General features: G+C 63.7%; 51 protein-coding genes, 3 tRNA genes and 1 pseudogene (2 of these 55 only partly in view). 25 read left to right on the top strand and 30 right to left on the bottom strand.

Annotation, left to right across the window (positions count from 1 at the left end; all coding sequences use genetic code 11):
* On the top strand, nt 1–1,074 hold the final stretch of the coding sequence (locus C380_RS04910) for a bifunctional (p)ppGpp synthetase/guanosine-3',5'-bis(diphosphate) 3'-pyrophosphohydrolase (protein ID WP_015012784.1). The gene continues 1,206 nt to the left of window position 1, outside the view; only the last 1,074 of its 2,280 coding nucleotides appear in the window; the start codon falls outside the window, past its left edge; it ends in the stop codon at nt 1,072–1,074.
* A 73-nt stretch (nt 1,075–1,147) separates the two neighbouring features.
* Here the strand turns inward: C380_RS04910 and greB are convergent, their stop codons facing one another.
* From greB to hrcA, 4 genes are all read right to left on the bottom strand, one after another.
* Entirely contained in the window at nt 1,148–1,714 is a 567-nt protein-coding gene (gene greB, locus C380_RS04905; RefSeq protein WP_015012783.1) for a transcription elongation factor GreB, read from the bottom strand.
* A 79-nt stretch (nt 1,715–1,793) separates the two neighbouring features.
* Nucleotides 1,794–1,870: transfer RNA gene (locus C380_RS04900), tRNA-Arg, on the bottom strand.
* A 204-nt stretch (nt 1,871–2,074) separates the two neighbouring features.
* Nucleotides 2,075–2,151, bottom strand: a tRNA-Ile gene (locus tag C380_RS04895).
* Nucleotides 2,152–2,201: 50 nt separating this feature from the next.
* Nucleotides 2,202–3,206, bottom strand: a complete 1,005-nt coding sequence (gene hrcA / locus C380_RS04890) for a heat-inducible transcriptional repressor HrcA (protein ID WP_015012782.1) — start codon at nt 3,204–3,206, stop codon at nt 2,202–2,204.
* Between the two features lie 28 nt (nt 3,207–3,234).
* Between hrcA and C380_RS04885 the strand changes: the two genes are divergently transcribed.
* The 3 genes from C380_RS04885 to rapZ are packed head-to-tail and all read left to right on the top strand — an operon-like array spanning nt 3,235 to nt 6,715.
* Nucleotides 3,235–4,131, top strand: a complete 897-nt coding sequence (locus C380_RS04885) for an NAD kinase (RefSeq protein ID WP_015012781.1) — start codon at nt 3,235–3,237, stop codon at nt 4,129–4,131.
* A 2-nt stretch (nt 4,132–4,133) separates the two neighbouring features.
* Nucleotides 4,134–5,852: a DNA repair protein RecN gene (recN, locus tag C380_RS04880; protein WP_015012780.1), complete on the top strand. Its 1,719-nt coding sequence runs from the start codon at nt 4,134–4,136 to the stop codon at nt 5,850–5,852.
* A complete protein-coding gene (rapZ, locus tag C380_RS04875; RefSeq protein ID WP_015012779.1) occupies nt 5,852–6,715 on the top strand; it encodes an RNase adapter RapZ in 864 nt (287 codons plus the stop codon). Before recN ends, rapZ begins: the two co-directional genes overlap by 1 nt.
* Nucleotides 6,716–6,824: 109 nt before the next feature.
* Here the strand turns inward: rapZ and mutY are convergent, their stop codons facing one another.
* The 3 genes from mutY to mutM form a co-directional block, all read right to left on the bottom strand.
* Nucleotides 6,825–7,895: an A/G-specific adenine glycosylase gene (gene mutY, locus C380_RS04870; RefSeq protein ID WP_015012778.1), complete on the bottom strand. Its 1,071-nt coding sequence runs from the start codon at nt 7,893–7,895 to the stop codon at nt 6,825–6,827.
* A complete protein-coding gene (locus C380_RS04865; RefSeq protein ID WP_015012777.1) occupies nt 7,892–9,853 on the bottom strand; it encodes a dynamin family protein in 1,962 nt (653 codons plus the stop codon). The genes mutY and C380_RS04865 overlap by 4 nt, the downstream gene beginning before the upstream one ends.
* Before the next feature lie 102 nt (nt 9,854–9,955).
* Nucleotides 9,956–10,771, bottom strand: a complete 816-nt coding sequence (gene mutM / locus C380_RS04860) for a bifunctional DNA-formamidopyrimidine glycosylase/DNA-(apurinic or apyrimidinic site) lyase (protein WP_015012776.1) — start codon at nt 10,769–10,771, stop codon at nt 9,956–9,958.
* A 29-nt stretch (nt 10,772–10,800) separates the two neighbouring features.
* Here mutM and C380_RS04855 point away from each other — a divergent pair, with 29 nt between their 5' ends.
* From C380_RS04855 to pth, 7 genes are all read left to right on the top strand, one after another.
* Nucleotides 10,801–12,582 (top strand): tetratricopeptide repeat protein, encoded by a 1,782-nt coding sequence (locus C380_RS04855; protein ID WP_015012775.1) that lies wholly within the window; start codon nt 10,801–10,803, stop codon nt 12,580–12,582.
* On the top strand, nt 12,582–13,109 hold the full coding sequence (locus tag C380_RS04850) for a lipoprotein insertase outer membrane protein LolB (protein ID WP_083871579.1): 528 nt from the start codon (nt 12,582–12,584) through the stop codon (nt 13,107–13,109). The genes C380_RS04855 and C380_RS04850 overlap by 1 nt, the downstream gene beginning before the upstream one ends.
* Before the next feature lie 67 nt (nt 13,110–13,176).
* Nucleotides 13,177–14,034 carry a 4-(cytidine 5'-diphospho)-2-C-methyl-D-erythritol kinase gene (gene ispE, locus C380_RS04845; protein ID WP_015012773.1) on the top strand — a complete coding sequence of 286 codons (858 nt, stop codon included), beginning with the start codon at nt 13,177–13,179 and terminating at the stop codon, nt 14,032–14,034.
* Between the two features lie 30 nt (nt 14,035–14,064).
* Nucleotides 14,065–14,141 (top strand) — tRNA-Gln (locus C380_RS04840).
* A 46-nt stretch (nt 14,142–14,187) separates the two neighbouring features.
* On the top strand, nt 14,188–15,162 hold the full coding sequence (locus tag C380_RS04835) for a ribose-phosphate pyrophosphokinase (RefSeq protein ID WP_015012772.1): 975 nt from the start codon (nt 14,188–14,190) through the stop codon (nt 15,160–15,162).
* Nucleotides 15,163–15,322: 160 nt separating this feature from the next.
* Nucleotides 15,323–15,958 carry a 50S ribosomal protein L25/general stress protein Ctc gene (locus C380_RS04830; protein ID WP_015012771.1) on the top strand — a complete coding sequence of 212 codons (636 nt, stop codon included), beginning with the start codon at nt 15,323–15,325 and terminating at the stop codon, nt 15,956–15,958.
* A 202-nt stretch (nt 15,959–16,160) separates the two neighbouring features.
* Nucleotides 16,161–16,769, top strand: a complete 609-nt coding sequence (gene pth / locus C380_RS04825) for an aminoacyl-tRNA hydrolase (protein ID WP_015012770.1) — start codon at nt 16,161–16,163, stop codon at nt 16,767–16,769.
* 101 nt (nt 16,770–16,870) lie between these two features.
* Here pth and C380_RS04820 read toward each other — a convergent pair whose 3' ends face one another.
* Nucleotides 16,871–17,128, bottom strand: a complete 258-nt coding sequence (locus tag C380_RS04820) for a YfhL family 4Fe-4S dicluster ferredoxin (RefSeq protein WP_015012769.1) — start codon at nt 17,126–17,128, stop codon at nt 16,871–16,873.
* Nucleotides 17,129–17,336: 208 nt separating this feature from the next.
* Between C380_RS04820 and C380_RS04815 the strand changes: the two genes are divergently transcribed.
* From C380_RS04815 to C380_RS04775, 9 genes are all read left to right on the top strand, one after another.
* On the top strand, nt 17,337–18,299 hold the full coding sequence (locus C380_RS04815) for an ABC transporter permease (RefSeq protein WP_015012768.1): 963 nt from the start codon (nt 17,337–17,339) through the stop codon (nt 18,297–18,299).
* 5 nt (nt 18,300–18,304) lie between these two features.
* The gene (locus C380_RS04810; protein ID WP_015012767.1) at nt 18,305–19,183 is read left to right on the top strand and encodes an ABC transporter permease; all 879 of its coding nucleotides are present in this window, start codon (nt 18,305–18,307) and stop codon (nt 19,181–19,183) included.
* A 35-nt stretch (nt 19,184–19,218) separates the two neighbouring features.
* Nucleotides 19,219–20,256, top strand: coding sequence for an ABC transporter ATP-binding protein (locus tag C380_RS04805; protein WP_015012766.1), 1,038 nt, complete (start codon nt 19,219–19,221; stop codon nt 20,254–20,256).
* Entirely contained in the window at nt 20,253–21,134 is an 882-nt protein-coding gene (locus C380_RS04800; RefSeq protein ID WP_015012765.1) for an ATP-binding cassette domain-containing protein, read from the top strand. Before C380_RS04805 ends, C380_RS04800 begins: the two co-directional genes overlap by 4 nt.
* Nucleotides 21,135–21,240: 106 nt before the next feature.
* Nucleotides 21,241–22,731 carry an ABC transporter substrate-binding protein gene (locus C380_RS04795; protein ID WP_015012764.1) on the top strand — a complete coding sequence of 497 codons (1,491 nt, stop codon included), beginning with the start codon at nt 21,241–21,243 and terminating at the stop codon, nt 22,729–22,731.
* A 135-nt stretch (nt 22,732–22,866) separates the two neighbouring features.
* Complete coding sequence (locus C380_RS04790) at nt 22,867–24,270, top strand: amidase (RefSeq protein WP_015012763.1); 1,404 nt, start codon at nt 22,867–22,869, stop codon at nt 24,268–24,270.
* A 124-nt stretch (nt 24,271–24,394) separates the two neighbouring features.
* Complete coding sequence (locus C380_RS04785) at nt 24,395–25,003, top strand: hypothetical protein (RefSeq protein ID WP_015012762.1); 609 nt, start codon at nt 24,395–24,397, stop codon at nt 25,001–25,003.
* Between the two features lie 23 nt (nt 25,004–25,026).
* Nucleotides 25,027–26,376 (top strand): tetratricopeptide repeat protein, encoded by a 1,350-nt coding sequence (locus C380_RS04780; RefSeq protein WP_015012761.1) that lies wholly within the window; start codon nt 25,027–25,029, stop codon nt 26,374–26,376.
* 73 nt (nt 26,377–26,449) lie between these two features.
* Nucleotides 26,450–26,866 carry an IrmA family protein gene (locus tag C380_RS04775; RefSeq protein ID WP_015012760.1) on the top strand — a complete coding sequence of 139 codons (417 nt, stop codon included), beginning with the start codon at nt 26,450–26,452 and terminating at the stop codon, nt 26,864–26,866.
* Nucleotides 26,867–27,006: 140 nt separating this feature from the next.
* Here the strand turns inward: C380_RS04775 and C380_RS04770 are convergent, their stop codons facing one another.
* From C380_RS04770 to C380_RS04735, 8 genes are all read right to left on the bottom strand, one after another.
* Nucleotides 27,007–27,678 carry a histidine phosphatase family protein gene (locus tag C380_RS04770; protein ID WP_051022645.1) on the bottom strand — a complete coding sequence of 224 codons (672 nt, stop codon included), beginning with the start codon at nt 27,676–27,678 and terminating at the stop codon, nt 27,007–27,009.
* 124 nt (nt 27,679–27,802) lie between these two features.
* A complete protein-coding gene (locus tag C380_RS04765; RefSeq protein WP_015012758.1) occupies nt 27,803–28,033 on the bottom strand; it encodes a hypothetical protein in 231 nt (76 codons plus the stop codon).
* Nucleotides 28,034–28,117: 84 nt separating this feature from the next.
* Nucleotides 28,118–28,972, bottom strand: coding sequence for a DUF429 domain-containing protein (locus C380_RS04760; protein WP_015012757.1), 855 nt, complete (start codon nt 28,970–28,972; stop codon nt 28,118–28,120).
* Nucleotides 28,969–29,850: a DMT family transporter gene (locus C380_RS04755; protein WP_015012756.1), complete on the bottom strand. Its 882-nt coding sequence runs from the start codon at nt 29,848–29,850 to the stop codon at nt 28,969–28,971. Before C380_RS04755 ends, C380_RS04760 begins: the two co-directional genes overlap by 4 nt.
* A gap of 204 nt (nt 29,851–30,054) precedes the next feature.
* Nucleotides 30,055–30,477, bottom strand: coding sequence for a BLUF domain-containing protein (locus C380_RS04750; protein ID WP_015012755.1), 423 nt, complete (start codon nt 30,475–30,477; stop codon nt 30,055–30,057).
* Between the two features lie 2 nt (nt 30,478–30,479).
* Entirely contained in the window at nt 30,480–31,205 is a 726-nt protein-coding gene (gene folE / locus C380_RS04745; RefSeq protein ID WP_015012754.1) for a GTP cyclohydrolase I, read from the bottom strand.
* 117 nt (nt 31,206–31,322) lie between these two features.
* Nucleotides 31,323–32,567 carry a cardiolipin synthase ClsB gene (gene clsB / locus C380_RS04740; RefSeq protein ID WP_015012753.1) on the bottom strand — a complete coding sequence of 415 codons (1,245 nt, stop codon included), beginning with the start codon at nt 32,565–32,567 and terminating at the stop codon, nt 31,323–31,325.
* A 37-nt stretch (nt 32,568–32,604) separates the two neighbouring features.
* Nucleotides 32,605–33,342 carry an endonuclease/exonuclease/phosphatase family protein gene (locus C380_RS04735; RefSeq protein ID WP_015012752.1) on the bottom strand — a complete coding sequence of 246 codons (738 nt, stop codon included), beginning with the start codon at nt 33,340–33,342 and terminating at the stop codon, nt 32,605–32,607.
* Nucleotides 33,343–33,698: 356 nt separating this feature from the next.
* On the opposite strand from C380_RS04735, the gene C380_RS04730 reads away from it, so the two are divergent.
* The gene (locus C380_RS04730) at nt 33,699–35,465 is read left to right on the top strand and encodes a tetratricopeptide repeat protein (RefSeq protein WP_015012751.1); all 1,767 of its coding nucleotides are present in this window, start codon (nt 33,699–33,701) and stop codon (nt 35,463–35,465) included.
* A gap of 65 nt (nt 35,466–35,530) precedes the next feature.
* Here the strand turns inward: C380_RS04730 and nudB are convergent, their stop codons facing one another.
* From nudB to serA, 14 genes and pseudogenes are all read right to left on the bottom strand, one after another.
* A complete protein-coding gene (gene nudB, locus C380_RS04725) occupies nt 35,531–36,004 on the bottom strand; it encodes a dihydroneopterin triphosphate diphosphatase (RefSeq protein WP_015012750.1) in 474 nt (157 codons plus the stop codon).
* Between the two features lie 19 nt (nt 36,005–36,023).
* Nucleotides 36,024–36,854 carry a CsgG/HfaB family protein gene (locus tag C380_RS04720; protein WP_015012749.1) on the bottom strand — a complete coding sequence of 277 codons (831 nt, stop codon included), beginning with the start codon at nt 36,852–36,854 and terminating at the stop codon, nt 36,024–36,026.
* A 139-nt stretch (nt 36,855–36,993) separates the two neighbouring features.
* Nucleotides 36,994–38,811, bottom strand: coding sequence for an aspartate--tRNA ligase (aspS, locus tag C380_RS04715; RefSeq protein ID WP_015012748.1), 1,818 nt, complete (start codon nt 38,809–38,811; stop codon nt 36,994–36,996).
* Between the two features lie 55 nt (nt 38,812–38,866).
* Entirely contained in the window at nt 38,867–39,487 is a 621-nt protein-coding gene (locus C380_RS04710) for a DUF502 domain-containing protein (RefSeq protein WP_015012747.1), read from the bottom strand.
* 8 nt (nt 39,488–39,495) lie between these two features.
* Complete coding sequence (locus C380_RS24250) at nt 39,496–39,837, bottom strand: FmdB family zinc ribbon protein (RefSeq protein WP_015012746.1); 342 nt, start codon at nt 39,835–39,837, stop codon at nt 39,496–39,498.
* An 88-nt stretch (nt 39,838–39,925) separates the two neighbouring features.
* Nucleotides 39,926–41,381 (bottom strand): annotated as a pseudogene (locus tag C380_RS04700) (sodium:solute symporter family protein).
* Between the two features lie 166 nt (nt 41,382–41,547).
* A complete protein-coding gene (gene ubiB, locus C380_RS04695) occupies nt 41,548–43,113 on the bottom strand; it encodes a ubiquinone biosynthesis regulatory protein kinase UbiB (protein WP_015012745.1) in 1,566 nt (521 codons plus the stop codon).
* Nucleotides 43,110–43,748, bottom strand: a complete 639-nt coding sequence (locus C380_RS04690; RefSeq protein ID WP_015012744.1) for a hypothetical protein — start codon at nt 43,746–43,748, stop codon at nt 43,110–43,112. The genes ubiB and C380_RS04690 overlap by 4 nt, the downstream gene beginning before the upstream one ends.
* Before the next feature lie 61 nt (nt 43,749–43,809).
* Entirely contained in the window at nt 43,810–44,847 is a 1,038-nt protein-coding gene (locus C380_RS04685; RefSeq protein WP_015012743.1) for a Tim44 domain-containing protein, read from the bottom strand.
* A 36-nt stretch (nt 44,848–44,883) separates the two neighbouring features.
* Nucleotides 44,884–45,615, bottom strand: coding sequence for a bifunctional demethylmenaquinone methyltransferase/2-methoxy-6-polyprenyl-1,4-benzoquinol methylase UbiE (gene ubiE / locus C380_RS04680; protein ID WP_015012742.1), 732 nt, complete (start codon nt 45,613–45,615; stop codon nt 44,884–44,886).
* Nucleotides 45,616–45,829: 214 nt separating this feature from the next.
* Complete coding sequence (locus tag C380_RS04675) at nt 45,830–46,252, bottom strand: gamma-butyrobetaine hydroxylase-like domain-containing protein (RefSeq protein WP_015012741.1); 423 nt, start codon at nt 46,250–46,252, stop codon at nt 45,830–45,832.
* A gap of 79 nt (nt 46,253–46,331) precedes the next feature.
* A complete protein-coding gene (locus tag C380_RS04670) occupies nt 46,332–46,763 on the bottom strand; it encodes an HIT family protein (RefSeq protein WP_015012740.1) in 432 nt (143 codons plus the stop codon).
* Nucleotides 46,763–50,677 carry an FAD/FMN-binding oxidoreductase gene (locus C380_RS04665; protein WP_015012739.1) on the bottom strand — a complete coding sequence of 1,305 codons (3,915 nt, stop codon included), beginning with the start codon at nt 50,675–50,677 and terminating at the stop codon, nt 46,763–46,765. Before C380_RS04665 ends, C380_RS04670 begins: the two co-directional genes overlap by 1 nt.
* A gap of 98 nt (nt 50,678–50,775) precedes the next feature.
* Nucleotides 50,776–52,005 (bottom strand): phosphoglycerate dehydrogenase, encoded by a 1,230-nt coding sequence (serA, locus tag C380_RS04660; RefSeq protein WP_015012738.1) that lies wholly within the window; start codon nt 52,003–52,005, stop codon nt 50,776–50,778.
* A gap of 300 nt (nt 52,006–52,305) precedes the next feature.
* Here serA and ugpB point away from each other — a divergent pair, with 300 nt between their 5' ends.
* From ugpB to C380_RS04640, 4 genes are all read left to right on the top strand, one after another.
* The gene (ugpB, locus tag C380_RS04655; protein ID WP_015012737.1) at nt 52,306–53,619 is read left to right on the top strand and encodes a sn-glycerol-3-phosphate ABC transporter substrate-binding protein UgpB; all 1,314 of its coding nucleotides are present in this window, start codon (nt 52,306–52,308) and stop codon (nt 53,617–53,619) included.
* Nucleotides 53,620–53,739: 120 nt separating this feature from the next.
* Nucleotides 53,740–54,621: a sn-glycerol-3-phosphate ABC transporter permease UgpA gene (ugpA, locus tag C380_RS04650; RefSeq protein WP_015012736.1), complete on the top strand. Its 882-nt coding sequence runs from the start codon at nt 53,740–53,742 to the stop codon at nt 54,619–54,621.
* Between the two features lie 147 nt (nt 54,622–54,768).
* Nucleotides 54,769–55,620, top strand: a complete 852-nt coding sequence (gene ugpE / locus C380_RS04645) for a sn-glycerol-3-phosphate ABC transporter permease UgpE (protein WP_015012735.1) — start codon at nt 54,769–54,771, stop codon at nt 55,618–55,620.
* A gap of 61 nt (nt 55,621–55,681) precedes the next feature.
* Nucleotides 55,682–56,573, top strand: partial view of a sn-glycerol-3-phosphate import ATP-binding protein UgpC gene (locus tag C380_RS04640; protein ID WP_015012734.1) — the 5' portion only. It continues 119 nt past the right edge of the window; the window shows 892 of its 1,011 coding nt (coding positions 1–892); it begins with the start codon at nt 55,682–55,684; its stop codon lies beyond the right edge, outside the window.

The following is a 56,573-nucleotide window of genomic DNA, read 5'->3' as shown; positions in this document are numbered from 1 at the left end:
CGGGATGCGGCGGAGTTCTGGGACCACGTCAAGGTGGACCTCTTTCCCGATGCGGTTTATGTCTTCACTCCCAAGAGCCAGATCATGGCCTTGCCGCGTGGTGCCACGGTAGTGGATTTCGCCTACGCGATTCACAGCAACGTGGGCGACCGTACCACCGCCGCGAAAATCAATAACGAGCAGGTCCCGCTGCGCACGGAACTGAAAAACGGTGATGTGGTCGAGATCATTACTGCCCCGGTCTCCACACCCAACCCTGCGTGGCTGGGTTTTGTGCGTACGGGCCGTGCGCGGTCCAAGATCCGTCATTACCTCAAGACCTTGGCCCAAACCGAGTCCGAAGGGCTGGGCGAAAAACTGTTGACCCAGGCGATTCGCGCGGAAGGCCTCGAACAGCTGCCCCCCGTCAACGCCGAGACCCAACCGCTGTGGGACAAACTGCTGCGCTTTACCGGCAACCGCACGCGCAGCGAGCTGATGACCGACCTGGGTCTGGGCAAACGCATTGCCAGCATCGTCGCCAAACGGCTTATGGTGTTGATGTCAGAGCATGGCCACCGTCCGGACGCCCTGCTCATGACCCGTGAGCGCTACACATCCCACGAAAACCTGTCGCAAGGGGCCGTCACGCTGGACGGTAGCGAGAATGCTTCCGTGCAATACGCCACCTGCTGCCGCCCCGTGCCAGGCGACAGCATCGTCGGTTATCTGGGCCGCGGTGAGGGACTGGTCGTGCACAACGCACATTGCAGTGTTGCCAAACGGCTTCAGCACAAAGACAGCGAACGCTTCATTGCCGTGGACTGGTCGGACGAGCCCACACGCATGTTCGAAACGGGCGTGGTCGTCACCGTGAACAACGGCAAGGGGGTGCTGGCGCGCGTGGCGGCAGAGCTTGCCAATTCAGAGGCCGATATCACCCATGTGGATATGGACGATGAGGCAGCCCTGGACACCACGGATTTGCGGTTCATCGTGGCGGTTCGTGACCAAGCCCACCTTGAGCTGGCATTGCGCAACCTGCGGCGTACGCAGGCGGTGCTGCGGGCGGCAAGAATCACGCCGCAGCCCTGACACCTGAGCACCGAGCATCAAGCTCCGAGCTCTCTGCAATTGGCACAAGGACCGCCGCTTGCGCGCAAAGAGGTTATGTAGCGGCGCTCCGAGGCGGGTACTGCACCTCTACCACCTCCAAATGGCGCACCCCACCCGGCGTGGGCAGCTGTACCTCATCCCCGACGCGAGCCTTCAACAGAGCCCGCGCCACAGGCGAAATCCAGCTGACTTGACCCATACGACTGTCAGCCTCGTCGATGCCCATGATGGTGATCGTGCGCTCACCGTCCTCATCATCGGAGTAGGTGACGGTGGCCCCAAAGAACACCTGTTCACTGCCCGCATGCAAACTGGGGTCCACTACTTCGGCGATCTCGAGCCGCTTGGTCAAAAAACGGATGCGCCGATCAATTTCGCGCAGACGCTTCTTGCCATAGAGGTAGTCGCCGTTTTCAGACCGGTCTCCGTTGCTGGCCGCCCAGTGCACCACATCCACGATCTTCGGCCGCTCGTTGTCGATGAGATCCAAAAGCTCTGCCCTCAGGCGTGCATAGCCTGAAGGGGTGATGTAGTTTTTGCCACCCGGCGGCAAAGGAGGCAGTGCCAATCCTTCGTCATCGTCAGCGCTATCGGTTTCCTTGGTAAAAGCCTTGCTCATCGCCAGAACTCTCCAATCAGCGCAAAGCGCTTGGGCAAATGAAAAAGCCTGCAATCTTGCGATTGCAGGCTTTAAACATTGGTGCGGCTGGCAGGAATCGAACCCACGACCCCTTGGTTCGTAGCCAAGTACTCTATCCAGCTGAGCTACAGCCGCTAAGCTTTGAATTATAGCATGATTTCTTGGCGACCCTTGAAATTTGCTTATTTCTGATTGCTTTCCTGAGTCAGGCCCTGCAAACAGACAGTCAATTCAACGCAAGCCGAGATTGTAATGCACGATGAAGGCTCCAAAAACAAACTGAGCGATTTGGATCACAAAACACGTCATTTGTTGATGGGTCCACCCTACAAGCGAGGGTGGTAGGGCGTGTTGGACTTGAACCAACGACCAAAGGATTATGAGTCCTCTGCTCTAACCAACTGAGCTAACGCCCCCAGCCATGCTCCAGCGCTATACAACGGGGCAAGCGCCGTATTGTAGGGGCTTACTTGCGGTGACTGAGTGCGTTGGACACCAGCTTGGAAGTGATATCCACGATCTGGATCATGCGGTCGTATGGCATGCGCGTAGGACCAATCACACCCAAAGTCCCCACCACCTTGCCGTCCACCTCATAAGGGGAGCTGACGATCGAGAGCTCTTCAAAAGGCACGACCTGGCTCTCGCCGCCGATGTAGATGCGCACCCCTTCCGCTTGGCTTGAGATATCCAGAAGGCGAAGGATCTGCGTCTTCTGCTCGAACAAGTCGAATGCCCTGCGCAGGTTACCCATGTCGCTGGAGAAATCACTGACGGAGAGCAGGTTGCGCTCGCCAGAAATTACCACCTCGTCCTGCGCCTCGGAGAGTGCTTCCGAACCTACGTTGACTGCTGCTTGCATGAGCGATGCGATCTCTCCGCGCAGCACATCGACCTCGGACTTCAAACGCTCTCGCACCTGCTCCATTGCGAGCCCGGCGTAATGTGCATTCAGAAAGTTGGAGGCTTCGACCAGTTGCGACTGAGAGTGATCCACCTCGGTGAAGATCACACGATTCTGTACGTCACCTTCCGGCGACACGATGATGACGAGAAAGCGCTTTTCAGAGAGTCGCAGGAACTCTATGTGACGAAATACGGAAGTACGCCGAGGAGCCATCACCACACCGACGAACTGGGAGAGGTTGGACAGCAGCTGTGCGGCGTTGGCGATGACCTTTTGGGGCTGCTCCGGAGCCAACTGCGCTGGCATGACCGACTCCCGCTGCACCGTCAGCATCGTGTCCACAAACAAACGGTATCCACGCGCGGTGGGAATGCGGCCTGCGGAGGTATGTGGACTCGCAATCAGGCCCAGTTCTTCCAGGTCCGCCATGACGTTCCGAATCGTAGCAGGCGACAAATCCAGGCCAGACGCACGAGAAAGCGTCCGCGATCCCACGGGTTGCCCATCAGCGATGTAACGCTCGACCAGGGCTTTCAGCAACAACTTGGCACGGTCATCGAGCATGGAATGATTTTAATGATGTAATTTCGTGATGACGTCCAATTTCCGCCATGTCGCACTTATAGGCAAGTACCAGACTTTAGCTACAGGCGCCTCTGGCGACGGCTCGCGCAGGGCTTTGGAAGACATTGCACATTTCTTGGAGCGTCAGGGATGTGAGGTTGCACTCGAAGCGGAAACCGCCAGCAATACCGGACTGACACACTATCCATCTTTGAATGTAGACCAGATCGGTGCGCGGTGCGATCTGGGCCTGGTAGTCGGGGGTGATGGGACGATGCTGGGCATCGGTCGCCGCCTGGCCCGTTTTGGAACACCACTGATCGGCATCAATCAGGGCCGACTGGGTTTCATCACCGACATTCCTTTCGACACCTATCAGACCACATTGCCGCCCATGCTGCGAGGGGCCTACGAAGAAGACCAGCGGCCACTGATGCACGCAACCGTGGTTCGCGATGAGCGTGTGGTGTTTGAAGCCCTTGCCATGAACGATGTGGTCGTCAACCGTGGCGCAACTTCAGGCATGGTGGAGCTGCGCGTGGAAGTGGGTGGACAGTTTGTGGCCAACCAAAGGGCCGACGGTCTCATCATTGCATCCCCCACCGGATCGACAGCCTATTCGCTGTCAGCAGGGGGGCCAATGCTTCACCCCTCCATCCCAGGCTGGGTGCTGGTTCCTATCGCACCCCATACGCTGTCCAACCGCCCCATCGTGCTCTCCGATGCGACGGAAGTAGCCGTTGAAGTGGTGAGCGGGCGCGATGTCAGCGCAAACTTCGACATGCAGTCTCTCGCATCCTTGCTGCATGGCGACCGCATCCTCGTCAAACGATCGGAACACCGTGTACGTTTTCTACACCCGCAGGGCTGGAACTACTTCGCGACACTGCGCAAGAAGCTGCGCTGGAATGAAGGGGGCTCCTGACCATGGCGCTGCGGCAGATTACCCTGCGCGATTTCGTGATCGTACAAACGCTGGAACTGGATTTGCGCAATGGCTTCACCGTTTTGACCGGGGAGACAGGTGCAGGAAAGTCCATTCTGATCGACGCATTGCAACTGGCCTTGGGGGCGCGTGCAGATGCGGGCGTGGTGCGAGAGGGATGCAACAAGACCGACATTTGCGCGGAATTTGACTGCCCCGCGCACGCCCGCCCCTGGCTGGATGAAGGAGGGTTTGAAGCCGATGACAGGCTGCTGCTGCGCCGTACCGTCGACGCGCAGGGCAAGAGCCGTGCGTGGATCAATGGCACCCCTGCTACGGCCTCCCAGTTGCGCTCGCTGGGCGAGATGCTTGTCGATATCCACGGTCAGCACGCGTGGCAAAGCCTGACCCGACCAGAATCGGTGCGAGGCTTGCTTGACGCTTTCGCCGGTGTGAACACCCGAGACACAGCATCCCGCTGGGCGCAATGGCGCGCGGACCTCAAAGCATTGCAACAGGCGCGCGCCGCGCAAGCCACACTGCAGCAAGAGCGCGAGCGCCTGCAGTGGCAAATCGCCGAAGTGGACAAGCTGGGGCCCGGTGATGACGAGTGGGAGGAACTCGACGCCCAACACAAACGCCTGTCCCATGCACAGGCCCTGCTGGATGGAGCGCAGGGGACGCTTCAGGCCTTGCAGGAAGACGAAGGTGGAGCTGTTTCCGCACTGACCCGCGCGCATGCCCTTCTTCAAGCCCAAGAACATATTGAGCCAGAGTTCGCCAATCTGGCCGATATCTTGGCGTCGAGCCTGGCGCAGACGACCGATGTAGTGCACTCGCTGCACAGCTACCTGCGCCATGCAGACATCGACCCGCAACGGCTGACGGAGCTGGACGAGCGCATATCCCAGTGGATGGGACTGGCACGCCGATACAAACGCCCTCCTGCAGAGCTACCTGCGCTACTCAAGGACTGGAAAGCATCCCTGCACGAGCTTGATGCTGCAACCGATCTTGACAGACTGCAAGCCAGCGAGTCGGCCAGCGCCAAGGCATACCAGGCAGCGGCACGCACGCTATCCATGGCCCGAGCCAAAGCGGCCCCCAAACTCTCCGCCTCCATCTCTCAGGCCATGCAGGGACTCGGCATGGAGGGTGGCAAATTTGAGGTATCGGTGGGCAAGGCGGCAGAGCCCTCACCCGATGGTATCGACGATGTCGTGTTCTTGGTCGCAGGGCACCCAGGCATGACACCCAAGCCCGTCGGCAAGGTCGCATCGGGTGGCGAGCTGTCTCGCATTTCGCTCGCCATTGCGGTCACAACCAGTGAATTGGGTGCCGCCCCTACGCTCATTTTTGACGAGGTGGACTCCGGGGTGGGTGGAGCAGTCGCCGAAACCGTAGGAAGGCTGATGCAACAGCTGGGGCGCGATCGGCAAGTGCTGGCAGTGACCCACCTGCCGCAAGTGGCGGCCTGTGCGCATCACCACCTCAAAGTGGCTAAAAACAAGAGCGCTCAAGGCACAACCAGCACGGTTCTGGTTGTGCAGCAAGATGAACGAGTGGCAGAAATCGCTCGCATGCTGGGTGGCGAGCGCTCTACCGAGACCACGCTGGCGCACGCGCGCGAAATGCTGAGCACTGCTGCGCTGGCGCTGACCAGTGCGCCTACCCCGCCTTCGGATTCGTCTACCTCCTCTACCGCCGCGAGGAAACGCTGATGGCCCTTGAGATCGTTGTCATCACAGGCATGTCAGGATCTGGAAAATCCGTCGCCTTGCACGCACTGGAAGATGCTGGCTACTACTGCGTAGACAACCTGCCACCCGAACTGCTGCCAGCCTTCGTAGCGCTGGAACACAAACACCATGGCAACCGCGTAGCCATTGCAGTGGATGTCCGCAGCGCCACCTCGCTGCACCAGGTGCCTCAGGAATTGAGCCGCTTGCGCAGCCAGGGCGTGGCCGTGAAATCCCTTTTTCTGGACGCCACGATTGATACCTTGGTGCGGCGTTTCTCCGAAACGCGCCGCCGCCACCCCTTGTCGCACGACGATCTTCAACAAGGGCGCAGGGCGTTGGTCCAGATCATTGAGCTGGAGCGGGAGTTGCTGGCCGAGCTGCGCGAACAGTCGCACGTGATCGACACCAGCACCATTCGCGCCTCCCAATTGCAAAGTTATGTCAAAGGCCTTATGTCCACGGCGCAAGGGCAGTTGACCTTGGTGTTCCAGTCCTTTGCGTTCAAACGCGGCATTCCCATGGATGCCGACTACGTCTTCGACGTGCGCATGCTCCCCAACCCGCACTATGAGGCCGCCCTTCGGGACCTCACGGGATTGGACCAGCCTGTGGCTGATTTTCTGGATCTGCAGCCGGACGTGGCTCTGATGCGAGCGCATATTGAACAGTTTCTGACGCACTGGCTGGACATGCTGGACCGCAACCACCGAAGCTACGTCACGGTAGCTATCGGTTGCACGGGCGGGCAACATCGCTCTGTCTATCTGGTCGAAAGATTGGCCCAGGCTTTCAGCGTCCGGTGGACCGCACTAAAGCGCCACCGCGAACTGGACGGGCGCTGACTCTTGCGCTGGCGCCTGATTGCTACGCGCTAACCTGCGCGCAGCACGAGTAACGGGATCTGGGCGCTGGCGAAGGCGGCACAGACATTCGCTGGAGCGACATGCGCACCTACCAAAGGGTAGATTGTGTGGTGTCCAGCAACTTGCGAATAGGCGCCGGCAACCCCACCGAAGACCATTGGTCTGGCCCCAGCCACTCCCCGTCTTTTGCCAGAGCAATCATCCCGCTGGCCTGTATCAACAAGGGATGAAGGTGCAGGTCCCGGTGCGTCAGCACATGTACGAAGGGCTGCAGCTCTTGCTGCACCAATTGCTCATTGCCACCCAAGCTATTCACAAAAGTATCTCGGGACTCCAGGTCAGGGAAGACGGGTACGCAGTGCATTCCCGCCCAGATCCCTGTTGGAGGGCGGCGCTGCAGCCAGATGCGGCCCTGGCCATCGCGCAGGATCGCCAATTGCCAGGATTCGGCGCGGCGTGACAGTTTCCGGGTTCTGACGGGATAGCGTTCAGGATTGCCTTCCTTGAAAGCGACGCAATCATCCGCCAAAGGGCAATCGAAGCATTTCGGAGAGCGAGGCGTGCACAGGGATGCCCCCAAGTCCATCAAGCCCTGGGTGTAACGGGGCATCGCCACATCGAGATCGCGCACAGGCAACAGCGCATCGGCATGCTCCCATAGAAGGCGCTCGTTCTTGGCAGAGACCAGATCTTTGTCAAAGCCCAGCAGACGCGTCAGGACCCTCCTCACATTGGCATCCAGAATGGGTACGCGCTCTGAAAAACAGAATGCTGCAATGGCGCCGGCGGTTGAACGCCCGATGCCCGGCAAAGACGCCAGCACCGACGCCGTTCGCGGGAAGGCACCGCCATGGTCGGTCATGATTTGCTGGGCGCAGCGATGGAGGTTGCGTGCACGGCTGTAGTAACCCAAACCGCTCCACAATCCCAGAACTTCGTCCTGAGGGGCTGCCGCCAGGGCGCTCACATCAGGAAACCGGCCCAGAAAGCGCGTGTAGTAGTCCAGCACGGTGGCGACCTGGGTTTGCTGCAGCATGATCTCCGACAGCCACACCCGGTACGGGTCTCGGGTCTGCTGCCAGGGCAGATGGTTACGCCCGTGTACCGCCTGCCAAGCGACTACCCGCTCGGCCACACCCTCTCGGGATTCAGCACTCATGCAGAAACCGGATGCGCTTCAGTCACGGCCGGCACAGCCCCTGGCAGAGCCACCAACTTGGAGGTGAGCTCGTGGAGCTTGCGCTCCAGCTGTCCCAACTCCTCTTCGCCAGCCTCGATTTCGGAGATTCTTTCCACCAACCCACTGGCAGCCTGTTGAATGCGGTCTACCGCCTCCATGCGACGAGCGAAGCTGCGCCGCCGCTCCCGCAGCTGCGCGTCCAATTGCGCGGTGGCGGATTTGCTCCACAGTTCCAGGTCGTTGGCGGCCGACTCGTAGACCGTACGCAAACGCATCGCCAAAGCACGCACCAGACGCTCGGCAAACTCGGGTTGCGCCAGCTTGAGCGCATTGCCCATGCCCAGGTACTGCAAGTGGCTCTGCTCGATTTGGTGCAGGTCTTGCGCAAAATGCTCCAGCTGTGGTGGCGCAGGCACCTGCAAGGAAAAACCGAACTCGGCATTGAGCTGCCGGAAGGTCCCGCTCAGCATGGCCTGGATCTCGGTTCCAGAGGCTTGCGCTTTGTCCAAGGTGCCTCGCAGCTTGTCAAAGGTCTGGACGTATATCTTCTTGACGCCGACCTTGAGCCCTTTTTGCTGCAGCGTCTGGGCCAGCTCGGCCAGCTCTGCCTTGAGAGCCTTGGCGCCCAGCTGTTGGAACACATCACGCAGCAACTTGAGATGAACCGCGCGAACCGCCTGAATCTTGGCGGTACTGAGGTCGAATTCACGCTGCTCTTGCTCTATGCGATGGCGCATGGATTCGATCACCGATGCATTCTTGCCCCGCAGGCTGCGAAGCTCTGCCATCTGGTCATCGAGGTCCCGCCGCCGAATGTTGATGACCCGCGACGTTTCAGTGCGCAGGCTCGCCACGCCCGTGGCCACAGCAGCTCGCAATATGGACTGGCGCCTGCCCATGATGCCTTTGGCCAGGGCCTCTTCCAGCGCGGGGAGTCCACTGGTTTCCAGCAATACGTCATCCGCGGTGATCTTGGCGACCAAGCCCTTTTGGGCCGATACCGGCACCACACGATCCAGAGACACACCAAGCATCTCCGCCGAGGTCGCGCACTGCCGCTCCATCTGAGACTGGACTTGATCGGCGGTGTTGAGCGTGTCCCAGAGCGTATCGATCTTGTTCAACACCACCAAACGCGCTTCCACGCTCTCTGGTGAGATGGCCAGGTGCTCACGCCAGATCGAGAGGTCCGAGCGCGTCACACCGGTATCAGCGCTCAGGATGAACACTACCGCGTGTGCCTGGGGAATGAGGTTGACGGTCAACTCCGGCTCCGCACCCACGGCGTTCAGGCCGGGCGTGTCCAGAATCACCAGCCCTTGCTTCAAAAGGGGGTGAGGGATATTGATGATGGCGTGGCGCCACATGGGCACCTCCACCATGCCCTGCGCATCGGGCACAGGATTCTCGTCCGTCAGATCGTCATGCCAGAAACCCAGCGCACGCGCATTGTCCAAACTGACCTTGCACACCTCCGCCACTTTTTCGAGGGCTTTGGCAATCTGGTCCGCGTTGCCCACGTCCAGGGGAATCTCGTGCCAGCGGTCTGCCTTGACGCGCCACTCCGCCAGACTCTGCATCTGAAGCCGGGTTTCAATGGGTAGCAGCCGCAAGCTGGGCGCCACATTGGCGTCGTAACCCAGCTCGGTGGGGCACATGGTCGTGCGGCCAGCGCTGGCAGGCATGATGCGGCGGCCGTAGTCAGCAAAAAAGATCGCATTGATCAGCTCTGACTTGCCGCGCGAAAACTCCGCCACAAACGCCACCATGACCTTGTCACTGCGTACCTGTTCCTCCAGCCGCTGCAGGCGCTCTTGCACCGCTGCATCCATGAGGTCATGCGTGGCCATCCAATCGGCCAGCCGCTTTAGCTGCTGGGCGAACTCCCGTCGCCAGACGCCATGCTGGTCAAACTGTTCGTTGAATGAAGGTCCCACTTTGCTCCCAGAGATCTATGGATGGCCCGCGAGGCAGGTATATACAAAATATAGCATCGACCGTCCGCCAGCTGTCACAAACCGCCGATCGGACGACGGCACCTAGGGGCGTTGACACTGCCGGCAGAAGTAAGTGCTTCTTTGTCCCTGGCGAATCAGCTCGATGGCTGTACCACAGGCGTGGCATGGCTGACCATCGCGGCCATACACATTCGCGGCCGTCTGAAAGTGGCCCGCCATTCCATCGGCATTCGAAAAGTCGCGCAGTGTGCTCCCCCCCATTTCTACAGCGCGGGCCAGCACGGAACGAATGGCCTGATGCAACTTCTGGACCCGGGCAGCGCCGATGCGGGAAGCTACAGTAGTGGGACGGATGCCAGACAAGAAAAGCACCTCGGAGGCATAGATATTCCCCACCCCCACCACCAAGCGTCCCGCCAGAAGCAATTGCTTGATGGGCATCCGGCTTTTCTTGAGTCCCGCCTGAAAAGTCGGGAGCAGAAACTCTTCTGACAAGGGCTCCATGCCCAACCCACCCAGCAGCTTCGCGGCCACGGGCGAATCATCTGATGGCGCATAGACCACCGCGCCAAATCGGCGTGGGTCGTGCAGGCGCAGCGTGCCGCGGTTGGTGACGAGGTCAAAATGGTCATGCGCGCCCGCTTCCGGCATGTCAGTAGCAAACCGCAGGCTGCCGGACATGCCCAGATGCAGAAGCAGCAGGCCTTGCTCCATATCCAGCAACAGGTACTTGCCTCGCCGGCGCAATCCGCCCACTTGCTGACCCACCAGCAATTGCGGGTCGCAACCCAGAGGCCATCGCAAGGGCTTGCCCATCACCACCGCCTCGATCCGGGCTCCAGTGATCGCGTTAGCAAAACTGCGCCGCGTCACTTCCACTTCAGGCAACTCAGGCATACAAACAACCGGGCAACGGCTTAACAGGCATGGATTATTATGGCCCGATGGTGTTATCCCACAGCTTTCGTACCGTCGCCTTGGCCACCGTGATTGCGGCCGCCGCCCACTCTGCCTGGGCCCAAAAGCCCGCCAGCGAAAGCCGCCCCCCGAGCGAGTCCTCCTCTTCAGTGGCTTCCAACCCCGCGCTGGACGCAGAGCTGTTCTACGAAATCTTCCTGGGCGAGATCAGTGCGCGAACCGGGGACCCAGGCGCCGGCTACGCATTCATGCTGGAGGCCGCGCGCCGTAGTGCGGATGGTCAGCTTTACCAACGCGCCGCTGACATTGCCTTGCAGTCACGATCGGGCGAATACGCCCTGGCTGCCGCCAGAGCCTGGAAGGAAGCCCTGCCCCAGTCGCGCGAGGCCAATCAATATGTGCTGCAAATCCTGATCGCGTTGAACCGCATCGCCGAAACACCGGAATTGCTGCGCCAGGAACTCGCACAGGCCTCTCCCCGGTCCAAGGCTTCTGCGCTGGCCTCCTTGCCGCAACTGTATGGACGTGCGAGCGACAAAGCGCTGGCCGCCAAAGTGGTGGAACAAGCCCTGGTCAACGAACTCACCAATCCAGCCACCGGGCCCGAGGCCTGGGTATCGCTGGGCCGCTTGAGGCTTGCTGCGGGTGACAAGGCCGGCGCGCTGGACGCGGCACGCAGGGCGCAGGGCTTGGACAATGCCAGCGAAAGTGCCGCCCGGCTGGCGCTGGAGCTGATGGACGAAGGCCTGCTGGACGCGGAGCCCATCGTGACGCAAACACTGTCCAAGCAGCCCATCCCGGACCTGCGCATGGCGTATGCACGGGTATTGCTGGGCCTGCAGCGCTACCCAGAGGCCAGTCGCCAACTGGAAACCGTCACGAAGGAAAAGCCTGATCTGACGGAGGCCTGGCTGGTGGCGGCCACTCTGCAATACCAAGACAACCGGCTGCCCGCTGCTGAGGCGTCGCTGCAGCGGTTCATGGAGCTTGCCTCTGCGTCCGCCGATGCCGACCTGCGGCGAAAGAGTCTCACGCAGGCGTATTTGCTGCACGCACAGATTGCCGAGAAAAAGAAAGACTTTGCGGGCGCAGAAGCCTGGCTTGCACGCATCGACAACGCAGAGGAGGTCTTTGGTGCACAGACGCGTCGCGCATCATTGCTGGCACGCCAGGGCAAGCTCGCCCAGGCACGGGCCTTGTTGCGCAGCTTGCCAGGCAATTCCCCAGAGAGCCACCGCCTAAAACTCATGGCCGAAGTACAGCTACTGCGCGACCAACGCCTGTACCAGGAAGCCTACAAAGTGCAAACGGAACTGGTGACCATAGCTCCGGACGATGCCGAATTAGTCTACGACCAGGCCATGCTCGCCGAAAAGGCTGGCCAGCCCGACACCATGGAACAGCTGCTACGCCAGGTGATCGCACGCCAGCCGGACTATCACCACGCCTACAACGCCCTAGGCTATTCGCTCGCAGACCGGGGTGTGCGGCTGGATGAGGCCAAACAGCTCATCCTGAAGGCCCTGCAGTTTGCCCCCAACGACCCCTTCATCATGGACAGCCTGGGATGGGTGGAATTCCGCTTGGGCAACAAGGCCGACGCGCGCAAGCACCTCGAAGCGGCCTTCAAGGCCCGGCCCGACGTGGAGATAGCCGCACATCTGGGTGAGGTTCTCTGGAGCATGGGCGACAAGGACGGCGCAACGCGCGTCTGGAAAGAAGGACAACGCGCCAGCCCCGACAACGACACCCTCAGAGAGACCCTGAAACGCCTCGGAGCCTCCCTCTGATGCCAGGCCTGTTTGGCAGCATCGCCAGCTCACTGACCGGAACGCTTCGTCATCGATGGATGGGCTGGCTGGTGTTGTGTGCCTTATGGCTTGCGGGCTGTGCGCAGCCAATGCCATCAGCCCCTGTGGAGGAAAACAGCTGGAACGGTCGCATCGCACTGCAGATTGACGGGCAGGCCTCGCAGTCTTTTTCCGCCATGTTTGAGCTGCGCGGCACCGCCCAAGCCGGTGGACTCGTTTTGCTCAGCCCATTCGGCAATCGCATTGCGCAACTCGATTGGAAGGATGGGCATGCGCAACTGGTCAGCGGCCAGAACACCCGCACCTCTGATTCCCTCGACACGCTGCTCCAGGACGTGACCGGTACGCGCATTCCTGTGACCGCCCTTTTCAACTGGCTCAAGGGCACTCAGGCCAGTGCGACGGGGTGGCAAGCTGACCTCACCGGCATTGCCGACGGACGGCTGACGGCACGCCGTGACGATCCACAGCCCACCGCCACGCTGCGCATTGCACTGACTCCCTGACGGCCTGCCCACCGCGGCGGCCAGCAGCGGCGTTCGCACCGCACCACCTCGCACCCCACCCTTCCCCATGCAAGCCTTGTATGACGTGCCGGCCCCGGCCAAGCTCAATCTCTTTCTGCACATTACCGGGCGCCGTGCGGATGGCTACCACTTGCTGCAATCCGTGTTCATGCTCGTGGACTGGTGCGACACCTTGCACTTCGAGCGCCGAGCCGATGGGTCGATTTCGCGGGAAGACCTGTCGATGGCACTGCCCGAAGTGGATCTCTCGGTTCGCGCAGCTCGCGCGCTGCAAGCAGCCACGGGCTGCCGCGAGGGTGCGCACATCAGCATCATGAAACGCGTGCCTGCACAGGCGGGCATGGGAGGAGGCTCGTCTGATGCCGCCACCACGCTGCTCGCGTTGAACCGGTTATGGGGGCTCAACCTGCCAAGACACGCGTTGGCCAAGATCGGTTTGCAACTGGGTGCAGATGTTCCGTTTTTTTTATGCGGTCACAACGCTTGGGTGGAGGGAATTGGTGAGACAATCACGCCGCTTGAGAAAGCGCACCAGCTGCCGCAAGCGAGCTTTGTGATCGTGAAGCCCGCTGCAGGTTTGGAGACAAAAGAAATTTTTTCGTCACCAAGTTTGAAACGCGACTCAGATAGTGCTACAATCTTAGGCTTTGCTGCAGCACACTTTGACTTCGGTCGAAACGACTTGCAGCCGGTTGCTCAGGCTCTTTGCCCCGATGTTTTAAAAGCCATTGAATGGCTCAACGATCGCGGCCTCAAAGGCAGAATGACAGGCTCAGGCAGTGCAGTGTTTGCGCAGATGTCACATGCAGTCGACCTGTGCGGAGCCCCAGAGGGCTGGCAAGTGAAGGCATGTGAAAATCTGATGGTTCATCCTCTGGCAGGTTGGGCATCAGGAGAAATTTAAGGTTGGTTGCCTTCGGCAATTGACCTGTGTAGGGGAGTCGCCAAGCTGGTTAAGGCACCGGATTTTGATTCCGGCATGCGAAGGTTCGAATCCTTCTTCCCCTGCCAAACGCTTTCCGCGTACGGGCTTTTATTTCAGACTGCTGGGACGCTCATGCAAGCCAACCACCCCGACTTCATGGTTTTCACCGGCAATGCCAATCCTGGCATGGCAGCTGAAATTGCCCAACACCTCGGCACCACCCTCGGTGCGGCTGACGTGGGTCGCTTCTCTGACGGTGAAGTCACCGTCGAAATCAAGCAAAACGTGCGTGCACGTGATGTTTTCGTGGTGCAGTCCACCTGCGCACCCACCAACGAAAACCTCATGGAACTGCTGATCATGGTCGATGCGCTCAAGCGCGCGTCGGCTGAACGCATCAGCGCCGTGATCCCTTATTTCGGTTACGCCCGCCAGGACCGCCGCCCCCGCTCGACCCGTGTGCCGATCACGGCCAAGGTGGTGGCCAACATGCTGCAAGCCGTGGGCGTGGCCCGCGTGCTGACCATGGACCTGCACGCCGACCAGATCCAAGGGTTCTTCGACATCCCCGTGGACAACATCTACGCGTCGCCAGTGCTGCTGGGCGACCTGCGCCAGAAGAACTACGAGGACCTGATCGTCGTCTCCCCCGACGTGGGTGGCGTGGTGCGAGCCCGTGCACTGGCCAAGCAACTGGGTTGTGACCTGGCCATCATCGACAAGCGCCGCCCCAAGGCCAACGTGTCGGAAGTCATGCACGTGATCGGCGAAATCGAAGGCCGCAACTGCGTGATCATGGACGACATGATCGACACCGCCGGCACGCTGGTGAAGGCGGCCGAAGTGCTCAAGGAGCGTGGCGCTAAGAGCGTGTACGCCTACTGCACGCACCCCATTTTTTCCGGTCCTGCCATCGAACGCATCGCCAAGGGCACGGCCCTCGATGAAGTGGTGGTGACCAACACCATCCCGCTGAGCGATAACGCCAAGGGATGTTCCAAGATTCGCCAACTCTCCGTGGCCCCGCTGATCGCCGAAACGATCCAGCGCATTGCCAAGGGTGAGTCGGTCATGAGTCTGTTCTCGGACCAGGACAACCTGTTCTGACGCGCTCCCCCGGGAGCGTTGCAGTCGGATTGCACGCAGGCCTCCTTCGGGAGGCTTGTCTGTTCGAGAGCAATGCGCAGGCCTGCCGCCACAGTGGCGTAATAGGCCTTTTTTAATCGGGATATGACTGGTCGCGGTCTGTCCTTTTCAGGAGCTAACTATGAACTTCGTCGCTTTTGAGCGCGCCAAGCAGGGTACGGGTGCGAGCCGCCGTCTGCGTAATTCGGGCAAGACGCCTGGCATCGTGTACGGTGGTGCTGCAGAGCCCCAACTGATCGAGGTGGACCACAACGCTCTGTGGCACGCCCTCAAGAAGGAAGCGTTCCACTCCAGCGTGCTGGACATGGAAGTGGCTGGCACTACGTCCAAGGTCGTGCTGCGTGACGTGCAATACCACCCCTACAAGCAACTGGTGCTGCACATCGACTTCCAGCGCGTGGACGACAAGACCAAGCTGCACCTGAAGGTGCCACTGCACTACAGCGGTGCTGAAGAGTCCAACGCCGTCAAGGTGGACAAGTGCATGGTCAACCCCGTCGTGAACGAACTGGACGTGACCTGCATGCCTTCGGACCTGCCCGAATTCATCGCTGTGGACCTGTCCAAGCTGGAAAAGGGTGCTTCCCTGCACCTGAAGGACATCAAGCTGCCCAAGGGCGTGGTGGCCAAGGTCCGTGGCGGCCAGAACAACAACCCCGTGCTGGTGTCAGTTGTGCCTCCCGTCGTGGTCGTTGAGACCCCTGCTGACGCTGCTCCTGCTGCCGATGCCAAGGGCAAGGGCAAGGGCAAGAAGTAATTCGTCGGTCCACGACCTCGATCACTTCACCCGGTCAACCCGCTTTGCGGTGTTGACCACGAAACGGCCCACCTTGCGTGGGCCGTTTTCATTGGTGCGGCGCATCTCGCAAACTGCACAGCCCACTTCCTGAACACGGCTTCAACGGCGCTGCAGCCATCCCGACGGCCTGCCCCCATCCCAGCCACCGATAATCCCGCACATGATCAAGCTGTTTGTAGGCCTGGGAAACCCCGGGCCGGACTACGAGGACACGCGGCACAACGCCGGCTTCTGGTGGATTGATGCCCTGGCGCGCGAACTCAAGGCTACGCTGGTGCCCGAGCGCAGCTACCACGGGCTGGTGGCGCGCACCACGGTGCATGGCCAGAACGTATGGCTGCTGGAGCCGCAGACCTTCATGAACCTCTCGGGCAAGTCCGTGGCCTCGCTGGCTCGCTTCTTCAAGATCCTGCCCGAAGAAATCCTGGTGGTGCACGATGAGCTGGACATTGCCCCCGGCCAGGTCAAGCTCAAACGCGGCGGAAGCCATGCCGGGCACAACGGCCTGCGCGACATCCACGGACAATTGGGATCGCCCGACTACTGGCGCCTGCGCATCGGCATCGGCCATCCGGGCGTCAAGAGCGAAGTGGCCAACTGGGTGCTCAAGAAACCGTCGCCAGACCAGCGCACGCTGATCGAGGACAGCATCGCCCACTCGCTCAAGGCCTATCCCGCTTTGTTGGCGGGCGACATGGAAAAGGCCACGCTGCTCATCCACACCACCAAACCGCCCCGCCCCAAGCCCCCTCGGCCCGTAGAGGACTGATGGGCGACCGGCACGCTCAGCCGTTACGCAGCGGATTTTGCTATTTATTCAATAGCGTTCCAGGCATGATCCACTAGCGCAAGCGGCCGATTGGATTCAAATTACGTTGACGCAGACGCCTGCAGCCGCTGAAACTTCTGCCACAGGGTTTCACGGCTTTCCACGTGTTGCGGGTTCACGGGGATGCAGGCCACAGGGCAGACCTGCACACACTGGGGCTCGTCGAAATGCCCCACACATTCCGTGCACTTGTTCGGGTCGATTTCGTAGATCTCCTGCCCCAGGTAGATCGCCTGGTTGGGGCATTCGGGCTCGCACACATCGCAGTTGATGCACTCGTCCGTGATCATCAGCGCCATACGGCCTCCCAATGCACGGGGCCAAAAACAGGGGCAACGGAGCGAGCGGCGCGGTTCATGCTCCGTATTATCCCGCGCCGGTGGCATGTGCCTTGCGTGCCACACTGCAACCCACCACCGCTGACGGGGACGTTTTTACCGTTATGCTGTGTATACACATTAATTTTGACGCCCCTGCGTCTGACCCACCTGCCAACGCACCCCACCCATGGGCCTGTTTTTTCTCAAGCGGTTTGTCACCCTCCTGGCCACGTTGATTGGCGCCTCCATCGTCGTGTTTCTGGTGCTGGAAATCCTGCCGGGCAATGCCGCGCAGATTCTGATGGGCCCCGATGCCTCTCCCGATGCGGTCGCAGCTCTGGCCACCAAGCTGGGTCTGGACCAGCCCGCCACCCTGCGCTACTGGCAATGGGTGAGCGGCCTGGTGGTGGGCAACATGGGCGACAGCTACGCCTACAGCTCGCCCGTGCTCGACCTGGTGCTGGAGCGCCTGGCGCTCACCGTGCCGCTGGCCCTGATGGCCATGGTGATCACCACGGTGCTGGCCCTGGCCGCCGGTGTGTACGCCGCGGCACGCCACAACAAGCTGGGCGACGTGGGCGTGATGGGCCTGGCGCAGATCGGCATTGCCATTCCCAACTTCTGGTTTGCCATCCTGCTGATCCTGTTGTTCTCGGTGAAGTTGCAGTGGTTCTCGGCCGGTGGCTTTCCGGGTTGGACGGAAGACGCGGGCGGCAGCCCGCTCGAAGCCCTCAAGGCCCTGCTGCTGCCCGCCATTGCGCTGGCCGTGGTGCAAGCGGCCATCCTGGCGCGCATCACCCGCTCGGCCGTGCTGGAGGTGTTGCGTGAAGACTTTGTGCGCACGGCGCGTGCCAAGGGCCTGACGCAGCGCGCCGCGCTGTGGGGCCATGTGCTGCGAAACGCCATGATTCCGGTGGTCACGGTGATGGGGCTGCAGTTTGCCTCGCTGCTGGCGGGCACCATCGTGGTGGAAAACGTGTTCTACCTGCCCGGCCTGGGCCGTTTGATCTTCCAGTCGATTTCCAACCGCGATCTGATCGTCGTGCGCAACTGCGTGATGCTGCTCGCCGCTATGGTCATCGTCGTGAACTTCGTGGTGGACGTGCTGTATGCAGTAATCGATCCCCGTGTGAAGGCATCCGATATCTGATCCCCATGAGCGCCGCCATTTCCTCACCATCCCCCGCAGCTACCTCCGCCCCGAGCTGGCTGCACCGCGCGCTGCGCCACCGCAGCTTTGTCATCGGTGCCGTTCTGTCACTGCTTCTGGTGCTGGCTGCTGCACTGTCGCTGGTCTGGACACCCTGGTCGCCTTACGAAATGGACCTTGCCAACAAGCTGGCAGGGCCGTCCAGCACACACTGGCTGGGCACGGATGCCTTCGGGCGCGACGTGGCGTCGCTGTTGATGGTGGGCGCCCGTAACTCCATCTTGGTGGGCGTGATCGCAGTGGGCATCGGCCTCACCATCGGCACGGCGCTGGGCCTGCTGGCCGCCGCCAAGCGCGGCTGGGTGGAAGAACTCATCATGCGGCTGGCGGACTTCACGTTTGCCTTCCCCGCTCTGCTGCTGGCCATCATGATGACGGCGGTGTTTGGCGCAGGCATCGTCAACTCCATCATCGCCATCGGCATCTTCTATATCCCGACGTTTGCGCGCGTCACCCGCGCCTCGGCCAATGCCGTGTGGGCGCGTGAATACATCCTGGCCGCGCGGGCCTGTGGCAAAGGCACCTGGCGAATCACGCTGGAGCATGTGCTGCCCAACACCCTGTCGGTGCTCATCGTGCAGACCACCATCCAGTTCGCGCTGGCCATACTGGCCGAGGCGGCCCTGTCGTACCTGGGCCTGGGCACCCAGCCGCCCCAGCCCTCCTGGGGCCGCATGCTGAGCGAGGCACAGACGCTGATGTTCCAGGCCCCGCTGCTGGCCGTGTGGCCGGGTGTGGCAATTGCGCTGGCCGTGCTGGGGCTGAACCTGCTGGGTGACGGGCTGCGTGATTTGCTCGACCCCCGCCTCTCTCGCAAGCGCTGACAGCCCCCCGCACCGAAGACCACCAGCACTCCACGATGTCTCTGTTAGAAGTCTCCAACCTCCGCATCCGCCTGCAGACGCACCGGGGCCCCGCCGATGCCGTGCGCGGCGTGAGCTTTTCGCTGGCGCGCGGTGAAACCCTGGGCCTGATCGGTGAATCGGGCTGTGGCAAATCCATCACCGCCATGTCGCTCATGGGCCTGCTGCCTGAGAGCGCGCAGGTCACCGGCAGCATCCGCTTTGACGGCCAAGAGCTGGTGGGCCGCACCGATGCACAGATGTGCCAGATGCGCGGCAACCGCATTGGCATGGTGTTCCAGGAGCCCATGACGGCCCTCAACCCCGTGCACACCATTGGCCGCCAGGTGGCAGAGCCGCTGCGCCTGCACCGGGGCATGAATGCGGCAGCCGCACGCACCGAAGCGATTGCCCTGCTGGACCGCGTGGGCATCCCCAATGCCGCGCAGCGTTTTGATGCCTACCCGCACCAGTTCTCAGGCGGGCAGCGCCAGCGCATCACCATTGCGATGGCACTGGCCTGCGGGCCCGACCTGCTGATTGCCGACGAGCCCACCACGGCGCTGGACGTGACCATCCAGCAGCAGATCCTGGACCTCATCAGCGACCTGGTGGCCGAGCGCAACATGGCGCTGATCCTCATCTCGCACGACCTGGGCGTGATCTCGCAGAACGTGGACCGCATGATGGTGATGTACGGCGGCAGCGTGGTCGAGAGCGGCTCCACCGCCTCGGTCTTCTCGGCCATGGCGCACCCCTACACACGCGGGCTTTTCGCAGCCCGGCCCCACCTGGGTGCCGTGCACGCGCCTGGGCAACGCCCTCGTCTGTCCACCATTCCGGGCACGGTGCCCGAGCTGGTGGACCTGCCCGCAGGCTGCCCCTTTGCGGGGCGCTGCAGCTACACGGTGGATGACTGCCACCACAAACAACCCGAAGCCACCCTGGTGGCCACCGATGCCGACGGCGACCACCTGGTGCGCTGCCTGCGGCGCGAGGCCATTGCCGAGGCGCAGAGTGCGAACGTGGTGAACATCGTCGAGGTGGCCGCATGACCCAGGCATCCCACCCCACTTCTGTCCCAACCACCGCGCCGCTGCTCCAGGTGACCGACCTGGTGCGTGAATACACCCTGCCCCGCGAGCACCTGTTCCGCCCGCCGGGTAAGGTGCATGCGCTCAACGGCGTGAACTTCTCGATTGCCGCAGGCCGCAGCCTGGGCATCGTCGGCGAATCGGGCTCGGGCAAGTCCACCCTGGCACGGCTGGTGATGGCGCTGGATGCGCCCACCTCCGGCACGGTGGAGCTGCTGGGCCGCAACCTGCACCAGCTGCCCGCCGAAGAGCTGCGCCAGGCGCGGCGCGACTTCCAGATGGTGTTCCAGGACCCGTACGGGTCGCTGGACCCGCGCCAGACGGTGGAGCGCATCGTGACCGAGCCGCTGCAGGCGCAAGGCCAGACCACGCGCGCCGAGCAGCGCGAGCAGGCCGCCCAGGTGTTGACCCAGGTGGGCCTGCGCACCAATGACCTGGGCAAGTACCCGCACGAATTTTCGGGCGGCCAGCGCCAGCGCATTGCGATTGCGCGCGCCCTCATCACCCGGCCTCGCCTCATCGTGGCCGACGAGCCGGTGAGCGCGCTCGACGTGTCGGTGCAGGCCCAGGTGCTCAACCTGATGCAAGACCTGCAGCAGCAGTTCGGCATCACCTACATGCTCATCAGCCATGACCTCGCGGTGGTCAACCACCTGTGCGACGAGGTGGTGGTGCTGTACCAGGGACGCATCGTGGAGCGCGGCTCGCCGGGCGAGCTGTTCCGCAACGCGCAGCACCCTTACACACAGTCGCTGGTGGGCGCCGTGCCGCAGGTGCAGCCCGGCCGCGCGCGGGCGCGCCGTGCGGCAGCCGCTGCGGCAACGGCAAAAACCGCATAACCACATGCAGGTGTGATGGTGTAAAAAGCTTCTTTCCTCCCCGGTAACAAATTGCACCGGGGGTCTTTATGGTTGTTGTCTGGTTTTTTGTCTGGAGAGTCCGAACATGCTGAACCGCCGTACCGTCCTTGCCACTGGCGCCATCGCCGCTGTGCCCTTGACCACCTCGCTTGGCGCCCTGGCGCAAGGCCGCAAAGATGCGGTGACGCTGGCGATGACGCTGGAGCCCCCAGGCCTGGACCCCACCGCCGGTGCGGCCTCCGCCATCGCCGAGATCGTTCAGTACAACATCTTCGAGACGCTCACCAAGATCAACCCCGACGGCAGCGTGTCGCCCCTGCTGGCCGAAAGCTGGGAGGTCTCGCCCGACCTCAAGACCTACACCTTCAAGCTGCGCCGTGGCGTGAAGTTCCAGAACGGCGAGCCCTTCACCGCTGCGGCCGTCAAGTTCTCGTACGACCGCGCAGGCGGCGAGAAGAGCACCAACAAGGACAAGCGCACCTTTGCCGGCATCACCACCCAGGTGGTGGACGACTACACCGTCGTGCTGCTCAACAAGGAGATCGACCCCGACCTGCTGTTCGTGCTGGGCCAGGCCACCTCCATCATCGTGGAGCCCAAGAGCGCCGACACCAACGCCAACAAGCCCGTGGGCACCGGCCCCTACCAGCTGCAGGCGTGGAACAAGGGCTCGTCGGTCGTGCTGACCGCCTGGGCCGACTACCGCGATGCCAAGGCCATCAAGATCAAGCGCGCCACCTTCCGCTTCATCTCCGACCCGGCTGCCCAGGTGGCGGCCCTGCTGGCGGGCGACGTGGACGCCTTCCCCCGCGTTACCCCCCGCAGCGTGGCGCAGTTCAAGGCCAACCCCAAGTTCCAGGTGGTGGTCAGCGGCTCGCGCGCCAAGACCATCCTGGCCATCAACAACGGCAAGAAGCCGCTGGACGACGTGCGCGTGCGCCGCGCCATTGCCGCCGCCATTGACCGCAAAGCCGTGATCGAAGGCGCGGGCGACGGCTACGGCGCGCCCATCGGCAGCCACTACGTGCCCGGCGCGTTTGGCTACGTGGACACCACGGGCGTGAACCCCTACGACCCCGAGAAGGCCAAGAAGCTGCTGGCCGAAGCCGGCATCAAAACGCCGCTGGAGCTGACGATGACGCTGCCCCCCACGCCATACGCCCGCCAGGGTGGCGAGGTGATTGCAGCCCAGCTGGCCAAGGTCGGCATCGTCGCCAAGATCCAGAACGTGGAATGGGCGCAGTGGCTCAGCGGCACCTACGGCAGCAAGAACTATGACCTGACCGTGATCAGCCACGTGGAGCCCTTTGACTTGGGCAACTTTGCCAAGCCTGACTACTACTGGGCCTACAACTCGCCCAAGTTCAACGACCTGTTCAATCAGATCAAGAACGCCGCCCGCCCCGCCGACCGCGCCAAGCTGCTGGGCGATGCGCAGCGCCTGCTGGCCGAGGACTCGGTGCACGCCTTCCTGTACTCCAACCAGTGGATCACGGTGGCCAACAAGAACCTCAAGGGCCTGTGGAAAGACATGCCCGTGTTCGTCAACGACATCTCCGCGCTGTCCTGGTCCTGACCGCCACGCGCCGCAACACAACGCGGCGCGTGCAGGAGCCAATACTCCTAAAACAATAGCTGCCAGCGCTTGATCCACTAGCGCTTGCAGCCTTTTTTATTGATAAACGTCGCTACGGTGACCATCCACTCCACCATGACCGAACTGCACGACCTGCCCGCCCACGACCTGATTGCCGCCTACCGCCAGCGCAAGCTGTCACCGGTTGAGGTCACGCAGGCCGTGCTGGCCCACATCGAACGGTGGGAGCCCCACATCCAGGCCACCTACCTGCTGCGCCCCGAGGCCGCCCTGGCGCAAGCCCGAGCCTCCGAGGCCCGCTGGCTGCGCGGCGAGCCCAAGGGCGCGCTCGACGGCGTGCCCAGCACCATCAAGGAAAACATTGCCACCGAAGGCGACCCCACCCCGCTGGGCACGGCCGCCGTCGAGCTGGTGCCCGCTGCCGCCGACGCACCCCCTGCCGCCCGCATGCGCGAGGCCGGTGCCGTCATCGTCGCCAAGACCACCATGCCCGACTACGGCATGCTGTCCTCGGGCCTGTCCACCTTTCACCCGCTGTCGCGCAACCCCTGGGACGTGAGCAAGGGCCCCGGCGGCTCCAGCGCCGGTGGCGGCGCGGCGGCCGCTGCGGGCTACGGCCCGCTGCACATTGGCACCGACATCGGTGGCTCGCTGCGCCTGCCCGCCAGCTGGTGCGGCATCTTCAGCCTCAAGCCCAGCCTGGGCCGCATCCCGATTGACCCGCCTTACACCGGGCGCGCCGCCGGCCCCATGACCCGCACCGTGGCCGACGCCGCGCTGATGATGCAGGTGCTGAGCCAGCCCGACGCACGCGACAGCATGAGCCTGCCCTACCAGGACATCGCCTGGGGCCAGTTCAACAAGGGCGCCGAGCGCCTGCGCGGCCTGCGCATCGGCCTGCTGCTGGATGCAGGCTGCGGCCTGCCGGTAGAACCCGAAGTGAAGGCCGCCGTGGAGCGCGCAGCAAAACTCATGGAAGCCGCCGGCGCCACCATCGTGCCCATGGCGCCCTTCATGACCCAGGCCATGCTCGACGGCATGGACCATTTCTGGCGCATGCGGTCCCACATCGACCTGCAAGCCCTGCCTGCGGCGCGGCGCGACAAGGTGCTGCCCTACATCCGCACCTGGGCCGACAGCGCTGCCGGCATGAGCGGCACCGAAGTCTTTAACGCCAGCCACCAGTTCCACCTGACCCGCGTGAACACGGTCAAGGCCTGCAGCGCGTTCGACTACGTGATCTCGCCCGTGGCGCCCAACGTCGCCTTCCAGGCCGAGCTGCCCTCGCCCACCAACGACCCGCTGCGCCCGCTGGAACACATCGGCTTCACCGTGCCGTTCAACATGTCCGAGCAGCCTGCGGCCTCGGTCAACTGCGGGTACACCCGCGCGGGTTTGCCCATCGGCCTGCAGATTGCGGGTGCGCGTTTTGACGACCTGGGCGTGCTGCAGGTCGCGCATGCCTTCGAACTCATCCGCGAGCCCCAGCGCGCATGGCCCCGGCCGCCTGCGGCATAACCCTGCGTCTGTCATGCGTTGTTGTTGGTAACCTTGGGGGCGACGCCCCCTGGCGGGCGGGTCCTCCTTGAACCGATTACACCCCTCCTGGGGTTACCACCACACACAACCATCCCACCACCGCATGGACATCATCATCCTGGCGATCCTCATCGCCACCGGCACCTTCATGCTCAACGCCAAAGAGCAGCGCAAGCGCATTGCACTGTTGGGCAAACACCTGGCCAACTACCAGATCGAAAAGCTGATGGAGGCGCTGACCGACGGCTACCTGCGCGCCCTGGGCGAGAGCACCGACGAGCGCCGCAGCCAGATCTGGAGCCTGCTGAGCACCACCGAGTCGCAGCTGAGCGAGCAATTCAGCCGCTTTGCCGCCGACTTTGCCAAGGTGGACGAAGCCCACGCCCGCGTCAGCCGGCTCTCCGTGCCGATACCGTTTGCCGACAAGCTGCTGCCCGCCATGACCTTTGACGTGCGCCGAGCCCTGGCCATCCATGCGCGCGGCATTGCCCATGTGGTGCAGAACACCAGCCACCTGTCGCCCAAGGACCGCGCCTACATGATGACGGCCGAGCTGTTTCTGATGCAGCACACCTGCCACTGGTACTGCAAGTCCAAAACCGTGGCCAGCGCCCGCATGCTGGCGCGGCACCAGACGCCGCACGAACAGCTCGTGGCCTCGGTGTCCGCCGAAACCCGCAACGCCTACCTGACCTTGATCAACGGCGGCTGAACCCAGCGACCGAACAATGCCCCATGCCATCCTCCACGCACACCCGCATGACCGACAGCCTGGGCAACCCCATCACGCTGCAGGACGAAACCAGCGCGACAGCGCTGAATGACTTTGTAGAAGGCTTCATCGCCTGCGAAGCCCGCGCGGTGAACGTGCTGAACGCAGCGGCCGACACCAGCCCCATCGTCCAGGCCAGCTGCGCGGCGCTGCACATGTTTGCCGAGTCGGCAGACGCCCCGCGCAACGCGCGCACCTTCATCGACCAGGCCCTGGCCCGTGCCGCAGATGCTACCGAGCGTGAGCAACGCTTTGTGGCCGCCATCGCCGCCTGGGTGGATGGTGACCTGCCCCGCGCCATTGCACTGCACGAGGAGCAAGCCCGCCTGCACCCGCGCGACCTCGCGTCCCTCAAGCTCGGCCAATACCATTTGTTCAACCGTGGCGACTCACCCGGCATGCTGCGCCTGGCACTGCAGGCCCTGCCCGCAGCGGCCGAGGTGCCCTACCTGCACGGCATGCTGGCCTTTGGCTGGGAGCAATGCCACCGCCTGCCCGAGGCCGAAAGCGCCGCCCGCCACGCCATCACCCTGTGCCGCAAAGAACCCTGGGCCCACCACGCGCTGGCCCACGTCATGCTGACCCAGGGCCGCATCCGCGAAGGTACAGACTTCATGGCCAGCGTGAGCGACACCTGGACGGACCTGAACTCCTTCATGGTCACGCACAACTGGTGGCACCAGGCGCTGTTTTTGCTGGAGCAAGACCGGCATGCCGAAGTGCTGGCGCTCTACGACAGCCAGGTGTGGGGCGTGGTCAAGGAATACACCCAGGACCAGATCAACGCCGTGTCCCTGCTCGCCCGGCTGGAGCTGGCGGGCGTGGACGTGGGCGACCGCTGGGCCGACGTGGCCGACCACCTGGCGCCGCGCCTGGCAGACCATGTACTGCCCTTCCTGGACCTGCAATACCTCTACGGCCTGGCCCGCGCAGGCCGCATGGAGGCCGCACGCACGCTGCACAACAACATCGCAGCCCACGCCGCCACCCGCACCGAGGCACACGAGCGCACCGTGTGGCAGCAGGTATGCGTGCCTGCCGCCCACGGCCTGCTGGCGCATGCGCAGGGCGACTGGGCGACGGCGGTGGAGAAACTGGGCGTGGCTCTGCCCCGGCTGGTGGAGATTGGAGGAAGCCATGCGCAGCGGGATCTGTTCCACCAGATCTGGCTGGATGCACTGCAGCGCAACGGGCAGTGGGGGGCGGTGCAGAACGTAGTGCAGCCGATGGTGAATGGGCAGCCGGAGTCGGTGCGGTTGGCAAGGCAGATCAGGGCGATAAACAGCGTGTTAGGGCTACCGTCGGCGACATAGCGGACTCAGCACCAAGACAGCCGAGCGGTCCTCCACAGAAGCCACCGACATTTTCATGACACAGGAATCTCAAATGAAGCGATTTGCACCAGCGATATTGATCATCCTTTCAGGCCTCGCAGCACAAGCGCATGCCATTGACTTCTGGCATTCCAACACGGTGTGGGCTGGTCAAGGTCAATGCTCTGCTGTGTTTTCTTTTGACAGCGGGATGGAAGAAGTCAAAAACCTGCAGGTAGCGGTGACCGTCTTGAACAAAGCAAATAAACGGGTGGCGTCAGGTGTTCTGGAAATTCCTCGATTCGGGCAATCTGCTGCCGATCGGTACGCTGACGCGTTTCTGGAGAGCGAGGAACTCTGCTCGGATGATCTCGTCATTGTGGTGAACAAGGCAACTGCCGCTATCGATGGCAAACGGACTGACCTCTTAAAGTCAAAAGCACTCGTCATCCGCGACTTCAAGCCATTCAAGATTCGCATCGGCAAATAGCACAACCAGCCTTCAGGCTGGCCATCTAGCAAGTGACCTGCCTCTGCTCTATCGCGTGACCCCGGCACGGCGTATCACGGGTAGGTGGTGCAAGCCCAAGCTGCTGGCATTTCATTGCCAACAACAGATACCACTGCCACTCACCGCACCACCAACTTCGTCTGGTCATACACCGGCTGCTCCGGCAAATCCGCCAGGTGCCGCACATCGGCCCAGTCCAGCACCTCCACCGCTTCTCCACTCACCCGCACACGGTTGAGCCCCGCGTTGGGGATGTCGCTCTGGCGCGGGCCGTCCAGCCCTGTGCCGCGCGCAGTGCGCCAGATCATGTCGAGCACGCCGCCATGGGTGACGACCATCACCGTCTGGCCGCTGTGCTGCTGGGCGATGCGGTAGACGGCGTCCATCACGCGGGTGTGGAACTGGCGGGTGGTCTCGCCGCCGGGCATGCCATAGTCGGCTTCAAAGCGCAGCCACTGGTTCCATGCGTCGGCGTGCTCCTGCTTGACGTCGTCCACGCGCTTGCCGTCCACCACGCCAAAGTTTTGCTCGCGCAGGGCACTGTCGGTGAGGGTGTCGATGCGGGCCTGGGGAAACAGCACCTTCAGGCTGGGCGTGGCGGTCTGCTGGGTGCGGATGAGGTCGCTGCAGATGAGGTGGTGCACCACGGGGCGCTCTGCAGCCAGGCGCTCGGCCAGGCGGCGGGCCTGTTCGTGGCCAATGGCGTTGAGGGGGACATCCACGTGGCCCTGAAAGCGCAGTTCGCGGTTCCAGTCGGTCTCGCCGTGGCGGATCAGGATCAATTCAGTCATGCGTGCCATTATCGAATGCATGCACATGATTGCAAGCATTTTTGGCTGCTAGCGCTTATGCGATAAGCGCTGATAGCTATGTTTTTTATAACAACCGCCTGTGCACCACCTACCGAGCGACCCGTCACCGCATGGGCACAACCAGTACCTTGCGGCGCGGCTGGCAGCCAGGGCCTTCGTAGGCGGCGCTGTCCTGTTCCCAGCCCGGGCCGGGCGAGGTTTGTGCGCACACGCGCTGTCCATCGACCAGGCTGCGCCAGTAATACCAGGGCGCGGGGGCGGCCTGTACCAGCAGCGGGGCCAGCAAGACAACCAGCGCGCACAGCACGCTCCAAAGGCGGGGGGCGAAAGGCATGGGCAAACAAAGCATCCAACGTGTCCCGCCCATGCTACGCAGCCTGCGGCGGGCCAATGCCTGGAAAAGCGGCGGAATCGTCGGTCAGGGCTTGTCCGCGGTGACGATCCAGCCTTCGAGTGGATCGAGCCCCGGCGGCAGGCCGTAAAGCGCGTCGCCCTCGGCATGGCGCTGCTGGGCCCAGGCGGCCTGCAGCAGGCACAGCACGGCGTCCAGGCTGTCGCCGCTGGCGTCCTGCACCAGCGCGTCGCGCTGGGCGTGGCTGAGCTTGAGGCGCAGGCCCAGGCGGGTCTGGCCCAGCTCCAGCGCGTTGACCAGGTCTTTGCGGGCGATGAGGCGGTCAGGCGTCTGCTTGGCGCGGTCGTCGCTCTTGTAGCTGCGGCGCTGCAGCACCTCGCGCGCGAGCAGGCCGGGGTAGGCCTCCAGCGCCACGCGACGGGGGTCGCCTGCGTGCAGGCCGGGCAGGTGCACGCCGGCGTCCAGCAGCAGCGGCAGACCCGCATGCAGCATGTAGGCCACGGGCGGGTTCACCCATTTCATCGACGGACTGGAGCCTGCGGGCCTGTCGGTGGCGCGGTGGGCAAACTTGCCCCCCACGGGCCGCGCGTCGCAGAACGCCGCAAACTGCGCGCGGATCTGCTCGCGGCTTAGGCGGCGGTACTGCTGCATGCAGGCGATCCAGTCGGTGGGCCAGCCCAGCGCCTGCACCAGCTCGCGCGGCAGGCCAAAGGGCAGATCAAAACCGCCCACCCAGTCGCCGGGCTGCGCCAGCCACTGGCCGAATGCGGCCCGTGTGTCGATCGGTTGCAGCGCGGTGAGCGCCACGCGCGCGCCCTGGCGTTGGCCCAGCGCCAGCACGATGGGTTTGCGCCGCGTGGGGCTGCTGGAGAAGTCACAGCCCAGTAGCTGGAAAGGGGATTGGGGTGCCATGGTGGTCATCCCAAGGCCAGGGCCGTGACACCTGCCGCAATGCACAGCGCACCTAAGATGCGCGCCACGCGGTCACCCTCGCCCAGCAGGTGGCCGCCGATCAGCGCGGCAAACAGCATGGACACCTCGCGCGCAGGGGCCACGTGCGACAGGGGCGCCTGCTGCATGGCGTACAGCACCAGCACATAGGCCACGGGGCTGACCACCGCCACGGCCAGGGCAAAACGCCACTGGGCCAGCCACAGCGTGCGGGCGGTGGGCAGGTCGCGCAGCACCACCGGCGCCAGCAGCCCCACGCGCACAAAGTTGCCCATGTAGTCCACCAGGATGGGCGACATCAGCAAAAACTTGACCGCATAACCATCGACCACCGTGTAGCTGGCAATGAAGGCCCCCGTCAGAACCCCGTAGGCCATGCCCTTGTGCACCCGTGCCCGTGCGGCAGGGTCGTGCGCGGCGCGCAGCAGGCCCGGGCCGCCCGCGATCAGAAACACGCCCCCCACCACGCCCACAATGCCCAGGGCGCCCAGCGCCGAGATCTGCTCACCCAGCAGCGTGATGGCCACCAGCGACGACAGGAGTGGCCCCGAGCCCCGCGCCAGCGGGTAGACCACGGTGAGGTCCGCCACCCGGTAGCCGCGCAGCAGGATGACAAAGTAAGCCACGTGCAACAGCCCGCTGGCGACCACAAAGCCCCACTCCACCGCACCCCACAGCGGTACCGCGTCGCGCCCCAGGTACCAGCCCAGCGGCGCCCAGACCACCATCATGATCACCGAGGTGAAGAACGCAAACCGCGAGTCCCCCCCGGCCTTCTTGGCCACGATGTTCCAGCACGCATGGATGAGGCCGGCGAGGATGATGAGGGCGAAGGCGGTGAAGGTCACGGGGAAAAGAACGGCCTGAACAGAAAAGCCGCAGCGCCTTCTGGGCGGCTGCGGCTACGAACCATGATGGATGGCTGCGAAGAAAAGTGGGGCGATTTGCGTAGCGAGCCAGCCTAGTCTGGGTCGATGCGCGCAGCCGTACTCCCGTACGGCGAGCACAGCAGGCCCGGAATCGGCTGGCGCAGTAGCAAAGCGCCCCGCTTTTCAGGCTCGGCCGATGATGGAGGCTGTGGCCATCAACTCTTCGAGCAGCGCAAACGACACCTTGCCCGACACGGAGTACGGGTCCAGCTCAGGCTTCTCGGAATACTTCAGCAGAATGGAGTGGTTGATCTTGGACAGGTTGACCTGGCCCATGGTCCAGCCGCCAAAACGGCGCTCGGCGATTTCTTCGTAGTGCAGCAGCACCACGTCCTTGTGGCGCGGGTCCTTCTGGATGTGGCCGTACAGCTCGCTCACCGCAGAGCGGCCGCCCTCGATGGCTTGCAGGAACACGCCACCGCCGTAGCACAGCACGCCGGTGATGCCGGAGCCCGGGTTGTGCTGGCGCGACTGCGTCAGGATGGCTTCGATGGCGGCGGGCGAGGTATCGACCGCGCGACTGGCGTAAAGCAGGCGTACCAGCATGGTCAGTTCTTTCCAGGAATGAGGGACAAAAATTCACGGCGCAGGGCGCTGTCCTTGAGGAACACGCCGCGCATGACCGAGTTGATCATGCGGCTGTCGTTGTCGCGCACGCCGCGCCAGGACATGCAGAAGTGGCTGGCTTCCATGACGATGGCGAGGCCGTCGGGCTGGGTCTTTTCCATGATCAGGTCGGCCAGCTGCACCACGGCTTCTTCCTGGATCTGGGGACGGCCCATGATCCAGTCCACCAGGCGCGCGTATTTGGACAGGCCGATCACGTTGGTGTGCTCGTTGGGCATCACGCCGATCCAGATCTTGCCGATGACGGGGCAGAAGTGGTGGCTGCAGGCACTGCGCACGGTGAGCGGGCCCACGATCATCAGCTCGTTGAGGTGCTCGGCGTTCGGGAATTCGGTGATGGGCGGCTGCGCCACGTAGCGACCACGGAACACCTCGTTGAGGTACATCTTGGCCACGCGGCGCGCGGTGTTGTTGGTGTTGTGGTCGCCCTCGGTGTTGATGACCAGGCTGTCGAGCACGCCCTGCATCTTGACCTCAACCTCGTCGAGCAGCTTCTCCAGCTCGCCGGGCTCGATGAATTCGGCAATGTTGTCGTTGGCGTGAAAGCGCTTGCGCGCGGCGGCAAGGCGTTCTCGGATCTTGACGGAAACGGGCGTGCCTTCGTCCGGTGGGATGGGCGTCATATCGGCGGCAGGTTGGCTGGACATGGGTGGCATCGTACCAGCGAACACAGTTTGATCGATTACAAGGGTTTTAGGCAGCAAGCGCTAGTGCAATATGCCTGAGCAGCTATCAATAAAGTAGCGCACTCGACAAAGATGCCCTCAGTACCGCTTGCCCGTCACCCACAGCGCCAGGCGCATGAGACCAAACGCCACGCGGTCCAGCACCCGCTGGCGCAGCGGGCGGCCGGCATAGCGCGCAGGGTCCATGCGGCGGCCCGCGTGCTGCATGGCGTGCACCAGGCGCTGGCGCAGGTCGATGGCAAAGGCGGCGTCTTCCACCACCACATTGGCCTCGCGCGCCAGCAGCAGCGAGAGCGGGTCAAGGTTGGACGAACCCACCGTGGCCCAGGGCCGGTCGCCCTGCGCATCGATGACGGCCACCTTGGCGTGCAGAAAGCTGGGGGCGTACTCGTAGATCTCGACCCCGGCCTCCAGCAGCGCGCCATACACCGGGCGGGCTGCGTGGTACTGCATGAAGTATTCGTACCGCCCCTGCAGCAGCAGCCGCACGCGCACGCCCCGGCGCGCGGCCATCACCAGCGCGCGGCGCAGCTTGCCGCCGGGCATGAAGTAGGCGTTGGCGATGATGACCTCGTGGCGCGCCATGCCGATGGCCTTGCGGTATGCCTTCTCGATGCGGCTGCGGTTGCGCACGTTGTCGCGCAGCACCAGGGTGGCGCGCACGGGGGGGCCGGCATCGGGGTCGCCGCCCTGCTCCGCATGCCGTGCGGCGCTGGCCGCGCGCAGGGCCCGCAGGGCCTCCGGCAGGCGGCGCTGGCGCGCGTCGCGCACGGCCTGCATGCGCCACCAGAGCTGGTCCATGGTGTCGCTGGCCGAGGCCACCAGGCTGCCGGTGGCACGCACCGCAAAGTCAAAACGGGGCGCCTCCAGCGTGCCGTGGTTGGGGTCGTGAAAGTCATCCAGCACGTTGATGCCGCCGCAGAACAGCACCCGCCCATCCACCACGCACAGCTTGCGGTGCAGGCGCCGCCAGCGGTGCGGCAGCAGCAGCCCCAGCGGCCCCAGCGGCGAATACACGCTGCACAGCACGCCGGCGGCCTGCAACTGATCGGCCCAGGCCTTGGGCAACGCGCCCGTGCCCACGCCATCGACCACCAGATGGGTGCGCACGCCGCGCGCTGCAGCGCGCATCAGCGCCTGGGCCACGGTGGCTCCGGCGCCGGTGAAGTCAAAGATGTAGGTCTCGAACTGGATGTCCGCCATCGCAGCATCCATGGCCTCGGTAAGCGCCGGAAAGAACTCCTCGGCGCCTTGCAGCAGCCGGACCTGGTGGTCGTCGGCGGGCCCGGTGCCCGGGGCCTGCGCAAAGGACTTGCGCCTCATCCCGTCACCCCGCCACCGCGCACACCCCGGCAACGCCTCACAGCCGGAACTCCGCGATCAGGGGCAGATGGTCCGACATGCGCCACCAAATGCGGCCACGCGGCACCTGCAGCGACAGCGGCGTGAGCCCGCGCGCATACACATGGTCCAGCTGCGCCAGCGGCAGGCGCGCGGGGTAGGTGAAGGTGCGGGGCGCATCCCATTCATACAGGCCAAAGCCCGCCAGCATGCGCTTGAGCAACTGCCCCCAGTCGTTGAAGTCACCCGCCACCACCAGCGGCGTGCCGGGCGGCACCTCGCGCTCGATGAAGGCCTGCAGGCGCTCGATCTGGCGGATGCGGCTGCCCGGGATGAGGCCAAGGTGCACCACGATCACGTGCACATTGCGGCCCTGCACATCCACCTCTACATGCAGCAGGCCGCGCTGTTCAAAGCGATGGTCCGAGATGTCTTCGTGCTGGTGCCCGATCACCGGCCAGCGGGTCAGCAGCGCATTGCCATGTTCGCCGTGTTTGGTGATGGCGTTGGTGCGGTACACCGCCTCGTAGCCTTCGGGCGCCAGAAACTCGGCCTGCGGCAGCTCAGGCCAGCGCTGGAAATACGCCGCCTCGCGCCGGTGCAGCTTGCGCACCTCCTGCAGGCAGACGATGTCGGCATCGAGCTGCTCCACCGCCAGACCCAGGTTGTGAATCTCCAGCCGCCGCGCGGGCCCGATGCCTTGCACCCCCTTGTGGATGTTGTAGGTGGCTACGCGCAGGATGTCGTCGTGTTGCATGGTCCTAGGAGGGGTAGTTGAACGCGCTCGCCAGCGCCGCGATGGGTGCGATGGGCAAGGCGCGAGGACGCGGCGGGCTCATGCCCGCAAGGAGGAGCAACGCCGCATGGCGCTCCCAGCGCGGTGCTGGCGAATGCGTAGCGTGCCCACTCGACCAGCGAACGTCAACGAAGCAGCGAAAGTCAGTATCCATGAGGCGACCTTGAAAACGGCAAGCGGTCAATTGCCGCTCCTAGGACTGGAGATTGTGTCGCAAGCCGTGGTGGCAAGGGGTTTGCCCGACGCAGGCCGGGTGCTGCAGCGGCTTACACTGGGGGCTCCAACATTTTGAGCACGCAGGGACGGCCCCGACCCCCATGGCTACCGAGAGCGGCCCCAATCCCGCCCCACAGACACAGGCGCTGATCGTGGACAGCAATGCCACGTCGCGCAGCATCCTGGTGGGACAGTTGCGCGAATACGGCGTGACCCGCATCGTGCAATGCTCCCGTGTGCAGGACGCGCGCGCCCGGCTGGAGCACACGGTGTTCGACTACGTGTTGTGCGACCAGTTTTTTGGCGAGTCCAACTACTCGGGCCAAACCCTGCTGGACGACCTGCGGCGGGCACAGCTGCTGCCGTTTTCCACGGTGTTCTTCATGGTCACGGCCGAGGCGTCGTATGCCGCCGTGGCCGAGGCTGCCGAGTCGGCCCTGGACGGCTACCTGCTCAAGCCCTTCACGCCCAGCGCGCTGTTCGAGCGCCTGAGCCTGGCACGCCTGCGCAAGATCCATCTCAAACCCATTTTCGACGCCATCGAGGCCGAGGTCTTCGAGCAGGCCGCCGCGCTGTGCGTGGAGCGTTTCGAGGCCCGCAAGCCCTATTGGCTGTACGCCGCCCGCATCGGGTCGGAGCTGCTGCTGCGGCTGGGGCGGCACGATGAGGCGCGCACCCTGTTCGAGGCCGTGATCGCCGCGCGCGCCCTGCCCTGGGCCAAGCTGGGCGTGGCCCGCGCGCAGATCGAATCAGGACAGGCCGCGCGCGCCATCACCACCTTGCAGGAGCTGATTGGCGAGGATGCCTCGTTTGCCGACGCCTACGACGTGCTGGGCCGCGCGCAGGTGGAGATGGGCAACTTTGCGCAGGCCATCGAGACCTACCGCACGGCCAGCACCCTCACGCCCGACTCGGTCGTGCGGCTGCAGAAGCTGGGGATGATGTCGTATTACATGGGCGACCGCGCCACCGCCACCAAGGTGCTGGCGCGCGCCACGGTGCTGGGCATTGATTCCAAGCTGTTCGACTACCAGTCGCTGGTGCTGCTGACGTTTGCCTATTACGCCGAAAACGACCGCAAGGGCATTGAGCGTTGCATGGCCGACTTTGCCCGCATCCTGGAGCGCCATCACAGCAGCGCACGCATCCGTCGGTTTGCCGAGGTGGCGCGTGCGCTGCAGCTCATCCAGCAGCGGCAGTTCTCGCAAGCAGTCGAATCGGTGCGTGGCATGGCCCGCGAGATCACGTCCAGCACCTTTGACTTTGAAGCCGCCTGCAACCTGGGCAGCCTGCTGGCCGTGTTGGCTGTCACATCCATTGAACTGCCCGAGGGCGACAGCTGGGTGAGCGCCCTGGGCATGCGCTATGCCAACACACGGGGTCTGACCGAGCTGATGGCCAATGCCTGCAACCTGCATGAGCCCTACAGCGAGCTGGTGCGCGACTGCCTGCAACGGGTCAACAAGACGGCCGAAGTCGCGATGGCGCAGAGCCTGGGTGGCGACCCGGGCGGGGCTGTGCAAAACCTGCTGGCCGAGGCTGAGCGCACCCTCAACTCCAAACTGCTCGATATGGCCCAGCAAGTGCTGCTGCGCCACAGCGCGCGCATGGCCGCGCCCGAGCCGCTGCAGGCAGCCATCGACGCACTGCGCACCCGCATGGGTACGGCCCCGGCAAGGGCCATCCTGGGACAAGACAGCGAGCGGCACCCCGGCGGCGTGGCACTGCGGGTGCGCAGCAGCGGCGACAACGCACCGGCACGCATCCCACCGCCTCCGCAAGATAGCCTGGCACTGAACCCAGCACCCACTGACGAGGCCGACGACCCTACGGCAGCCCTGCGCCTGCGGCCGCCAGACTCTCCTTGAGACAACGGCGCCTGGCCCGCGGCCGTCCTCAACAACTGGCCAGCGGCCAGTGGCTCGCCGGATTTTCAGGGGCTCACGAACCGGGGCAGCAACAGGCAAGCCTCTGCATTGGAGGCAGAAAAACACCGGTCTGCTGCCTGCTGCCAGGGCAGCCATTCATAGGCATCGTGCTCGCGCGGGCTCAGCACCACGGGTGTCCCGGGGGGTACACGCAGACCAAACACGCGCTCGCGGTTGCGCACCACGCCGGGGGCATAACGGTGCAGCCATTGGGGCCAGATGTCGTACACGTTCTCCAGCGCCCAGTCGGTCAGCAGGCAACCCGGGGCCTGGGTGTCTATGCCGGTTTCTTCGGCAACTTCACGGCGGGCCGTCTCGGCAAAGGGCTCGTCCAGCGCGTCCTTGCTACCGGTGACCGACTGCCAATGCCCTTCGCCTCCGGTGCGACGGATCAGCAGCACTTGCAGCGCAGGGGTGTGGATCACCACCAGCACCGACTCCGGAAGCTTGTACGGCCGCTGCGGCCCGGCGGTTGCCATGGCTCGGCGCCCTTTGCCTTCAACCGCCCTTGGGGCGCTGGGCTGCCGTGGTGGTGGGCACGGGCGGGGGCAGCTCCTTGGCCTGCAACGCGCGCGCCTGCACCACCAGCTGGTTGTGCGCGTCCAGAAACGCCGCGGCGATAACCTTGCCCTCGTTGGTATTGCTCCAGCCAGCGCCTGCAGCGCCGCCCAGCTTGCCGAATACCAGGCCGCCCACCCCGAGGTCGGTAGTGCGTGCGGAGCCGGTGGCCGCTGCCACCTGCTCGGTGGTTTCGTTGTCGGACAGCAGCAAGGCCGTCTGCGCTTCCTTGAACTTGACCTGCTCCACCAGCCCGGCCAGGCCTGCAATGTCGCGCAGCACCGGGATCATGGCGATCACCCCGGCCAGGCCCCGGCCCGCATCCTGCTCGCTGAACGTGAGGCTGGGCGTGAGCGTGTACTGCGCCTCGTAGCCCTTGCCCTTGGCCACGGTGGAGTTGTTCTTGCGCAGGATGCCCGCGTCCTTCAGCTCCTGCTCCTGAATCGTCCCCTTCAGCCCGGCCGCCCGGTCCACCACCCGGAAGCACCCGCTCTGCTGGGCCAGCAGCTTGACCAGGGGCACCGGTGACGAAGGCAGCTGGTAGCCCGAGCCCATGATGTAGCCGTTGGGGTTCTCGGCCAGCGCCAGGGTGGCCACGGGCGCATCACAACGCACCAGTTCGCGGGCCGCGTTCTGCGCACCCTGCGGTCCAGCCGATCCCGTGACCACCGAGCCGCCCTGCCCCAGTTCGGTTTTCTTCTCGCCACATCCGGCCAGGGCGATGCAGGCGGCCGCTGCCAACAGCCAATGGGAGCGTGTCAACAAACGCATGGAGGTACCTCTTTCAGTCCGTGCCCGGCGGTCAGTGCCTTGATGCGCCGCGCATGAAAAAAGCGGCCCGGGCACCAGGCCCGAGCCGCTTGTTGTGCGATGCATGGCTGCATACGCGAAGGACGTGATGCGTCCGAAATCAGGCCGCAGTCTTGACCGCGTCGGGGTTGCGCAGACGGATGTGCAGCTCGCGCAGCTGCTTTTCGTCCACAGGGCTGGGCGCCTGCGTGAGCAGACACTGGGCGCGCTGGGTCTTGGGAAAGGCGATCACGTCGCGGATCGACTCGGCACCGGTCATCAGCGTCACGATGCGGTCCAGGCCAAAGGCCAGGCCACCGTGCGGGGGCGCGCCGTACTGCAGCGCGTCAAGCAGGAAGCCGAACTTGAGCTGGGCTTCTTCGGGCGTGATGTTGAGGGCGTCGAACACCTTCTGCTGCACATCGGCGCGATGGATACGGACGGAGCCGCCACCCATTTCCCAGCCGTTGAGCACCATGTCGTAGCCCTTGGAGATGCACTTCTCGGGCGCGGTGACCATCCAGTCTTCGTGGCCATCCTTGGGGCTGGTGAAGGGGTGGTGCACCGAGTTCCAGCGCTGGTTTTCCTCGTCGTACTCGAACATCGGGAAGTCCACCACCCACAGAGGCGCCCAGCGGTCTTCAAAGAGGCCGTTCTTCTTGCCGAACTCGCTGTGGCCGATCTTGATGCGCAGCGCGCCAATGGCGTCGTTGACGATCTTTTCCTTGTCGGCGCCGAAGAAGATCAGGTCGCCGTCTTGTGCACCGGTGCGCTCCAGCACCGCTTGCAGGGCGGCGTCGTGGATGTTCTTCACGATGGGCGACTGCAGGCCGTCACGGCCCTTGGCCAGCTCGTTCACGCGGATGTAGGCCAGGCCCTTGGCGCCGTAGATCTTGACGAACTCGGTGTAGGCGTCGATCTCGCCGCGGCTGATGCCGCCGTTTTCCTTGGAGCCACCGGGAATGCGCAGGGCCACGACGCGGCCGTTCTTCATGTTGGCGGCACCCGAGAACACCTTGAAGTCCACGTCCTTCATCACGTCGGTCAGCTCGGTGAATTCGAGCTTCACACGCAGGTCCGGCTTGTCGGAGCCATACAGGCGCGCAGCGTCCTGGTAGGTCATGACGGGGAATTCGCCCAGGTCCACGCCCAGCGTGTTCTGGAACACCGTCTTGATCATGCCCTGGAACATGTCGCGGATGTCCTGCTCTTCCATGAACGATGTTTCGATATCGATCTGGGTGAATTCAGGCTGGCGGTCAGCGCGCAGGTCTTCGTCGCGGAAGCACTTGGTGATCTGGTAGTAACGGTCAAAGCCCGCCACCATCAGCAGCTGCTTGAACAGCTGGGGCGACTGGGGCAGCGCGAAGAACTGGCCGTCATGCACGCGGCTGGGGACGAGGTAGTCGCGCGCGCCTTCGGGCGTGCTCTTGGTGAGCATGGGGGTTTCGATGTCGATGAAGCCGTTGGCATCGAGGAACTTACGCACCTCCATGGCCACCTTGTAGCGCAGCATCAGGTTGTTCTGCATGTACGGGCGGCGCAGGTCCAGCACGCGGTGCGTGAGGCGCGTGGTTTCGGACAGGTTGTCCTCGTCGATCTGGAACGGAGGCGTGACCGAAGGGTTGAGCACGTTCAGCTCATGGCACAGCACTTCGATCTGACCGGTCTTGAGCTTGTCGTTGGTGGTGCCGGCGGGGCGAGCACGCACCACACCCTTGACCTGCACGCAGAACTCGTTGCGCACGTCTTCGGCGATCTTGAACATCTCGGCGCGATCGGGGTCGCACACCACCTGCACGTAGCCTTCGCGGTCACGCAGGTCGATGAAGATCACGCCACCATGGTCACGGCGGCGGTTCACCCAGCCCGACAGGGTAACGGTTTGGCCCAAGAGGGCTTCGGTCACAAGACCGCAATAGTGGGAACGCATGGCCATGACAAAACTTCCGGCGCCGCAGGGCGCGTTGACGTTGAAAGAGATTGCTTTTTTCTTACTTGGGCGGGGGCAGCGTGGGGTCCGCCGGAGCCACCACACCCATGGAGACGATGTACTTGAGGGCGCTGTCCACACTCATTTCGAGCTCGACACAGTCGCTCTTGCGCACCATCACAAAATACCCACCGGTGGGATTCGGGGTAGTGGGCACGTATACGCTGACGAACTCGTCGCGCAGGTAGGCAGCCACTTCACCATTGGGAGCACCCGTGACGAACGCCACGGTCCACACCCCTTCGCGAGGCCACTGCACGAGCACGGCCTTGCGAAAGGCGTTGCCGCTCTCGGAAAACAGCGTGTCCGACACCTGCTTGACGCTGGAGTAGATGGAGCGCACCACGGGAATGCGGTGCACCAGCGCATCGCCCCACTCCACAAGCTTGCGGCCCGCGAAGTTGCTGGCAATGGCACCCACCACCAGCAAGATGGCCAGCGTGAGCACCACGCCAAAGCCTGGGACATGCACCCCGAGCAGCTTGTCGGGCTGCCACGCGCCCGGCAGGATCTGCAGGGTCTGGTCGAGCGTGCTCACAATCCAGTTGAGCACCCAGGCCGTGATGACACCGGGCACGATGACCAGAAGGCCTGTCAACAGCCATTTGCGCAAGGCAGCCATGCAGGTCCTCAGCTCGAAGAGGAAGAAGTGCCGCCGGCACTTCCAGCGCTAGTGGTACTTGCGCTGGATGCTTCTTTTTTAGGAGCATCACCACCACTGGCAGATGCAGAAGACTCGGTCTTGGATTCCGACTTGGCTTCAGTTGCGGGAGCGGAGCTGCCCCCGCTGCCCCCCCGGAAATCCGTCACATACCAGCCCGAACCCTTGAGCTGGAATCCCGCCGCAGTGACCTGCTTGGAGAAGGCTTCAGCGCCGCAGGCGGGGCACACCGTCAGGGGTGCATCGGAGATTTTTTGCAGCACATCCTTGGCATGGCCGCAGGAGCCGCATTTGTAGGCGTAAATAGGCATGTCAGTGTGTTGAGGGAAAGTGCAAAACCCTCAATTATAGGCGGCATGCCCATCCGCAAGGCCCGCACCATAGCGCGGGCCCGGGCATTCAGCTGGCACTGCCTTGGTAGTGGGTGACATGCCCCTTGTGATCATCGATCCACTGCGGAGCCAACGAACCCGCCAGCATCCCGACCAAAGCGGCCAGCACACCTGCCAGTTGTTGCGGGAAAGCCTCCGACAGCATGGGGCTCGCCACAAACAGCAGCCAGACACCCAGACCCATCGCCACGGCCAGCAGAGCGCCTTGGGTGGTGGCGCGTTTCCAGTACAGGCCAAACACCAGCGGCACAAAGGCACCGACCAGCGGCACCTGGTACGCGCGCGCCCGACACCAGCTCATAGATCGAGGTGCCCTGCATGGTGATGGCATAGGTCAGCACACAGCCCGTGAACACCAGCACGGAGATGCGCATTGCCTTGAGGGTCTGCTGATCATTCATCCCAGGGCGCAGGTTGTGCAGGATGTTTTCAACAAATGTGGTGGAAGGCGCCAGCAAGGTAGCGGATGCAGTAGACATGATGGCCGATAGAAGCGCACCAAAAAACGCCACCTGCAGCATCAATGGCATGCGCTCCATCACCAGGGTGGGCAATACCTTCTGGGGGTCATCTTTGAGCAGCGCCTGCGCCGTTTCGGGCATCACCAAGACTGCAGCGGTGACCACGAACATCGGGATGAAGGCAAACAGCAAATACAACAGGCCGCCGATCACCGGTCCCTTGCGCGCGGTGGCAGCGCTATTGGACGACATGACGCGCTGAAACACGTCCTGCTGAGGGATGGAGCCCAGCATCATGGTGATGGCAGCAGCAATGAAAAATGTCCATTCCTTGACGCCACCCGTCGGGAAGAAATGGAACTTGCCCTCACGCGCCGCAAATTCGACCACCTTGCCTGCACCGCCCGCCAGGTCGGCCGCATACCAAGCGATGGCCAGCAGGCCCACGCCGATGACGATCATTTGCACAAAATCGGTCATGGCGACCGACCACATACCGCCGTACAGGGTGTAAACCAGCACCACCAGCGTGCCAATGATCATGCCCATGGTGATCGACACAGCGCCTTGGGTGAGCAGGTTGAACACCAGGCCCAGGGCCGTGATCTGCGCCGCCACCCAGCCCAGGTAGCTGAACATGATGATGGCCGAACAGGCCACTTCAATCACACGACCGTAGCGCTGGCGGTAGTAGTCGCCCAGGGTGATGAGGTTCTTCTGGTACAGCTTGTAGGCGAAAAACAGCCCCACCAACACCAGACACATGGACGCGCCAAAGGGGTCCTCGACGACGGCGCCCAGCCCTCCGTCCACAAAGCGGGCCGACACCCCTAGCACGGTTTCCGATCCGAACCACGTGGCAAACGTGGTGGCAATCACCACCGCCAGCGGCAGGCTACGCCCGGCTACCGCATAGTCAGCGGTGTTGTGCACGCGAGTGGCCGCATACAGGCCCACACCAATCGAAACCAGCAGGTACAGAACGATGAATGACAACAGCATGGCGCCGCTCCAAAACTCCAGGGGTGGTAGCGAAAAAGGCAGCGCGCGCGCAAAGTGGCTGGGGTGGTCACACTGCGGCGCCTGACGACCATGGGGCCGCAGCCCCGCTTACAAACACGTTACAAAATTGCTGCGGATTATGAAGGCAACTTTTGTGCCGCAGACGCTAAAAAACCCGGATGCGCATGAATAGCTGCATGGCAAGCAGCCCCAGCACAAACCCCACACCGCCATAAATGATGGATTGCAACAGCCGGTTGGTGCGTTTTTGCGCTTCCAGCAGCTCCCGCAGGGCGGGCTGGTGGTCCGCGGGGCGCTGGCGCAGCGCGTCGTAGATCAGGCGCGGCAGCTCGGGCAGCAGCTTGGCGTAGTGCGGCGCCTCGGCGCGCAGCTCGCGCCACAGGCGCTGGGGGCCCATCTGTTCCAGCATCCACTTTTCGAGGAAGGGCTTGGCCGTGCTCCACAGGTCCAGGTCCGGGTCCAGCTCGCGGCCTAGGCCCTCGATGTTGAGCAGGGTTTTTTGCAGCAGCACCAGCTGGGGCTGGATCTCGACGTGGAAGCGGCGGGAGGTCTGGAACAGGCGCATCAGCACCAGGCCGAGCGAGATTTCCTTGAGCGGGCGGTCAAAGTACGGCTCGCACACGGCGCGGATGGCCGATTCGAGATCGTTGACCCGCGTTTCGGGCGGTACCCAGCCGCTTTCGATGTGCAGCTCGGCCACGCGCTTGTAGTCGCGCCGGAAGAACGCCACAAAGTTCTGCGCCAGGTATTCCTTGTCCACTTCGGTCAGCGTGCCCACGATGCCGAAGTCCAGCGAGATGTAGCGGCCGAACGTAGCGGGCTCCAGGCTCACCTGGATGTTGCCCGGGTGCATGTCGGCGTGGAAGAACCCGTCGCGAAACACCTGGGTGAAGAAGATGGTCACGCCGTCACGCGCCAGCTTGGGGATGTCCACACCGGCCTCACGCAAGCGCTCGATCTGGCTGATGGGCACGCCCTTCATGCGCTGCATCACCATGACCTCGGGGTGGCAGAAGTCCCAGAAGATCTCGGGGATCAGCACCAGGTCGAGCCCCGCCATGTTGCGGCGCAGCTGGGCCGCGTTGGAGGCCTCGCGCACCAAGTCCAGCTCATCGTGCAGGTAGTTGTCGAACTCGGCCACCACCTCGCGCGGCTTGAGGCGCTTGCCGTCAGCCGACAGGCTCTCGACCCAGCCCGCCATCATGCGCATGAGGCTCAGGTCCTTCTCGATCACCGGCAGCATGCCGGGGCGCAGCACCTTGACGGCCACCTCGCGCTCAATGCCCTGGCGGTCACGCAGCGTGGCGAAATGCACCTGGGCGATGGACGCGCTGGCCACCGGTATGCGGTCGAAGGAGGTGAACACCTCGTCCACCGGGCGGCGGAACGCACGCTCGATGGTGGCAATGGCAATGTCGGGGTCGAACGGCGGCACGCGGTCCTGCAGGCGGGCCAGTTCGTCGGCAATGTCGGGCGGCAACAGGTCGCGGCGGGTGGACAGCACCTGGCCGAACTTGACGAAGATGGGGCCCAGGCTCTCCAGCGCCTCCCGCAGGCGCTGGCCACGCGGCGCATCCAGATTGCGCCCAACGGACACGATGCGCGAAATCATGCGCAGCCAGGGCTTGTTGAAGCTGTCGAGCAACAAGCCATCCAGGCCGAACCGGAACACCACCCACAGGATGGCTGCCCCCCGCAAGAAGCGCTTCATGCGTCGGCCCGGTCCGAACCACCCGAGGGTGACAGCGGTGCAGCCGCCGGAGCGCCGGGCGCCACCGGTGCCGTCGCAACCACCACCGAGGAAGACGCCGCGCTGGCGGCGGCCATACGCGAACCCACAAACTGGCGCAATGTCTGTGCCGCCCGGCCGGCGAACTGCGCCAGCGTGTGTGCGGGGGCATCGCCGATCACGCGGGCCAGGTCTTCTTCCACATCCCAGCGCACATGGTCCACCAGCCAGTTGATCTCGGCCGCCAGTTGCACGTCACCTTCAATGCGGATGGACGGCTTATCGCCCCGCAACGCGGCCTGGGCCAGGGTGATGGGAGAGGTGTCGGTCACTTCCAGCCGCAGGTCGGGCACCGCAGATTCGGGCGCCAGATTGAACAGGCCTGCCGGGGTAATGACCAACGACAGGGAATAGGCCCGCCACTGCACCCGCGCGATGCGGCCTTTTTGGCGCACCAGCCGGTCCGTGGCCTCTTTTTCCTGCATCAGCACATGGTTGAGAAACAGCACCAGGCGTTGCTGCACTTCGTGGACCAGCCATTGCGGGGGCTGTGGGCCAGCGGCCAGGCGCTCGAAGAGGCCGTCCAGAAAAGGAAAAGGGGACTGTGGTGTTGCCATAGTCCCCGATTATTCCCTGAACTGGAATGCCCCTGACCCGCAGGGGCCCCATGGGCTGCGTTTACTGCAACGCTTGCACGCCAGCCACCAGCCAGCCGGTGTTGCCGGTCTTGGGCTTGGTCATGTTCCAGACCTCCCGGAAGGGGCTGGGCCCGGCCGAGGGTTCTTCGCGGATCATGCCGGAGAACTCGACGCTGGCCATGTAGCCATCGCCCAGGTCTTCGATGCCCAGCAGCTGCGCCTCGATCATCACCACATCGGTGTGGTTGGGCTGCGTGCCTCGGTGGGCTTCGCGCTCGGCCAGCTGGGTGCGGATTTCATCGAGCATGTTGTCCGTCATCATGGACCGCAGGGTTGCGATGTCCGAACGGTCCCACGCGCCTTGCAGGGTCACAAAGTTGCGCTTGGCGGCCGACAGGAAACCCTCGGCGTCGAAGTCTGCCGGCACACCCCAGTTCTGCGAGCCCGACAGGCCCGAGCCAATCACCACACCCGAGCCCACGCCCCCCTGACCAGCACGCGAGGCGTCAAACGCCATGCTGCTGCGCTCCCAGGGGCGGGCCGATGCGTCGTTGCCCACGTTGTTGGGGCTGTACTGCGGAGGCACCTGCGCAGCGGCAGGCGTTGCGGCCCCCGCGCCCTGGAAGGCGAACGGAGCGCCACCCGCCGCATTGCCAGCGCCATTGCCGCCACCGTTGCGCGACCGCATGACCATCTTGAAGATGGCAAACGCCGCCAGCGCCAGCAGCGCAATCATCAGGATGTTGGCAAAGCCTGCGCCCAGACCCAGCGAGTGCGCCAGCCAGGCCAGACCCAGCCCCGCTGCCAGGCCGCCCAGCATGGCGCCCCAGGGCTTCTTGGCCGGAGCGGCCGGGGCTGCTGCCGGCGTAGCGGTGGCAGGCTTGGCGGCCGCAGCCGTGTTGGTCGCACTCTGTGCCGGTGCGCCCGGTGCAGCGGGCGGCGTGGCCGCCTCGCGCTGCGTCACGTTGCTGGACTGCTTGCCCACCGATTTGCCACCACCCAGTCGCCGCGCGGCGTCGGCATCGGCGTGTGCAAACGCCAGCATCGCGACCAACACCACAGACCACAGTTTCATCATGACTTCTCCGTCTCCGTTATCGACCGAGCAAACCGCTCAGCACTTGATTCCAACATGGAGGGCAACAATTCCCCCCGTCATGTTGTGATAGTCCACATGCCCAAAACCATTTTTTTGCATGAGGCTTTTGAGTTCTTCCTGCCCCGGGTGCATGCGGATGGACTCGGCCAGGTAGCGGTAGCTGGCGTCGTCGCCCGCCACCAGCTTGCCCAGCTGGGGCAGCACCTTGAACGAATACCAGTCGTACACCTTCTCCAGCGGCTTGGCCACCTTGGAAAATTCCAGCACCAGCAGCTTGCCGCCGGGCTTGAGCACGCGGCACATCTCGGCAATCGCCTGGTCCTTGTGGGTCATGTTGCGCAGGCCAAAGGCCACACTCACCACATCGAAATGCGCGTCGGGGAACGGCAGCTTTTCGGCGTCACAGACCAGTGTGGGCAGCACCACGCCCTCGTTGATGAGCCGGTCACGGCCCACGCGCAGCATGGCTTCGTTGATGTCGGTGTGCACCACACGGCCCGAGGCGCCCACCTTCTTGGAAAACGCCAGCGCCAAGTCACCCGTGCCACCGGCAATGTCCAGCACCTGGCTGCCTTCGCGCAGGTTGGCCACCATCACGGTGTAAGCCTTCCAGGCGCGGTGCAGGCCCGCCGACATGAGGTCGTTCATCACGTCGTATTTGGAGGCCACGGAATCGAACACACCGCGCACGCGGCGTGCCTTTTCCTGCTCGTCCACCGACTGAAAACCGAAATGCGTGGTGCTCATAAGAATCATGCTAGGCGCGTGAACGCCAGAGGTACAGCGACAACCCCGCACTGAATTGGGGCATCTGTCGCAATTTGGAGAACGCTATTGAAACAAAACCAGCCGCTAGCGCAAGCAAATATTGCGCTGACAGCTATATTTTCAATAGCACCTTGATGAACAGGGGCTTGTGCAGCTGAAGGTGCCTGGCACCCTGGTGCTTCTGCGCGCAGCTTCAGTGGCCGCCGCAGGCATGGCCCCCTGCACCACCCTTGGGCGCCATGGGCGCGTCGCGATCGGCCCCGGCCGCAGCCAGCCGCTCGGTGTACTGCGCCCACAGTGCGTCCTGCTTCTGGCCCAGCTCGTAGAGGTAGTCCCAGGTGAAGATGCCGCTGTCGTGCCCGTCAGAGAACGTGGGCTTGACGGCGTAGTTGCCCACGGGCTCCAGGTTGACCAGCGCCACATTGCGCTTGCCCGTCTGCAATACCTCTTGCCCCGGGCCGTGGCCCTGCACTTCGGCCGAGGGCGAGTACACGCGCATCAGCTCGAACGGAATGCGGAACGTGGCGCCATCCGAAAAGCCCACTTCCAGCACGCGCGACTGTTCATGCACCGTCAGGGCCTGCGGCGTGGGAGCGCCCGCTTTCAAACCTGCCATGGAATCACCTTGAGAAAACTGTTGTCAGAAACGACGGCTGCCATTGTCCCACCCGCCCCGGCACACGCTGCCAGCAAGGTTACCGGGCGGCCCACTGCGCCAGCTGGGACTGCAGCTGCGCTTCCAGCGCGGGCAACAGGGCCCGCAGGGCGGCCTCTGGCTCGGCCGGGCTGGGCCGCTGCGCAGCGGCCCATACCGGGGCCGGGAAGTGGCTGTCCCAGTCAAACCGTGCAATCACATGCCAGTGCAGGTGCGGCACCATGTTGCCCAGGGCCGCGATGTTGACCTTGGTGGGCGCCAGGTGCTGGCGCAGGGCCTGCTCCACCAGCGTCACGGCCTCCATGCAACGCACGCGGTCGGCGCCGGCTAGATCCGAGAACTCGGCCACGTGCGCGTTCCACACCACGCGGTAGAAGGCGGGGAAACCCACCTCCTGCGCACGGATGACACGCAGGCGCTCGCCGCGCCAGACCAAGGCGCCGCCATCTTCAGCGCACAAGGGACAGGCCATCAGACCAGCACCCGCTCAATGCCGCCGTTGTTGGCACGGTGTACGTAGTCAGGCATCCAGTTCTCGCCGAGGATCTCCCGCGCCATCTCGACCACGATGTAGTCGGCTTCGAGCAGGCCGTTGTTCAGGTCGCCTTCGTAGCGGTTCAGGCCCTGCAGGCAGCTGGGGCAGCTGGTGAGGATCTTCACGTTGTCCTGGGCACCCACGGCACCGCTTTCGCGCAGCTTGGCTTCGCCCTTGCGGATTTCTTCTTCCTTGCGGAAGCGCACCTGCGTGGACACGTCGGGCCGGGTCACACCCAGCGTGCCCGACTCGCCGCAGCAGCGGTCGCTCTTCAAGACTTGCTCGCCCACCAGCGCCTTCACGGTCTTCATCGAGTCCTGCTGCTTCATGGGGTTGTGGCAGGGCTCGTGGTACAGGTAGGCGCCCTTGCCTTGCAGCTGGATGCCCTTTTCGAGCAGGTACTCGTGGATATCGATGATGCGACTGCCCGGGAAGATCTTGTCAAACTCGTAGCCCTGCAGCTGGTCATAGCAGGTGCCGCAGCTCACCACCACGGTCTTGATGTCCAGGTAGTTGAGTGTGTTGGCCACGCGGTGGAAGAGCACACGGTTGTCCGTGATCATCTTCTCGGCCTTGTCGAACTGGCCCGAGCCGCGCTGGGGGTAGCCGCAGCACAGGTAGCCGGGCGGCAACACCGTCTGCACGCCCGCGTGCCACAACATGGCCTGGGTTGCCAAGCCGACCTGCGAGAACAGGCGCTCCGAGCCACAGCCCGGGAAGTAGAACACCGCCTCCGTCTCGGCCGTGGTGGCCTGCGGGTTGCGGATGATCGGCACGTAGTCCTTGTCCTCGATGTCGAGCAGCGCACGCGCCGTCTTCTTGGGCAGGCCGCCGGGCAGCTTCTTGTTGATGAAGTGGATCACCTGCTCCTTGATCGGAGCCGTGCCCACCGTGGCCGGCGGCTTGGCCGTTTGCTTGCGGCCCACCTTGCGCAGCAGGTCCACGGCCATGCGCTGGGCCTTGAAGCCCACGTCCACCATGGCCGAGCGCATCAGCTTGATGGTGTCGGGGTTGGTGGCGTTGAGCATGGTCATGGCCAGCGCGTTGCCGGGGCGGAAGGTCTTCTTGCCCATCTTGCGCAGCAGGTTGCGCATGTTCATGGTGACGTCGCCGAAGTCGATCTTCACCGGGCAGGGGCTCTCGCACTTGTGGCACACCGTGCAGTGGTCGGCCACGTCCTCAAACTCCTGCCAGTGCTTGATGCTCACGCCCCGGCGGGTCTGCTCTTCGTACAGAAACGCCTCGACCAGCAGCGAGGTCGCCAGGATCTTGTTGCGCGGGCTGTACAGCAGGTTGGCGCGGGGCACGTGGGTGGAGCACACGGGCTTGCACTTGCCGCAGCGCAGGCAGTCCTTGACCGAATCGGCAATGGCGCCAATGTCGCTCTGCTGCATGATCAGCGACTCATGGCCCATCAGCCCGAAGCTGGGCGTGTAGGCGTTGGTCAAATCGGCACGCAGCGCAGGTTTTGAGGCCAAATCGGCACCAAGCGCTAGTGGAACATGCCCTGATTGCTCCTGATTTCGGAGCAATTTACCTTTGTTAAATCGGCCTTCCGGGTCCACCCTGCGCTTGTATTCTGCAAAGGGACGCAGTTCGTCGTCGGTCAAAAACTCCAGCTTGGTGATGCCAATGCCATGTTCGCCCGAGATCACGCCATTGAGGCTGCGCGCCAGCACCATGATGCGCGCCACGGCCTCGTGCGCCGTCTGCAGCATCTCGTAGTCGTCGCTGTTGACGGGGATGTTGGTGTGCACATTGCCGTCCCCCGCGTGCATGTGCAGCGCGACCCACACGCGGCCCTTGAGCACGCGCTTGTGGATGGCCACGGCCTCGTCCAGGATGGGCTTGAACGCCGCACCGGTGAAGATGCCTTGCAGCGGCGCCCGCAGCTGGGTCTTCCAGCTGGCGCGCAGCGTGTGGTTCTGCAGCTGGGGGAATAGCGTTTCCACATCGTGCAGCCAGCCTTGCCAGAGGGCGCGCACCTCCTCGACCAGGGCGATGGCCTGGGCCACGCGGTCTTGCAGCAGTTCGGGCGAAGGCACCTCGTCGTCGGCGTCGTGCTTGCCCAGGGGCAGGTTGCCACGCTCGAAGAACTCGGTCAGCGCGTCGCACAGCTTGAGCTTGTTGCGCAGGGAGAGCTCGATGTTGATGCGTTCGATGCCGTCGGTGTACTCGGCCATGCGCGGCAGCGGGATCACCACGTCTTCGTTGATCTTGAAGGCGTTGGTGTGGCGGCTGATGGCCGCCGTCTTCTTGCGGTCGGCCCAGAACTTCTTGCGTGCATCGGCCGTGATGGCCACAAAGCCTTCGCCGCTGCGGGTGTTGGCCAGGCGAACCACTTCGCTGGTCACGCGGGCCACGTCGTCGGCGTTGTCACCGGCAATATCGCCAATCAGCACCATCTTGGGCAGGCCGCCGTTGCCCTTTTTGCTCTTGGTGGCATAGCCCACAGCCTTCAGGTAGCGGTCATCCAGGTGCTCCAGACCCGCCAGCAGCACGCCACTGCGCTTTTGCTCGGCGAACATGAAGTCCTTGATCTCGACGATGCTGGGCACGGCGTCCTTGGCGTTGCCGAAGAACTCCAGGCACACGGTGCGCGTATGCTCGGGCATGCGGTGCACCACCCAGCGCGCGCTGGTGATGAGGCCGTCGCAGCCTTCCTTCTGGATGCCGGGCAGGCCCGCCAGGAACTTGTCCGTCACGTCCTTGCCCAGGCCTTCCTTGCGGAAGGTGCGGCCCGGAATTTCAAGCCGCTCGGTGCGCACGGGCGTCTTGCCATCGGCCTCGAAGTACTGCAACTCGAAGGTGGCGACCTCCACGTCATGGATCTTGCCCATGTTGTGGTCCAGGCGCGTCACCTCCAGCCACTGGGCGTCGGGCGTGACCATGCGCCAGCTGGCCAGGTTGTCGAGCGCCGTACCCCACAGCACGGCCTTTTTGCCGCCTGCGTTCATGGCAATGTTGCCGCCGATGCACGAGGCCTCGGCGCTGGTCGGGTCCACCGCAAACACAAAACCTGCGCGCTCAGCCGCATCGGCCACGCGCTGGGTGACCACACCGGCTTCAGTCCACACCGTGCCCACCTCGCGGTCCAGGCCCGGCAGGCGGCGCATCTCCACCTCGGTCATGGCTTCGAGCTTTTCGGTGTTGATGACCACGCTCTTCCACGTCAGCGGGATCGCGCCGCCGGTGTAGCCGGTGCCGCCCCCACGGGGAATGATGGTCAGGCCCAGTTCGATACAGCCCTTGACCAGGCCCGCCATCTCTGCCTCGGTGTCGGGCGTGAGCACCACAAAGGGGTACTCGACGCGCCAGTCGGTCGCGTCGGTCACGTGGGACACGCGCGAGAGGCCGTCGAACTTGATGTTGTCCTTGGCCGTGAGGCGGCCCAGGGTTTTCTGGATCTGGCGGCGCAGCTGCGCGGCCTGCTCGAAGGTGGCGTTGAACTCGGCCACCGCGCGGCGCGCGGCGACGACCAGCTCGCCCACCAGACGGTCGCGGTCGGCGTCGTCGGCGGGGGTGCGGCGCTTTTCAATCTCGGCCAGCCGGTGGTTCAGCGCATCAACCAGCAGCTTGCGGCGGCCGGGGTTGTCCAGCAGGTCGTCCTGCAGGTAGGGGTTGCGCTGCACCACCCAGATATCGCCCAGCACCTCATACAGCATGCGGGCCGAGCGGCCCGTGCGGCGCTCTTTGCGCAATTGGTCCAGCACCTCCCAGGAGGCGGAGCCCAGCAGCCGGATCACGATCTCCCGGTCGGAGAACGAGGTGTAGTTATAGGGAATTTCTCGCAGTCGGGCAGGCTCGGCGGCCTGCGTCTGCAAGGCCGCCAGCGCGATCGGTACATTCATGGGGGTCTACCTGGGGTGGGGGCGCGATTTTAAGCCACCGGCCTACGGCTTGCCGGGCCAGGGCTGCCAGGCTGAGCCGAAGCAGCCCTGCCAGAGCCTCAGAACAGCACGCGGCTGCGCAGGGTGCCACTCACCCGGGCCAGCTTGTCCAGCGCCAGGTCGGACGAGGCAGCATCGATGTCGATCACCACATAGCCGATCTTCTCGTTGGTCTGCAGGTACTGGGCCGACACATTGATGGCGTTGTCCGAGAAGATGCGGTTGATCTCGGACAGCACCCCTGGCACGTTGCGGTGGATGTGTAGCAGACGGTGCTTGCCGGGGTGGGCCGGCAGCGCCACCTCGGGGAAGTTGACCGACGAGGTGCTGGTGCCGTTGTCGCTGTACTTCACCAGCTTCTCGGCCACCTCCAGGCCAATGTTGGCCTGCGCCTCCATGGTGGAGCCGCCGATGTGCGGGGTCAGGATCACGTTGTCCAGCCCGCGCAGGGGCGACTGGAATTCGTCCTTGTTGGTGCGCGGCTCGACCGGGAACACGTCGATGGCGGCGCCCAGCAGCTTCTTGGCCTGGAGGGCCGCAGCCAGCGCCTCAATATCCACCACCGTGCCGCGCGCGGCGTTGATGAGGATGCCGCCGGGCTTCATGGCCGCAATTTCGGCGGCGCCGATCATGCCTTCGGTGGACGGCAGCTCGGGCACGTGCAGGCTCACGATGTCGCTCTGGCCCAGCAGGTCGTGCAGGTGTTGCACCTGCCGCGCATTGCCCAGGGGCAGCTTGTTGACCACATCAAAGAAGGCCACGTGCATGCCCAGCGCCTCGGCCAGCACCGACAGCTGCGTGCCGATGGAGCCATAACCCACGATACCCAGGGTCTTGCCGCGGATCTCGTAGGCGTTGTCGGCGCTCTTGAGCCAGCCGCCCCGATGCGCCACGGCGTTCTTCTCGGGCACCCCGCGCAGCAGCAGGATGGCCTCGGCCAGCACCAGCTCGGCCACAGAGCGGGTGTTGGAGTAAGGCGCGTTGAACACCGCAATGCCCCGCTCGCGCGCCGCATTCAGATCCACCTGGTTGGTGCCAATACAAAAGCAGCCCACAGCCACCAGCTTGTGGGCCTGGGCAAACACCTCTTCGGTGAGCTGGGTGCGCGAACGGATGCCCACAAAGTGCACATCGGCGATCTTGCGCTTGAGTTCCTCGTCAGGCAGCGCACCGGACACCGTCTCGATCTGCGTATAGCCCGCCGCCCGGATCACATCCACTGCGGAGGAGTGGATGCCTTCGAGCAGCAGAAACTTGATCTTGTTCTTGTCGAGCGAATTGGTGGCCATGGCGATGAAGGAGAAGGGGTGAAAGAAGGAAACGTCCGGCGCGCGGCGGCGCGAACGAACCGAGGGTGCCCACGCAGGTGAACAGTCACCAGCATGGTGCATTGCACAAAACCTTGCAAGCCTCGGCAAATGCGCCACACCTTGTCACAAAAAGGTCACAATCGCACCCCTCACGGGCAACCCAAGGGGTTTCCCCGGTTGATGCATGCCGCGAGGTCATGCGACAACGACATATCAATGTCACAAAGGCTGCATAGCATCCGGCCCTTGTGCTTTTCGTCATCCTCGGAGGAAATATTCATGAAAACGAAGCTTCTGGCGGTCTGTGCTGCTGTTGCCATGTCGGTCTGCGTGCCTGCACAAGCGCAGGCTCCCATTGAGATCCAATGGTGGCACTCGATGAGTGCAGCGCTGGGCGACTGGGTCAATGACTTGGCCAAGCAATACAACGCCAGCCAGACCCAGTACAAAGTGGTTCCCACGTACAAGGGCCAGTATGACGAATCGATGACCGGTGCCATCGCCGCGTTCCGCGCCGGCAATGCCCCCCACATCCTGCAGGTGTTCGAAGTGGGCACCGCCACCATGATGGCCAGCAAGGGCGCCATCGTGCCTGCGGCCAAGGTGCTGAACGACGCAGGCTTCAAGTTTGAGCCCACCGAATACGTGTCCGCAGTGGCCGGCTACTACACCGCCCCCAACGGCCAGATGCTGAGCTACCCGCTCAACAGCTCCACCACCATCTTCTATTACAACAAGGACGCCTTCAAGAAGGCCGGCCTGGACGCCGACAAGCCGCCCAAGACCTGGCCCGAAGTGTTCGCTGCTGCCTCCAAGCTGAAGGCCAGCGGCCACAGCTGCCCGTTCACCACCAGCTGGGTGAGCTGGACGCAGCTGGAGAGCTTCTCGCTGTGGCACAACACCCTGTTCGCATCGAAGAACAACGGCTTTGATGGCAACGACGCCCAGCTGCAGATCAACACCCCCCTGCATATTCGCCACTTCGAGAACCTGGCCAAGGCCTCCAAGGAAGGCAGCTTCGTCTACAAGGGCCGCAACAACACCGCCGATGCATCCTTCCCCTCCGGTGAATGCGCCATGATCACTGGCTCGTCGGGCCTGTACGCCCGCGTGGCCAAGGAAGCGAAGTTTGCCTACGGCATCTCCACGCTGCCCTACTACCCTGACGTGAAGGGTGCCCCCCAAAACACCGCCATCGGTGGTGCCAGCCTGTGGGTGATGGCCGGCAAGAAGCCTGAGGAATACAAGGGCGTGGCCAGCTTCCTGAACTTCCTGAACGACACCAAGGTGCAGGCCGCCAGCCACCAGCGCACGGGCTACCTGCCTGTGACCATGGGCGCGTACAAGCTCACCGAAGCCTCCGGTTTCTATGACAAGAACCCCGGCACCGATGTGGCCGTGACGCAGATGATCCGCAAGGCCACCGACAAGTCGCGCGGCATCCGCCTGGGCAACTTCGTGCAGATCCGCACGATCATCGACGAGGAAACCGAACAGATCTGGTCGGGCAAGAAATCGCCCAAGGAAGCCCTGGACACCGCTGTGACCCGTGGCAACGAACAACTGGCCCGCTTCGCACGCGCCAACAAGTAAGTACGGTCCACCATCTGTCGGTGCCGCCCTGCCCCACAGCAGGGTGACACCGAAAGCCCGCCGCCCCGTCAACCAGCATGGTTCACGGGGCGGCGGGGTTTTCTTTTGGAGAGTTTCGTCATGGAAAAACGCGTACTTTTCCGCTCTGCATGGCTGCCCTGGGTGCTTCTGGCGCCGCAGCTGGTCATCATCAGCGTGTTCTTCTTCTGGCCCGCAGGCCAAGCCCTGGTGCAGTCGTTCCAGATGCAGGACAGCTTCGGCATGTCCACCGAATGGGTGGGGCTGGACAACTTCAAGGCCCTGTTCGAGGACCCTGGCTACCTGGCATCCTTCAAGACCACGGCCTTCTTCTCGATCCTGGTGGCAGTGGTGGGCATTGGCCTGTCGCTGATCCTCGCGATCTTTGCCGACCGCATCATCAAGGGCGCCATCGTCTACAAGACCGCCCTGCTGCTGCCCTACGCCGTGGCCCCTGCGGTGGCGGGCGTGCTGTGGATGTTCATGTTCTCCCCCTCGCTGGGTGTGGTGGCGTACATGCTGCGCCAGTCGGGCTTTGACTGGAACCACATGCTCAACTCCGACCATGCGATGACGCTGATCGTGATTGCTGCGGTGTGGAAGCAGATCTCCTACAACTTCCTGTTTTTCCTCGCAGGCCTGCAGTCCATCCCCAAGTCGCTGATCGAAGCTGCCGCCATCGACGGCGCCGGCCCCTGGCGCCGGTTCTGGAGCATCCAGTTCCCGCTGCTTTCGCCCACGACGTTCTTCCTGCTGGTGATCAACGTCGTGTATGCGTTCTTCGACACCTTTGCCATCGTGGACTCCACCACGCAAGGCGGCCCCGGGCGCGACACCTCCATCCTGGTCTACAAGGTCTACCACGATGGTTTCAAGGCCATGGACATGGGCGGTTCGGCCGCGCAGTCGGTGGTGCTGATGGCCATCGTCGTGGTGCTGACGGTCATCCAATTCCGCTACGTCGAGAAGAAAGTGCAGTACTGAATATGAAGCACCCCCTGAGTCGCTTCGCGCCTTCCCCCTCCAGGGGGACGCCGCCCTCACTGCGGGGCGGCCCTTGCTCGGCAGCCTTCGCCTGCGTCGTGCCCTTTGCGGGCGCAGCGGGCCATGCTTCGATCCTGAAAGATTCCAATGGTTGAACGTAGTCCTTATCTCACCGCGTTCTCGCACCTCATCATGGTGCTGGGCGTGATCATCGTCGGCTTTCCGCTGTACTTGGCCTTCGTGGCCTCCACGCACACGGCGCAGGACATCGTGCAGGTGCCCATGCCCATGGTGCCCGGCAGCAACTTCTGGCAGACCTACCACGATGCGCTGTTTGGCGGCGGCTCAGGCCCCGGCTCCAGCGCCCCTGTGGCCCGCATGATGTGGGTGAGTTTCATCACCGCCATCGTCATTACCCTGGGCAAGATCGCCATCTCGCTGCTGTCGGCGTTTGCCATCGTGTACTTCCGCTTTCCCTTCAAGGGCATCTGCTTCTGGCTGATCTTCATCACGCTGATGCTGCCGGTGGAAGTGCGCATCGGGCCCACCTACCAGGTGGTGTCCAACCTGGGCATGCTCAACACCTACGCGGGCCTCACGGTGCCGCTGATCGCGTCAGCCACTGCCACCTTCCTGTTCCGGCAGTTCTTCCTGACGGTGCCCGATGAGCTGGTGGAGGCCGCGCGGGTGGACGGCGCCGGCCCCATGCGCTTCTTCAAGGACATCCTGGTGCCGCTGTCGCGCACCTCGATTGCCGCGTTGTTCGTGATCCAGTTCATCTACGGCTGGAACCAGTACCTCTGGCCCCTGCTGGTGACCACCTCCGAGGACATGTACCCCGTGGTGATCGGCATCAAGCGCATGCTGGCCGGCGGCGACGCGGGCAACGAGTGGAACATCGTGATGGCCACAGCCCTGCTGGCCATGCTGCCACCCGCCTTTGTGGTGGTGGTGATGCAGCGCTGGTTCGTCAAAGGCTTGGTGGATACCGAAAAATAAGACAAAACCCCTGCAAGCGCTTGTTCAATAAGCCCCTGTAGCTATCAAATTCATTGCATATATGGCATCCCTCTCTCTTCGCAACATCGTCAAGCGCTACGGCGTGGGCCCCAAGGCCAACCAGGTCATCCACGGCGTGAACGCCGAGATCAAGGACGGCGAGTTCGTCGTCATCGTCGGCCCCTCGGGCTGCGGCAAGTCCACCCTGCTGCGCATGGTGGCGGGCCTGGAAGAAATCTCCGGCGGCGAACTGCGCATCGGGGACCGCGTGGTCAACGACCTGGAACCCGCCCAGCGCGACATTGCCATGGTGTTCCAGAACTACGCGCTGTACCCGCACATGACGAACTACGAGAACATGGCCTACGGCCTGAAGATCGCCAAGGTGCCCAAGGAAGAAATCCAGCGCCGCGTGGACAAGGCCGCCAAGATCCTCGAACTTTCGCACCTGCTAGAGCGCAAGCCGCGGGAACTGTCCGGCGGCCAGCGCCAGCGCGTGGCCATGGGCCGCGCCATCGTGCGCCAGCCCCAGGTGTTCCTGTTTGACGAGCCCTTGTCCAATCTGGACGCCAAGCTGCGCGCCCAGACCCGCCTGGAGATCCAGAAGCTGCACCGCGAGCTGGGCATCACCAGCCTGTTCGTGACGCACGACCAGGTCGAGGCCATGACGCTGGCCCAGCGCATGATCGTGATGAACGCGGGCAACATGGAACAGTTCGGCACGCCCGAAGAGGTCTACCACACGCCCGCCTCCACCTTCGTGGCCAGCTTCATCGGCTCGCCCCCCATGAACCTGCTCAAGAACGCCCCGGGCGCCAAGCCGGGCACCATCCTGGGAATCCGCCCCGAGCATCTGGACGTGGGCAGCGAGGGCTGGGCCGTCACGGTCGAAACCGTGGAACTGCTGGGCGCCGAGCGCCTGATCTACGGCCGCCTCAACGGCGAGCAGATCA

Source organism: Acidovorax sp. KKS102 (assembly GCF_000302535.1).
Classification (GTDB): Bacteria; Pseudomonadota; Gammaproteobacteria; order Burkholderiales; family Burkholderiaceae_C; genus Acidovorax.
This window is presented reverse-complemented; position numbering and strand designations above follow the sequence as displayed.

What these genes read in the sequence shown, in the direction of transcription:
- C380_RS04735 (WP_015012752.1), bottom strand. Translation starts at nt 33,342, where the DNA reads ATGCAACACGACGACATCCTGCGCGTAGCCACCTACAACATCCACAAG.
- C380_RS04785 (WP_015012762.1), top strand. Translation starts at nt 24,395, where the DNA reads ATGGACATCATCATCCTGGCGATCCTCATCGCCACCGGCACCTTCATG.
- C380_RS04670 (WP_015012740.1), bottom strand. Translation starts at nt 46,763, where the DNA reads ATGGCCTGTCCCTTGTGCGCTGAAGATGGCGGCGCCTTGGTCTGGCGC.
- C380_RS04765 (WP_015012758.1), bottom strand. Translation starts at nt 28,033, where the DNA reads ATGCCTTTCGCCCCCCGCCTTTGGAGCGTGCTGTGCGCGCTGGTTGTC.
- ubiE (WP_015012742.1), bottom strand. Translation starts at nt 45,615, where the DNA reads ATGAGCACCACGCATTTCGGTTTTCAGTCGGTGGACGAGCAGGAAAAG.
- C380_RS04730 (WP_015012751.1), top strand. Translation starts at nt 33,699, where the DNA reads ATGGCTACCGAGAGCGGCCCCAATCCCGCCCCACAGACACAGGCGCTG.
- ugpB (WP_015012737.1), top strand. Translation starts at nt 52,306, where the DNA reads ATGAAAACGAAGCTTCTGGCGGTCTGTGCTGCTGTTGCCATGTCGGTC.
- aspS (WP_015012748.1), bottom strand. Translation starts at nt 38,811, where the DNA reads ATGGCCATGCGTTCCCACTATTGCGGTCTTGTGACCGAAGCCCTCTTG.
- mutM (WP_015012776.1), bottom strand. Translation starts at nt 10,771, where the DNA reads ATGCCTGAGTTGCCTGAAGTGGAAGTGACGCGGCGCAGTTTTGCTAAC.
- C380_RS04775 (WP_015012760.1), top strand. Translation starts at nt 26,450, where the DNA reads ATGAAGCGATTTGCACCAGCGATATTGATCATCCTTTCAGGCCTCGCA.
- C380_RS04750 (WP_015012755.1), bottom strand. Translation starts at nt 30,477, where the DNA reads ATGCTGGTACGCCTGCTTTACGCCAGTCGCGCGGTCGATACCTCGCCC.
- C380_RS04820 (WP_015012769.1), bottom strand. Translation starts at nt 17,128, where the DNA reads ATGGCGCTGATGATCACGGACGAGTGCATCAACTGCGATGTGTGCGAG.
- clsB (WP_015012753.1), bottom strand. Translation starts at nt 32,567, where the DNA reads ATGAGGCGCAAGTCCTTTGCGCAGGCCCCGGGCACCGGGCCCGCCGAC.
- ubiB (WP_015012745.1), bottom strand. Translation starts at nt 43,113, where the DNA reads ATGAAGCGCTTCTTGCGGGGGGCAGCCATCCTGTGGGTGGTGTTCCGG.
- C380_RS04685 (WP_015012743.1), bottom strand. Translation starts at nt 44,847, where the DNA reads ATGATGAAACTGTGGTCTGTGGTGTTGGTCGCGATGCTGGCGTTTGCA.
- greB (WP_015012783.1), bottom strand. Translation starts at nt 1,714, where the DNA reads ATGAGCAAGGCTTTTACCAAGGAAACCGATAGCGCTGACGATGACGAA.
- C380_RS24250 (WP_015012746.1), bottom strand. Translation starts at nt 39,837, where the DNA reads ATGCCTATTTACGCCTACAAATGCGGCTCCTGCGGCCATGCCAAGGAT.
- C380_RS04835 (WP_015012772.1), top strand. Translation starts at nt 14,188, where the DNA reads ATGCAAGCCAACCACCCCGACTTCATGGTTTTCACCGGCAATGCCAAT.
- ugpA (WP_015012736.1), top strand. Translation starts at nt 53,740, where the DNA reads ATGGAAAAACGCGTACTTTTCCGCTCTGCATGGCTGCCCTGGGTGCTT.
- mutY (WP_015012778.1), bottom strand. Translation starts at nt 7,895, where the DNA reads ATGAGTGCTGAATCCCGAGAGGGTGTGGCCGAGCGGGTAGTCGCTTGG.
- recN (WP_015012780.1), top strand. Translation starts at nt 4,134, where the DNA reads ATGGCGCTGCGGCAGATTACCCTGCGCGATTTCGTGATCGTACAAACG.
- rapZ (WP_015012779.1), top strand. Translation starts at nt 5,852, where the DNA reads ATGGCCCTTGAGATCGTTGTCATCACAGGCATGTCAGGATCTGGAAAA.
- C380_RS04855 (WP_015012775.1), top strand. Translation starts at nt 10,801, where the DNA reads ATGGATTATTATGGCCCGATGGTGTTATCCCACAGCTTTCGTACCGTC.
- ispE (WP_015012773.1), top strand. Translation starts at nt 13,177, where the DNA reads ATGCAAGCCTTGTATGACGTGCCGGCCCCGGCCAAGCTCAATCTCTTT.
- C380_RS04815 (WP_015012768.1), top strand. Translation starts at nt 17,337, where the DNA reads ATGGGCCTGTTTTTTCTCAAGCGGTTTGTCACCCTCCTGGCCACGTTG.
- folE (WP_015012754.1), bottom strand. Translation starts at nt 31,205, where the DNA reads ATGTCCAGCCAACCTGCCGCCGATATGACGCCCATCCCACCGGACGAA.
- C380_RS04665 (WP_015012739.1), bottom strand. Translation starts at nt 50,677, where the DNA reads ATGAATGTACCGATCGCGCTGGCGGCCTTGCAGACGCAGGCCGCCGAG.
- C380_RS04800 (WP_015012765.1), top strand. Translation starts at nt 20,253, where the DNA reads ATGACCCAGGCATCCCACCCCACTTCTGTCCCAACCACCGCGCCGCTG.
- C380_RS04760 (WP_015012757.1), bottom strand. Translation starts at nt 28,972, where the DNA reads ATGACCACCATGGCACCCCAATCCCCTTTCCAGCTACTGGGCTGTGAC.
- C380_RS04790 (WP_015012763.1), top strand. Translation starts at nt 22,867, where the DNA reads ATGACCGAACTGCACGACCTGCCCGCCCACGACCTGATTGCCGCCTAC.
- pth (WP_015012770.1), top strand. Translation starts at nt 16,161, where the DNA reads ATGATCAAGCTGTTTGTAGGCCTGGGAAACCCCGGGCCGGACTACGAG.
- nudB (WP_015012750.1), bottom strand. Translation starts at nt 36,004, where the DNA reads ATGGCAACCGCCGGGCCGCAGCGGCCGTACAAGCTTCCGGAGTCGGTG.
- C380_RS04850 (WP_083871579.1), top strand. Translation starts at nt 12,582, where the DNA reads ATGCCAGGCCTGTTTGGCAGCATCGCCAGCTCACTGACCGGAACGCTT.
- C380_RS04780 (WP_015012761.1), top strand. Translation starts at nt 25,027, where the DNA reads ATGCCATCCTCCACGCACACCCGCATGACCGACAGCCTGGGCAACCCC.
- C380_RS04830 (WP_015012771.1), top strand. Translation starts at nt 15,323, where the DNA reads ATGAACTTCGTCGCTTTTGAGCGCGCCAAGCAGGGTACGGGTGCGAGC.
- C380_RS04720 (WP_015012749.1), bottom strand. Translation starts at nt 36,854, where the DNA reads ATGCGTTTGTTGACACGCTCCCATTGGCTGTTGGCAGCGGCCGCCTGC.
- C380_RS04805 (WP_015012766.1), top strand. Translation starts at nt 19,219, where the DNA reads ATGTCTCTGTTAGAAGTCTCCAACCTCCGCATCCGCCTGCAGACGCAC.
- C380_RS04770 (WP_051022645.1), bottom strand. Translation starts at nt 27,678, where the DNA reads ATGACTGAATTGATCCTGATCCGCCACGGCGAGACCGACTGGAACCGC.
- C380_RS04810 (WP_015012767.1), top strand. Translation starts at nt 18,305, where the DNA reads ATGAGCGCCGCCATTTCCTCACCATCCCCCGCAGCTACCTCCGCCCCG.
- C380_RS04885 (WP_015012781.1), top strand. Translation starts at nt 3,235, where the DNA reads ATGACGTCCAATTTCCGCCATGTCGCACTTATAGGCAAGTACCAGACT.
- serA (WP_015012738.1), bottom strand. Translation starts at nt 52,005, where the DNA reads ATGGCCACCAATTCGCTCGACAAGAACAAGATCAAGTTTCTGCTGCTC.
- ugpE (WP_015012735.1), top strand. Translation starts at nt 54,769, where the DNA reads ATGGTTGAACGTAGTCCTTATCTCACCGCGTTCTCGCACCTCATCATG.
- hrcA (WP_015012782.1), bottom strand. Translation starts at nt 3,206, where the DNA reads ATGCTCGATGACCGTGCCAAGTTGTTGCTGAAAGCCCTGGTCGAGCGT.
- C380_RS04710 (WP_015012747.1), bottom strand. Translation starts at nt 39,487, where the DNA reads ATGGCTGCCTTGCGCAAATGGCTGTTGACAGGCCTTCTGGTCATCGTG.
- C380_RS04675 (WP_015012741.1), bottom strand. Translation starts at nt 46,252, where the DNA reads ATGGCAGGTTTGAAAGCGGGCGCTCCCACGCCGCAGGCCCTGACGGTG.
- C380_RS04690 (WP_015012744.1), bottom strand. Translation starts at nt 43,748, where the DNA reads ATGGCAACACCACAGTCCCCTTTTCCTTTTCTGGACGGCCTCTTCGAG.
- C380_RS04795 (WP_015012764.1), top strand. Translation starts at nt 21,241, where the DNA reads ATGCTGAACCGCCGTACCGTCCTTGCCACTGGCGCCATCGCCGCTGTG.